The sequence below is a fragment of the Marinisporobacter balticus genome (genome assembly GCF_004345705.1).
GTDB classification, from domain to species: domain Bacteria; phylum Bacillota; class Clostridia; order Peptostreptococcales; family Thermotaleaceae; genus Marinisporobacter; species Marinisporobacter balticus.
The window spans coordinates 57,672-104,819 of sequence record NZ_SLWV01000012.1; the positions used below are offsets into that span (position 1 = coordinate 57,672).

At 30.9% G+C, this 47,148-nt stretch carries 53 protein-coding genes and 1 other annotated feature (1 of these 54 cut by a window edge); of the genes, 15 read left to right on the plus strand and 38 right to left on the minus strand.

Features of this window, described 5'->3' with window-relative positions:
• The 3 genes in view from EV214_RS10020 to EV214_RS10030 are tightly spaced (at most 13 nt apart) and all read left to right on the plus strand, a layout consistent with a single transcriptional unit that may run on beyond the window.
• Positions 1–712, plus strand: partial view of a hypothetical protein gene (locus EV214_RS10020; protein WP_132245321.1) — the 3' portion only. The gene continues 302 nt to the left of window position 1, outside the view; only the last 712 of its 1,014 coding nucleotides appear in the window; its start codon lies beyond the left edge, outside the window; it ends in the stop codon at positions 710–712.
• Positions 685–1,638: an AAA family ATPase gene (locus EV214_RS10025; RefSeq protein ID WP_207669668.1), complete on the plus strand. Its 954-nt coding sequence runs from the start codon at positions 685–687 to the stop codon at positions 1,636–1,638. The genes EV214_RS10020 and EV214_RS10025 overlap by 28 nt, the downstream gene beginning before the upstream one ends.
• A 13-nt stretch (positions 1,639–1,651) precedes the next feature.
• Positions 1,652–2,962 carry a DUF58 domain-containing protein gene (locus EV214_RS10030; protein WP_132245325.1) on the plus strand — a complete coding sequence of 437 codons (1,311 nt, stop codon included), beginning with the start codon at positions 1,652–1,654 and terminating at the stop codon, positions 2,960–2,962.
• 7 nt (positions 2,963–2,969) lie between these two features.
• Here EV214_RS10030 and EV214_RS10035 read toward each other — a convergent pair whose 3' ends face one another.
• Positions 2,970–3,884 (minus strand): stage II sporulation protein M, encoded by a 915-nt coding sequence (locus EV214_RS10035; protein WP_132245326.1) that lies wholly within the window; start codon positions 3,882–3,884, stop codon positions 2,970–2,972.
• Positions 3,885–3,961: 77 nt separating this feature from the next.
• Between EV214_RS10035 and EV214_RS10040 the strand changes: the two genes are divergently transcribed.
• Positions 3,962–4,636 (plus strand): RDD family protein, encoded by a 675-nt coding sequence (locus EV214_RS10040; RefSeq protein WP_132245328.1) that lies wholly within the window; start codon positions 3,962–3,964, stop codon positions 4,634–4,636.
• Between the two features lie 34 nt (positions 4,637–4,670).
• On the opposite strand, the gene EV214_RS10045 is transcribed toward EV214_RS10040, so the two are convergent.
• The 4 genes from EV214_RS10045 to EV214_RS10060 form a co-directional block, all read right to left on the minus strand.
• Complete coding sequence (locus EV214_RS10045) at positions 4,671–5,750, minus strand: peptidoglycan-binding domain-containing protein (RefSeq protein ID WP_132245330.1); 1,080 nt, start codon at positions 5,748–5,750, stop codon at positions 4,671–4,673.
• A 216-nt stretch (positions 5,751–5,966) separates the two neighbouring features.
• Entirely contained in the window at positions 5,967–6,722 is a 756-nt protein-coding gene (locus tag EV214_RS10050) for a tRNA threonylcarbamoyladenosine dehydratase (protein WP_132245332.1), read from the minus strand.
• 56 nt (positions 6,723–6,778) lie between these two features.
• Positions 6,779–7,705, minus strand: coding sequence for a cation diffusion facilitator family transporter (locus tag EV214_RS10055; RefSeq protein ID WP_165916326.1), 927 nt, complete (start codon positions 7,703–7,705; stop codon positions 6,779–6,781).
• 195 nt (positions 7,706–7,900) lie between these two features.
• Complete coding sequence (locus EV214_RS10060) at positions 7,901–8,107, minus strand: hypothetical protein (RefSeq protein WP_132245337.1); 207 nt, start codon at positions 8,105–8,107, stop codon at positions 7,901–7,903.
• Positions 8,108–8,276: 169 nt separating this feature from the next.
• Here EV214_RS10060 and EV214_RS10065 point away from each other — a divergent pair, with 169 nt between their 5' ends.
• Entirely contained in the window at positions 8,277–8,750 is a 474-nt protein-coding gene (locus EV214_RS10065) for a spore coat protein (RefSeq protein WP_330571292.1), read from the plus strand.
• A 31-nt stretch (positions 8,751–8,781) separates the two neighbouring features.
• On the opposite strand, the gene EV214_RS10070 is transcribed toward EV214_RS10065, so the two are convergent.
• The 5 genes from EV214_RS10070 to ltaE form a co-directional block, all read right to left on the minus strand.
• Positions 8,782–9,531 (minus strand): amino acid ABC transporter ATP-binding protein, encoded by a 750-nt coding sequence (locus EV214_RS10070; RefSeq protein ID WP_165916329.1) that lies wholly within the window; start codon positions 9,529–9,531, stop codon positions 8,782–8,784.
• A 73-nt stretch (positions 9,532–9,604) separates the two neighbouring features.
• Complete coding sequence (locus tag EV214_RS10075) at positions 9,605–10,246, minus strand: amino acid ABC transporter permease (RefSeq protein WP_132245341.1); 642 nt, start codon at positions 10,244–10,246, stop codon at positions 9,605–9,607.
• A 12-nt stretch (positions 10,247–10,258) separates the two neighbouring features.
• Positions 10,259–11,113: an amino acid ABC transporter substrate-binding protein gene (locus EV214_RS10080; RefSeq protein ID WP_132245343.1), complete on the minus strand. Its 855-nt coding sequence runs from the start codon at positions 11,111–11,113 to the stop codon at positions 10,259–10,261.
• Between the two features lie 141 nt (positions 11,114–11,254).
• A complete protein-coding gene (locus tag EV214_RS10085) occupies positions 11,255–12,547 on the minus strand; it encodes a lactate racemase domain-containing protein (protein ID WP_132245345.1) in 1,293 nt (430 codons plus the stop codon).
• A gap of 177 nt (positions 12,548–12,724) precedes the next feature.
• Positions 12,725–13,759: a low-specificity L-threonine aldolase gene (gene ltaE, locus EV214_RS10090; RefSeq protein ID WP_132245347.1), complete on the minus strand. Its 1,035-nt coding sequence runs from the start codon at positions 13,757–13,759 to the stop codon at positions 12,725–12,727.
• Between the two features lie 233 nt (positions 13,760–13,992).
• On the opposite strand from ltaE, the gene EV214_RS10095 reads away from it, so the two are divergent.
• Positions 13,993–15,603 (plus strand): putative manganese-dependent inorganic diphosphatase, encoded by a 1,611-nt coding sequence (locus EV214_RS10095; protein ID WP_132245349.1) that lies wholly within the window; start codon positions 13,993–13,995, stop codon positions 15,601–15,603.
• A gap of 113 nt (positions 15,604–15,716) precedes the next feature.
• On the opposite strand, the gene asnA is transcribed toward EV214_RS10095, so the two are convergent.
• Entirely contained in the window at positions 15,717–16,727 is a 1,011-nt protein-coding gene (asnA, locus tag EV214_RS10100; RefSeq protein WP_132245351.1) for an aspartate--ammonia ligase, read from the minus strand.
• A 118-nt stretch (positions 16,728–16,845) separates the two neighbouring features.
• Positions 16,846–17,095, minus strand: a binding site (T-box leader).
• A gap of 373 nt (positions 17,096–17,468) precedes the next feature.
• Between asnA and EV214_RS10105 the strand changes: the two genes are divergently transcribed.
• Positions 17,469–17,669, plus strand: coding sequence for a cold-shock protein (locus tag EV214_RS10105; RefSeq protein WP_132245353.1), 201 nt, complete (start codon positions 17,469–17,471; stop codon positions 17,667–17,669).
• A 158-nt stretch (positions 17,670–17,827) separates the two neighbouring features.
• On the opposite strand, the gene EV214_RS10110 is transcribed toward EV214_RS10105, so the two are convergent.
• From EV214_RS10110 to EV214_RS10120, 3 genes are all read right to left on the minus strand, one after another.
• Positions 17,828–18,757 carry an AEC family transporter gene (locus EV214_RS10110; protein ID WP_132245355.1) on the minus strand — a complete coding sequence of 310 codons (930 nt, stop codon included), beginning with the start codon at positions 18,755–18,757 and terminating at the stop codon, positions 17,828–17,830.
• A 158-nt stretch (positions 18,758–18,915) separates the two neighbouring features.
• On the minus strand, positions 18,916–19,359 hold the full coding sequence (locus EV214_RS10115; RefSeq protein ID WP_132245357.1) for a DMT family transporter: 444 nt from the start codon (positions 19,357–19,359) through the stop codon (positions 18,916–18,918).
• A 13-nt stretch (positions 19,360–19,372) separates the two neighbouring features.
• Complete coding sequence (locus EV214_RS10120) at positions 19,373–19,795, minus strand: DMT family transporter (protein ID WP_132245359.1); 423 nt, start codon at positions 19,793–19,795, stop codon at positions 19,373–19,375.
• Between the two features lie 91 nt (positions 19,796–19,886).
• On the opposite strand from EV214_RS10120, the gene EV214_RS10125 reads away from it, so the two are divergent.
• Complete coding sequence (locus EV214_RS10125) at positions 19,887–20,567, plus strand: cyclic nucleotide-binding domain-containing protein (protein ID WP_132245361.1); 681 nt, start codon at positions 19,887–19,889, stop codon at positions 20,565–20,567.
• 89 nt (positions 20,568–20,656) lie between these two features.
• Entirely contained in the window at positions 20,657–21,619 is a 963-nt protein-coding gene (gene uvsE, locus EV214_RS10130; RefSeq protein WP_132245363.1) for a UV DNA damage repair endonuclease UvsE, read from the plus strand.
• A gap of 63 nt (positions 21,620–21,682) precedes the next feature.
• Here the strand turns inward: uvsE and EV214_RS10135 are convergent, their stop codons facing one another.
• Together EV214_RS10135 and splB are read right to left on the minus strand one after the other, a co-directional pair.
• Positions 21,683–22,057, minus strand: a complete 375-nt coding sequence (locus EV214_RS10135) for an ArsR/SmtB family transcription factor (RefSeq protein WP_243116613.1) — start codon at positions 22,055–22,057, stop codon at positions 21,683–21,685.
• 202 nt (positions 22,058–22,259) lie between these two features.
• A complete protein-coding gene (splB, locus tag EV214_RS10140) occupies positions 22,260–23,270 on the minus strand; it encodes a spore photoproduct lyase (RefSeq protein ID WP_132245365.1) in 1,011 nt (336 codons plus the stop codon).
• 288 nt (positions 23,271–23,558) lie between these two features.
• Between splB and EV214_RS10145 the strand changes: the two genes are divergently transcribed.
• Positions 23,559–24,788 carry an NAD(P)/FAD-dependent oxidoreductase gene (locus tag EV214_RS10145; protein ID WP_132245367.1) on the plus strand — a complete coding sequence of 410 codons (1,230 nt, stop codon included), beginning with the start codon at positions 23,559–23,561 and terminating at the stop codon, positions 24,786–24,788.
• Positions 24,789–25,127: 339 nt separating this feature from the next.
• Here the strand turns inward: EV214_RS10145 and EV214_RS19380 are convergent, their stop codons facing one another.
• On the minus strand, positions 25,128–25,262 hold the full coding sequence (locus EV214_RS19380; RefSeq protein ID WP_279233121.1) for a hypothetical protein: 135 nt from the start codon (positions 25,260–25,262) through the stop codon (positions 25,128–25,130).
• Between the two features lie 297 nt (positions 25,263–25,559).
• Between EV214_RS19380 and EV214_RS10150 the strand changes: the two genes are divergently transcribed.
• The gene (locus EV214_RS10150; protein WP_132245369.1) at positions 25,560–26,189 is read left to right on the plus strand and encodes an HD domain-containing protein; all 630 of its coding nucleotides are present in this window, start codon (positions 25,560–25,562) and stop codon (positions 26,187–26,189) included.
• A gap of 74 nt (positions 26,190–26,263) precedes the next feature.
• Here the strand turns inward: EV214_RS10150 and EV214_RS10155 are convergent, their stop codons facing one another.
• The 16 genes from EV214_RS10155 to EV214_RS10230 all read right to left on the minus strand — a co-directional run bounded on the left by EV214_RS10155 (position 26,264) and on the right by EV214_RS10230 (position 39,826).
• Positions 26,264–26,569 (minus strand): DUF3221 domain-containing protein, encoded by a 306-nt coding sequence (locus EV214_RS10155; RefSeq protein ID WP_165916327.1) that lies wholly within the window; start codon positions 26,567–26,569, stop codon positions 26,264–26,266.
• A 284-nt stretch (positions 26,570–26,853) separates the two neighbouring features.
• Positions 26,854–27,357 carry a GNAT family N-acetyltransferase gene (locus EV214_RS10160; RefSeq protein ID WP_132245373.1) on the minus strand — a complete coding sequence of 168 codons (504 nt, stop codon included), beginning with the start codon at positions 27,355–27,357 and terminating at the stop codon, positions 26,854–26,856.
• A gap of 39 nt (positions 27,358–27,396) precedes the next feature.
• Positions 27,397–28,305: an ATP-grasp domain-containing protein gene (locus EV214_RS10165; RefSeq protein ID WP_132245375.1), complete on the minus strand. Its 909-nt coding sequence runs from the start codon at positions 28,303–28,305 to the stop codon at positions 27,397–27,399.
• A 280-nt stretch (positions 28,306–28,585) separates the two neighbouring features.
• Positions 28,586–29,467, minus strand: coding sequence for a DMT family transporter (locus EV214_RS10170; RefSeq protein WP_132245377.1), 882 nt, complete (start codon positions 29,465–29,467; stop codon positions 28,586–28,588).
• A gap of 357 nt (positions 29,468–29,824) precedes the next feature.
• On the minus strand, positions 29,825–30,400 hold the full coding sequence (locus EV214_RS10175) for a nucleotidyltransferase family protein (protein ID WP_132245379.1): 576 nt from the start codon (positions 30,398–30,400) through the stop codon (positions 29,825–29,827).
• Positions 30,397–30,765 (minus strand): FAD binding domain-containing protein, encoded by a 369-nt coding sequence (locus EV214_RS10180; protein WP_132245381.1) that lies wholly within the window; start codon positions 30,763–30,765, stop codon positions 30,397–30,399. The genes EV214_RS10175 and EV214_RS10180 overlap by 4 nt, the downstream gene beginning before the upstream one ends.
• 226 nt (positions 30,766–30,991) lie before the next feature.
• Positions 30,992–31,999, minus strand: a complete 1,008-nt coding sequence (gene hypE / locus EV214_RS10185; RefSeq protein WP_132245383.1) for a hydrogenase expression/formation protein HypE — start codon at positions 31,997–31,999, stop codon at positions 30,992–30,994.
• 34 nt (positions 32,000–32,033) lie between these two features.
• Positions 32,034–33,119, minus strand: a complete 1,086-nt coding sequence (gene hypD / locus EV214_RS10190) for a hydrogenase formation protein HypD (RefSeq protein ID WP_132245385.1) — start codon at positions 33,117–33,119, stop codon at positions 32,034–32,036.
• Between the two features lie 13 nt (positions 33,120–33,132).
• A complete protein-coding gene (locus EV214_RS10195) occupies positions 33,133–33,351 on the minus strand; it encodes a HypC/HybG/HupF family hydrogenase formation chaperone (RefSeq protein ID WP_132245387.1) in 219 nt (72 codons plus the stop codon).
• Between the two features lie 4 nt (positions 33,352–33,355).
• Positions 33,356–35,620 (minus strand): carbamoyltransferase HypF, encoded by a 2,265-nt coding sequence (gene hypF / locus EV214_RS10200; RefSeq protein WP_330571294.1) that lies wholly within the window; start codon positions 35,618–35,620, stop codon positions 33,356–33,358.
• Positions 35,617–36,285, minus strand: a complete 669-nt coding sequence (gene hypB / locus EV214_RS10205) for a hydrogenase nickel incorporation protein HypB (RefSeq protein ID WP_132245391.1) — start codon at positions 36,283–36,285, stop codon at positions 35,617–35,619. Before hypB ends, hypF begins: the two co-directional genes overlap by 4 nt.
• 1 nt (position 36,286) lies before the next feature.
• Entirely contained in the window at positions 36,287–36,628 is a 342-nt protein-coding gene (gene hypA / locus EV214_RS10210) for a hydrogenase maturation nickel metallochaperone HypA (protein WP_207669669.1), read from the minus strand.
• A complete protein-coding gene (locus tag EV214_RS10215) occupies positions 36,610–37,086 on the minus strand; it encodes a hydrogenase maturation protease (protein ID WP_132245393.1) in 477 nt (158 codons plus the stop codon). The genes hypA and EV214_RS10215 overlap by 19 nt, the downstream gene beginning before the upstream one ends.
• A gap of 2 nt (positions 37,087–37,088) precedes the next feature.
• Positions 37,089–38,498, minus strand: coding sequence for a nickel-dependent hydrogenase large subunit (locus tag EV214_RS10220; protein WP_132245395.1), 1,410 nt, complete (start codon positions 38,496–38,498; stop codon positions 37,089–37,091).
• A 14-nt stretch (positions 38,499–38,512) separates the two neighbouring features.
• Positions 38,513–39,376 (minus strand): hydrogenase small subunit, encoded by an 864-nt coding sequence (locus EV214_RS10225; protein ID WP_132245397.1) that lies wholly within the window; start codon positions 39,374–39,376, stop codon positions 38,513–38,515.
• An 18-nt stretch (positions 39,377–39,394) separates the two neighbouring features.
• A complete protein-coding gene (locus tag EV214_RS10230; protein ID WP_243116614.1) occupies positions 39,395–39,826 on the minus strand; it encodes a cytochrome b5 domain-containing protein in 432 nt (143 codons plus the stop codon).
• A 671-nt stretch (positions 39,827–40,497) separates the two neighbouring features.
• Here EV214_RS10230 and EV214_RS19385 point away from each other — a divergent pair.
• The 3 genes from EV214_RS19385 to EV214_RS10240 all read left to right on the plus strand — a co-directional run bounded on the left by EV214_RS19385 (position 40,498) and on the right by EV214_RS10240 (position 42,178).
• Positions 40,498–40,623, plus strand: a complete 126-nt coding sequence (locus tag EV214_RS19385) for a hypothetical protein (RefSeq protein ID WP_279233122.1) — start codon at positions 40,498–40,500, stop codon at positions 40,621–40,623.
• 447 nt (positions 40,624–41,070) lie between these two features.
• Complete coding sequence (locus tag EV214_RS10235) at positions 41,071–41,631, plus strand: hypothetical protein (RefSeq protein WP_165916328.1); 561 nt, start codon at positions 41,071–41,073, stop codon at positions 41,629–41,631.
• Between the two features lie 184 nt (positions 41,632–41,815).
• Positions 41,816–42,178, plus strand: coding sequence for a DUF421 domain-containing protein (locus EV214_RS10240; RefSeq protein ID WP_207669670.1), 363 nt, complete (start codon positions 41,816–41,818; stop codon positions 42,176–42,178).
• A 19-nt stretch (positions 42,179–42,197) separates the two neighbouring features.
• On the opposite strand, the gene EV214_RS10245 is transcribed toward EV214_RS10240, so the two are convergent.
• The 5 genes from EV214_RS10245 to EV214_RS10265 form a co-directional block, all read right to left on the minus strand.
• Positions 42,198–42,416 (minus strand): metallophosphoesterase family protein, encoded by a 219-nt coding sequence (locus tag EV214_RS10245; RefSeq protein ID WP_132245401.1) that lies wholly within the window; start codon positions 42,414–42,416, stop codon positions 42,198–42,200.
• A gap of 96 nt (positions 42,417–42,512) precedes the next feature.
• A complete protein-coding gene (locus EV214_RS10250) occupies positions 42,513–42,827 on the minus strand; it encodes a GIY-YIG nuclease family protein (RefSeq protein ID WP_132245403.1) in 315 nt (104 codons plus the stop codon).
• Positions 42,828–43,030: 203 nt separating this feature from the next.
• On the minus strand, positions 43,031–43,270 hold the full coding sequence (locus EV214_RS10255; protein WP_132245405.1) for a hypothetical protein: 240 nt from the start codon (positions 43,268–43,270) through the stop codon (positions 43,031–43,033).
• Positions 43,271–43,668: 398 nt separating this feature from the next.
• Entirely contained in the window at positions 43,669–44,601 is a 933-nt protein-coding gene (locus tag EV214_RS10260; RefSeq protein WP_132245407.1) for a class I SAM-dependent methyltransferase, read from the minus strand.
• A 312-nt stretch (positions 44,602–44,913) separates the two neighbouring features.
• Complete coding sequence (locus EV214_RS10265) at positions 44,914–46,239, minus strand: effector binding domain-containing protein (RefSeq protein ID WP_132245409.1); 1,326 nt, start codon at positions 46,237–46,239, stop codon at positions 44,914–44,916.
• A gap of 502 nt (positions 46,240–46,741) precedes the next feature.
• Between EV214_RS10265 and EV214_RS10270 the strand changes: the two genes are divergently transcribed.
• The gene (locus EV214_RS10270; RefSeq protein ID WP_132245411.1) at positions 46,742–47,119 is read left to right on the plus strand and encodes a NifB/NifX family molybdenum-iron cluster-binding protein; all 378 of its coding nucleotides are present in this window, start codon (positions 46,742–46,744) and stop codon (positions 47,117–47,119) included.
• Positions 47,120–47,148 lie beyond the last annotated feature (29 nt).

The window sequence follows — 47,148 nt, forward strand, 5'->3', positions numbered from 1 at the left end:
AGGTGGGAAGCTCATCTATTTAACAGACCGTTATGATCAGTATACATATCCTAATCCTTTGGATCAATATCAGAAAAAAGCCTATGTATATACTTTGGGTCAAGGAAAACTACTCATTGGAGATATTCGCTTGATCACCAATGAAACCCTATTAAAAGATACGACAGGTGCCTATTTTATTTTAAAATATATAGAAGCCTTTAAAGGAAATATAGTTTTCAATGAATACTACCGATTTGTAGAAGGGCAAACGCCTTCACTCTATCGCAATCTTCCTTTTTATGTAAAAATCCTATTCTTCCAGTTAATCTTTACACTATTCGGATGTATGTTTTATTTAGGAAAGCGATTTGGAAAAGCTAAAAGAATTATCGATGAAATAGAAAGAGATGAAAATGAATATCTGTACGCTTCCGCTAACCTTTACGAAAAGGGTAGATGTATAGATACAGTATATCATGAATTTTATACTGCTTTTCAAAGAGAACTCCATCGCACTTTTAAAAGGATCATCCATCAAAATGAAGTGCTGCATTTATGGGAAAAACATCATATACCCTATAAAGAGAAAGCCGTAAGCGTATTTAATGTGCAAAGAGAAATAAATAATCAAAATTATTTTATGAATAACATCAAAGATTTAGACGAATTGACACAAATGCTCGCAAAAAGGAGAGTGGCAGGTTGGAAGCGATTAAAACAAAGGAATTGATCTGGAATATAAAAAATGAGCTGAGCAAGGTAATTGTCGAACAAAGTGAAGTGATAGATTTGATCCTCATATCCATCTTAACAAAAGGACATATATTGTTAGAGGGTGTCCCCGGTTTAGGAAAAACCCTCCTCATTAAATCCCTTGCGAAAACAATAGGCATAAATTTTAACAGAGTACAGTTTACATCCGATTTGATGCCATCAGACATTACAGGCGCAAGAATCTATAATACAAAGGAAAGAGAATTTGAGTTCATCAAAGGACCGATCTTTACAAATCTATTATTAGGAGACGAAATCAACAGAACACCACCCAAGACCCAAGCAGGATTACTAGAAACTATGGAAGAGGGAAGCGTAACCATCGATGGCATAGAATACAGACTTGAAGAACCTTTTATAGTTTTTGCTACACAAAATCCAGTAGAATATGAAGGCACTTATCCACTGCCTGAAGCCCTATTAGACAGATTTTTAATGAAAATCTATATAGATTATCCTTCTATTGAAGGCGAAATAGCCGTGATCAAAAGATATCATGAAGGCTTTGATAAAACCCTTGAAAATGTAGAGATCAACGTAGTAGGAGATAGAGAGGATTTATTAGCTTGCCAAAGAGAAGTGAAAAACATAACCATTGACGATGCGTTGATTGCGTATATTGTACAAATCGTCAATAAAACGAGGGAACTATCCTTTGTAGAAATAGGCAGTAGCCCTAGAGGGTCTATTGCATTATTACAAGCATCGAAAGCTAATGCTGTATTGATGGAAAGAGATTTTGTCATTCCAGAAGATATCAAGAGAGTTGCTTATCCAATCCTAAGACATCGTATCATTTTAAAGCCTGAAGCTTATGTGGAAGGCATCCAAACAGATGATGTCATTAACCAAATTTTATCTGATGTAAAAGTTCCCCGTTAAGGGTGGTGAAAAAGTGACCATTACAAAAAAATTTATTCTATTTTCGTTACTAGGAATCGTCTTTATAGGTATAAGCCTCCCTTTTGGTATCTATTTTGAAAGTTTCATATTATATAATACAGTACTACTTCTTTTTACCATACTGGATTATTTCATAACGCCTATAAAAGATTCTTTTGAAGTAGAAAGAATGGGTGATCATAAATTATCCTTATTTGAAGAAGAATCTATAAGCATTCGGATATATAACAAAAGTAAATTACCCGCTGTTATAGAGGTTTTGCATGAATTTCCAGGTACCTTTATCTGCAAAAATAATTCTCAACTTGAAAGAATTAACCCTTATTCCAGTTGTCTATTTACTTTTATGATCACATCAAATAAAAGAGGTGCATTTTTATTTGATGAAATATACATCAGACGCAAAGGAAGATTGGGCCTTGTTAAGAAAGATTTGCTTATTAAAAATAGTCAAGAATACAAAGTATATCCTAGTCTTAAAAATTTAAAGAAGTATCATATTATGCTTAAAAAAGATTATTTTATACACAGTGGTAACAAGGTTATTAAAAGAAAATCTGATGGTAGAGAGTTTGAAAGCTTAAGAGAATATGTAAGGGGGGATGATATTCGGAAGATCAACTGGGTGAAAACAGCAAGAGAAAATAAACTCATGGTCAATCAGTATGAACCCGAAAACAATAAACACATATATATATTGTTAGACACAGGGAGAACGATGAGTTATCGGGTTAATGCATATAGCAAGCTAGATTTGGCCATCAATGCTTCTGTTTTTTTATCAGATGTGGTTTGTTATAATAAAGATCAATCTGGACTCATGGTGTTTAATACAAAAGTAGATGCATTTGTAAAACCTTCTAAAGGCAATCATCATCGCAATACTATACTAGAGGCCCTTTACCATGTAGAAGGAACGAGACTTACATCTAACTATGATGAAGTATTATTCTATCTTAACAGTAAAGAAAAAAGAAGAAGCTTAATCTGCATCTTTACAGATATGGATACGTTGCAGGAAGTATATTATATAGAAAAGGGACTCGAATATATCACCCAAAAGCATGAAGTAATCCTATTTTTAGTAAAGGACGAAAAACTAGATAAAGCCATACAAATTAAAATAAATAATCAAAAAGATGCCTTTGTAAAAGGCATGGGATATAAAATGAAAAATGAAAGAAAAAAAATAATAAAAACCATTCATAGAAAAGGGGTTACCTGTATTGAGTGTGACAAAGAGGATATCATCTATCAAGCTGTAAATGGGTATATGCGCATAAAAAATAAAGACGCTATATAGATAGCGATTATTTTAAAAATTTAATATATAAGATCAGTATCAATAGTGTGAAAGCCGCAAAGCCTAATTTGATAATTGGTAGTATTGCAAGAGGGGTAAAGAATCCTTCGATGAGTGCTGCAACAACAAGAAATAGCATACATCCTAATAACAATCGTGCCCCTTCTTTTCCACTTTGAATTAGATAATCGAGTCTTCTATATTTACCAGGGATAAGTAGCCCTTTGCCTAATAACAAACCTGCTCCACCTGCAATAAAAATAGCTGTTAATTCAATGATCCCATGAGGAAGAATAAGGGATGCGTATTTTAACAAATCACCATTTAAATACACCAGTGATGTTAACGCCCCTAGGATACATCCATTGACAAATAGTATGTACAAGGTACCAATGCCTAAAAATAAACCATAAACAAATGCTTTTAGACTCACAGTGATATTGTTAATCATAATTTGACTTGACATGAGCGGATAATCCCATTGTCTATCCTTGAAACTATAGTCAATGGTTTCTAGTATGGATTTAGGTAAAAAATACAAACTGTTTGTATGATCCTGAACCACCATAATAAAACTAATCATTGCCCCCAATAAGAAAACAAAAAAGCTTGCTAATATAAACAAGTGATATTGCCTTAATGCTTTTGGAAAATCTTGCAGTATATAAATTTTAAAATCATCCCAAGGATTTTTTCGAACTGTATATAAATGCTGATGTGCATTCCCTACTAAAGTGTTTAGGTATCTTTCAAGTTTTGATTTCGGGTAATGCGTTCTTGCATACGCTAGATGATGACTAGCAGATCTAAAAAGATATAAAAACCGTTCGATTTTTTCTGAAGGGATATTTGCAATTCTATTTTTACTAAATAAATGGATATGCCCCTCAAGTTCGTCCCAATACATTTTATTTTTTTCCATAAACTGATTTTCTTTCAATATAATCACCTCAATACCATTGTAACAAATTTCTATTTAAAGAAAAAGGAGGAAATATTATGCAATTTGTTTCAATCACAACCCCAGAAAATATAGAAGTGAAGTATCGCTTAGCAGGAGTCGCTAGTCGTGTTGTTGCAGCATTTATAGATTATTTGATTCAAGGGTCTGTATACTTAATGGTACTCTTTGCGCTAGCAGGAATGAATGATCCTGTTAAATACTTAGAATCAAAAAATTCCTATTTCTTAGCGATTCTTTTATTGATCATTGCATCTGTCAATTATGGCTATTTTATTGTTTCAGAAATGGTTATGAATGGCAAAACCTTTGGAAAGAAGACATTAGGCCTAAGAACAATTAGAAAGAATGGACAGCCTATGGATATAAAACATTCCTTAATCAGAAATCTATTTAGAATATTTGTAGATAACTACCTAGTGGGGATACTCATGATCTTTTTTAGAAATGATGATGCGCGATTAGGAGATGTACTCGCATCTACTATGGTCATAGAGGAAGAAAAGGAAAGCTTATATCGTTATTTCGATCATCTATCTGAAGATACAATAAACAAGTTAACAGAAGATGAAAAACAACTCCTTTTCACTTACATAAATGAAAAAGATACAGTACAAATTGATCAAGAAATACTACAACAAAAGCTAATAGATTATTTTACAAATAAATATCCTGATACGGATGAAGAAATCCTTAGAATTATAGGAAGTTAAAAAAGACTCAACCAATGAGTCTTTTCTAATTTTTCTATTTTATCCCTGCTGCTTTTTTTACTGCTTGTTGATGTTTTGGATCTTTCTTGTTATCTTTATGTCTTTTACTATTTTTAAAATGTAGATCTACATGACCATCCATCCCATTTCCTTTGATCAAATCAAAATTATATCCGCTACCAAAACCACCACTTCTATTTGATACAGTTTGTCCATTTGGTTTATTGTCTAATCCTGCATGAGGCATATTGGTCATAGATGCTGCAATGCTTCTTCCATCTTTATATACGAGTACGGGTCTTCTCTCCCAGCTAAATCCACCCCATATTTCTTTCATAATCGCTGTTTCTTGCTTATTTAATGCTTCACAATCTGCATGATTCGTGCCTACAGCCATCTTAACCTTAAAAGTTTTGCCCGTTTTTAAATCTTTTATTAATAAAATATCTCCTCTATTTATGATTTTATTCGAAACCTGTGTCGACCAATCAAGATATTCTCCTACGTTCCTTTGAGAAGTACCTCTACTTGTAGTTGATGCTTTTATACTTCCATTAATAAATCCTAAGCTTTTCATTTTATTTATTGTGCTTTTTCCAATGATGCCATCTGCCTTTAATCCATATTTATTTTGAAAAGTTTTCACTGCTTTTTCAGTAATGGGGCCAAAATATGTCGTCGTATGATTATTTTTAAATACACCATCTTTTTTTAACACATCTTGCAACACTTTCATATCGGAATGATTCATCCCTAATTTATATACATTCTTTGAAAAAGTATAGTTTGTAGGTTTGATATTTCCATCAAAAAGGTTCAATGCTGTCATCTTTTCTACTGTAGCTTTTCCTACAATACCATCAGATTTTAATTCATACTTTTTTTGAAACTTCTCTACTGCTTTTTCAGTGATTGGTCCAAAATATGTAGTCGTTTTTGAAAGGTTCAGTGATCCATCTTTTTTTAATGCCTCTTGTATTACTTGAATATCTTTATGGTTCATCTCTAGCTTGTACACATCTTTTGATAAAACATGTCCATCAGCAGCCATAGCACTATTAGTAAAACTCATAATACATCCTATTAGAAGTAATCTTTTTAAATTTTTTTTCATTTTCTCCTCCTTATTCTTCCTTCGCTATTATGGTTTTCATAATCTTGCTATGGGAAGAACCTGTTTTAAAGCAACTTATGGCTTTTACTATATCATTTATAGTTTACATAAATCAAGCATTTTAACAGAATTGGTTAAATTTACATGAAGCTTCTTATGGATTTTTCCTTCAAAAAAACCTTAATCGAAAATCGATTAAGGTTTTTAGCTTATACCTTATGATAGATCTATTAAATCTCTTACTACAACAGACGCAATAATAAGACCTGCAACAGAAGGTACAAAAGCCATACTTCCTGGAACTTGACGTCTTGTTTCACAAGTTCTATCTTTATTGCTACATATGTAATTATTCTTACAGTCTGCATCTGCTATTTTTGGCTTTACAGGTTCTTCTTTAGAATATACAACCTTTAGTTTCTTTATCCCTCTTTTTCTCAACTCTTTTCGCATAACTTTTGCTAAAGGACAAATAGAAGTTTTATATATATCCTCAACTTCAAATTGGGTAGGATCTAATTTATTTCCTGCTCCCATGCTGCTAATTATCTTAATATCTCTATGAAAACATCTCTCTACTAAGTCTAATTTTGAAGAAACCATATCGATTGCATCTACTACATAATCATAATCATCTGATAACAATTTTTCTGCTGTTTCCTTTGTATATAACATTTGGTAAGTTTTTACGATTGCATCTGGATTAATCTGAAGGATACGTTCTTTCATCGATTCAACTTTTGATTTTCCAACCGTATTTCTTAATGCATGAATTTGACGATTGATATTTGTTAAACAAATCTCATCATCATCTACAAGTATAAAACTGCCAACACCTGATCTTGCCAATCCTTCTGCTACAAAAGTACCTACACCACCAATCCCAAATATGGCAACTTTACTATTCTTTAATTTTTCCAAATTTTCTGTACCAATCACTAATTCAGTACGAGAAAATGCATGTAACTTCATGATTTTTCCTCCTCTTTAAATCTACCCTATGATTATATGTTTTCTATTACGAAAAATCACTCCCTTGTATTTTTGCAGTTTTGGTAACACTTCTCTCCTATGCATGGATCTATATGGACAATCACTTCTTTTGCATTGTCAATTTTAGATAAAATCAATTTTTCCGCTTTCTCTCCAATATTATGTCCCATGTAAACAGAAATAAGTGGATCAACACAAATTTTTATGTCAACATATGCCTTAGATCCATGCTTTCTTCCTCTAAATTCATTTACACTTTTTACCCCTTCAATTTTTTCTATTTCTTTCTTAACGGTATCCATTTTTTCTTGATCAATGGCAGCATCCATTAATTCATCTAAAGCTACAAGCAAAATCGTTATACCTATACGCACAACGATGATTGAAACAATAATCCCTGCTAATGGATCTAAAAATCCATATCCCATCATTGCCCCTACTATCCCAAATAAAACTGCGATAGATGACAGCGCATCTGATCTATGGTGCCATGCATCACTCATCAGTGCATTGCTATTTAATTTTTCAGCAGCACTTTTTGTAATACGAAACTGATACTCTTTTACAAGAATAGAGATAAATGCAATAATCGCTGTGTACATATGTGGTACTTGATAATTATGCATAAAAATCATTTTTATAGATGAAAATCCTATATTCAGTCCTGTCAAAGTTAAAATGGCTGCTAATAAAAATCCTGCTATAGATTCTGCTTTCTCATGCCCGTACTGATGTTTCTCATCTCTCGGCTTTGTTGCAAAGAACATGCCGATGATTACGCCAATAGAAGTAATCATATCCGAAGCTGAGTGAAGACCGTCTGCTATAATAGCGGTACTATTCCCTATATATCCTATTCCTAGTTTAAATATTGTAAGCAATACATTTAAAATAATTGTGATTCGGATAATTTTATTGGCTGATTTTAATCTTTCCTTATTATTGATTTCTATAGAGTGCATAATCTCTCCTCCATTTTCAGTTGACATCTTTATACTCTATTATATCCATTTGCATTTCTTTTGCAACCCTTATTTTTCAATATTTTTAAAAAATATCTTTTTATTATTCATTATCATTTGATAATGAATTCAATAATCTTTTTCATAGTAAAAAAACCTTTCTATATCATCAGATAAGAAGGTTTTTTCATCTTATTAAATATTTTTTTCTAATATATATTTTTCTGTTCTTTCATCCATTAAATATGCTGTCGCATCTATGTCATTTAAAAATTTCATCTTACTATAGGTCATTTCATCATACAATGCTTTGGTAATTACTTTTTTTTCTAGTAATTCCTCTGAAAATACCAAAAATGCCTTCACTAAATTAATCAAATCATAGTCATCCTTATTGTTCATCTTATCACCTCATAAATTTCATCTTTTATATAGTTTAGACATTTATTTTGAAATTCCTTCCTGTTTTAAAAATTTTTGTTAATTTATTAGTTTCTTTAAAATTTTTATTCCTTATTTCTGAATAGTCTATCCTATATTGTAAAAAATAGTATCAGGAGGTGGAATGACTATGAATCTATCACAAAAAGAAAAATTTCTTTTAGAAGATCAAAAAAGCCACGAAGAAGCTTGTGTACAAAAATATCAAGATTATGCAAATCAAGCACAAGACCCGCAACTAAAACAACTATTTGGTTCTTACGCCACACAAGAACAACAGCATTTAGATACGATCAATCAAATTTTAGGCGGACAAGTTCCAAGTATGAATCAACAAAGTAATCAGCAAGGACAAAATCAACCCAAATTTCAAAATATGCAAAACAATACACAAGGGACTATGTATAACCCAAACGATGCCAAACTGTGTAAAGATGTTTTAATGGCAGAAAAATATGTATCTAGTACATACAATACAGCCATTTTTGAATGTAGAGATACGAACATCAGACAAGTTCTCAATCATATCCAAAAAGAAGAGCAAGAACACGGAGAAGGTGTTTTTAACTATATGTTAAGTAAAGGAATGTATCAAATTCAATAATAAAAAGAGCCCTTCGGCTCTTTTTATCCTACTATATCATTTTTTCTAAAAAAGTTTTTATTCTAGGATGCTCTGGATTTGCAAATAATTTTTCTGGATACGCTTGTTCTATGATTTTTCCTTCATTCATAAAAATAACGCGATCAGATACTTCTTTTGCAAAAGCCATCTCATGGGTAACAACAATCATAGTCATTTCATCTTTTACAAGATCTTTCATTACTTTCAATACTTCTCCAACCAATTCTGGATCAAGGGCTGATGTAGGCTCATCGAAGAGCATAATATCTGGATTCATAGCAAGTGCTCTTGCAATAGCAACTCTTTGCTTTTGTCCCCCAGAAATTTGCGTTGGATAAACATCTCTTTTATCTGATAACCCTACTTTATCTAATAAGCTTTTTGCTATTTTTATCGCTTTTTCTTTTTCAATCTTATTAACAACCATTGGGGCTTCTATAATATTTTCAAGTACAGTTTTATGGGGAAATAAATTAAAACTTTGAAAAACCATGCCAATCTTTTTACATCTTGTTCTTATATCGCTCTCTGATATATTTATTTTTTTTCCATTTTGATAAGATACAATAGGTTTCCCTTCTATTTCTATGATCCCTTTATCAATTTTTTCTAAATGGTTTAGGCATCTAAGTAATGTGCTTTTGCCTGACCCAGAAGGACCAATAATAGAGATGACTTCCCCTTTTTTCACCTCTAATGATATATCCTTTAGCACTTTTAAATTTTCAAAGTTTTTACTTATATGCTTTACTTGAATCATATGTATATCAGCATCCGATGCTTTTTGATTTCCTTTCACACGATTTTCTTGTCTAATATCCATATCAAAACCCCTACTCATATACAGAATATTTTTTTTCTAATTTTTTAAAGAATATGACTACTACCGATGTTAACAATAGATAAATCACCCCTGCAACAACAAATGATGTAATCTTAAAATCTCTTGTTAACACTTCCTTCGCTGCACGCAGTATATCTCCCATCCCAATGGCTGCCACTAATGCTGTATCTTTAATAAGTGTAATGGCTTCATTACTCGTTGGTGGTAGTACTCTTTTTAAAGCTTGTGGCAATATGATTTTCATCATGGTTTGTCTATAGTTCAGCCCTAAAGCTTTTGCCGCTTCATATTGACCTTTGTCTATAGACTCAATTCCCCCTCTAAATATTTCTGTAAAATAAGCGCCATAATTAAAAATAAAAGTAAGTGATGCTGCTTGAAATTGGGTTAATTTAATGCCGAATATAGGTAGTCCATAATAAGTAAAAAATAGCTGTAAGAGTAAGGGGGTTCCTCTAAAGATCCATGTATATAATTCTAACAATACCTTTATTCCTTTAGACTTAGATATTTTTCCAAGTGCACATACAACTCCCAATGGAATAGAAAAAATAATTGTCACGGCGTATAGTTTCAGCGTTATAATGCTTCCCTGTAATATAAATCCTGTTATATTTGTAATGTACGACACTTAGAAACCCTCCTATTCGGCTACAATCGCCACTCCGAACCATTTCTCAGATATTTCTGTTGCTGTACCATCCTTCTTCATTTCATCTAATATTTTATCCACTTCTTCAATAAAAGCAACCTCTTCTTTTCTAACTCCAACCCCATAACCTTCCTTTCCGAAATCTTCTTTTGCAACCTTATACGCGCCAGGTTTTTTTGATATATAATATCTTCCAACTACTTCATCGATTACTACTGCATCCACACGTTCTGCTTTTAGATCTAATAATGCTTCTGTATAATTTGAAAACTTTCTAACCTCTTTTGCCCCATTTACTGTTTCTATATCTGCATTTAATGCAGCTTCTCCGCTACTTCCTAATTGAACCGCTATAATTTCCCCAGCTAAATCTTTCTTTGTTTCAAGTTCTGAATTCGCATTTACAATAATGACTTGTTTATTCTCTAGATAAACTTTAGAAAATCCGATTTCTTTTTTTCTATCTTCTGTAATAGATAGACCATTCCAAATCACATCAATATCCTTATTCTTTAAACTCAATATAACACCATCCCACTCAACTGGTTTTAATTCAAGTTCAACACCCATTCTTTTTGCAACTTCTTTTGCTAAATCAATATCAAATCCTACAATTTCTCCTTTTTCATCTCTAAATCCCATTGGTGGAAAACTATCATCTAACCCTAATACAAGTTTTCCTTTTTCTTTGATTTCTTGTAAAGACTGGTCTCCTTCTGTAGCTGTTTCTTTAATTTCCTGTAAAGATTGATCTTCTTCTATCGCTGTTTCTTTTGCCCCACATCCTGATAACAACATGGTTATCATCATCATTCCTATGAATAAAATTTTCATTTTCTTTTTCATCTGCTTCTCCCCCTCATTCGTTGTAATTTCTGTACAGATGTTATTATACTTTAACGCACTAAATTTGTAAAGTATTGAATTTGGCATGCATTTTTCTCTTTCTAAAATTCAAAAAAATAGAAAGGCCGTTTAATAGCCTTTCTATTTTAAAAATTTGGGTAATGTATTGGCACCATAAGGCATTAAATATGTTTTAAGATCTTTCCCCTTTTCTTCATAGGCAATTTCAAGGGCTTTTTCAATCGTAGATACGACTTTCATATTTGCTTTTTCAACAAGCTTTTGATCCATATCTCCTACTAAAATAAATAAGAACTCTTGTGCAACTTCACTCATAAAATACCCAATATATTTAGCAATAGAGTAATCTTCTCTGAGTGCCGTTTCTCTTTCTTCTACCGTATCATAATTTCGAATCATTTCTTGTACATGATCATTTCCAAATCCTTCTGTACACTGACTTAAAATAATCATTGTACCACCTTTTTTCACTGCTTCTTTCGCATTTATCACTGTTTTACAAGTCTGATATAGATTAATGTCTTTAGGATATCCTCCTGCTGTTGCAATCACCAAATCAGCTTTTTCTTCTATAGCTACCCCATCTATTTGATCTACTATTTTACACCCTGCTTCATGTGCTTTTATGTAATTTCCTGCTACAGCATGAGAAATTCTGCCTTCCTTATCCATAATCACATTAAACATGAATGTTGGTTTCACAAAGCTTGTAGCTTCTAACATATCTTGATGAAGCGGGTTGTTTTCAGTATATCCACTTTTCACAAGCGGATTACTGCCCTCTCCAGCATTTGGACTTAATGATAAAGCATGATTTTTCATAATGCTTTCATAAGAGCATATCCCTGGTAAAACTGATTTTTTTCCTCCACCCCATCCTGCTAGAAGATGAAATACAATAGCTCCTGTCAAAATAATATGATCGCATTCCAGCGCTTTTTTATTTACCATAACTGGTGTACCAAATCTTGTTTTTCCCAAATATGTTAAATTTTCCTCATCATGGCAGTTATGGTTTATAACTTCAAATCTTTCAGACAATTTTTCTCCTAACAATAATGTATGTTCTTCCTTTGTCTGTTCTCTATGAGAACCCGTTGCACTTATAAACAGTATATCTTCATCCTTAACTCCACCATTATTTAGTTCTTCTACAATATATGGAAGGTACATACTCATCTTTTGCCACAATCTTGTTACATCTGAAATAACTACACATACTTTCTCTCCTTGATGAACAAGCTGTTTTAATCTAGCACTTGCAATTGGATTTGCTAATGCGTCTATGATCACTTCTTCTTGGGTTTTACTTTTTTCTTTAGAACTATTACTTTCTATCACCTTTAATAAATTTTTCTTTGGTATTGATACATCTACTGTTCCTCTACCATATTTCATCTTTAGTGTATACATAAAAACGCCTCCACGATATACATTTATTTAATATTCTGTTATATAATTTGTTATACATTGTATTGCGTATTGTTTTATATGTCAACTGTATTTTATTTTTTTGTAATTATATTCCCCATGATCTAACGTATTTTTTGTAATTTGGAGAAATGTTCTGATTTGTCAACAATTTGAGAATTATTTGGATATAATCTCTTTTATAGATTCAACAACATAATGCACGTCTTCCGTACTTACCCAATAATTTGTAACAAACCGCATCAATCCATCTTCAATCGGATTAATAATAATTCCTCTTTTACCCATTTCATCGACGAATTTATCTGAATCATATCCTGTTTCATTCATTTCAAAGAAAATCATGTTAATATGTATATCATCAAGATAAACTTTTATACTAGGTATTTTTGATAACTCTTCGCCAAGTAATTTTGCATGATCATGATCTTCAATAAGTCTTTCTCTCATTTCTTTTAGTGCTACTAAACCTGCTGCTGCTAAAAATCCTGCTTGTCTTAAACCGCCACCCATTAACTTTCTTTTTTTCTTTGCCTTTTCGATAAATTTTTCACTTCCTGCAAGGATAGAACCGATGGGTGCACAAAGTCCCTTTGAAAGACAGAAATTCACTGAATCACAATATTTTGTAATTTCTTCCACATTTACATTTAAATGAATCGCTGCATTAAATATCCTTGCGCCATCTAAATGAACAGGAACTTCTTTTTCTTTCGCAATTTCATAAATTTTATTCATATTTTCGATTGAGATAACACACCCATTAGAATGCGCATTTTCAATACAAATAAGTCCTGTAGATGGATAATGTATATCTTCCGCTTCTTTTCTTATCCTGCGATTAACTTCCTCGGGATTTAATGCACCTTTATCCGTAACTAAAGTTCTTAATTGTACCCCTGCAATCACAGAAGCAGCCCCTACTTCATGTACTACAATATGACAGTCATCCCCTAAAATGACTTCATCTCCTCGTTTACAATGGGTGAAAAGCGCTAACTGATTGCCAAAGGTTCCACTCGGCACAAAAATGGCAGTTTCCTTCCCAACAAGCTTTGCTGCATATGCTTCAAGTTCTAAAACCGTTGGATCATCTCCATAAACATCATCTCCAACAACAGCTGTATACATTGCATCTCTCATTTTTTGTGTAGGCTGTGTAATCGTATCACTTCTTAAGTCTATTCTTTTCATTTAAATCCCCCTCATCTTATTATCAAATTGCATCAACTTCTTCTATTATATAGCATTCAGTAAATTTTGAAAATTAGACTTATGTATTTCTAATCCATAAATATTCATTTTTTTTAGATTTTCTAAATACATATGCCCATTCCTTTGATATAATATATAAAATACTTTTATATTTCATTTTAAAGTTGAAATCTATAAAAAAATAAATTTTTACCTTGTAAAGGAGTATAACTATGTGTACTTTCATATTTGGTCATAAAAATCCAGATACAGATTCAGTCGTTTCAGCGATTGCATTTTCCTATTTAAAAAATCAATTAGGTGCTTCTACCACCCCTTGTGTGTTAGGTAATATCAATAAAGAATCAGAATATATACTAAATTACTTTAAATTGCCTACACCAAGTCTTATACAAAATGTAAAAACCCAAGTGAAAGATTTAAACTTTGATACAGCGCACGGGGTTACACCAGACTCTTCCATATTAAATGCCTACAAGTTAATGTCTAATAGCAGTCAAAGAACCCTTCCTGTTATGGATACAGATCATAAATTATTAGGCATCCTCACCATGAGAGATATTGCCATGGGTTTAATTACAGGAGATTTTTATCATCTTCATACATCCCTTTCAAATATTGTTGAAGCGTTAAATGGGAAAATATTAGTAGGAGAGAACTTCATGGTAGAGGGAAAAATTTCAGTAATTGCTTTCTTTTATAAGACCATTGAAGGATCTTTAGACCAAAACAAAATTATCATTGTAGGAGATCGTTATGATGTGATTGAACATGCCATTCATTCAAAAGTAAAATTAATTATTGTAACAGGAGGAAAAGAAATTCCTGCCAATTGTTTAAGTCTTGCAAAAGAAAAAGGTATTCCTATCATCTCTGTCCCAACGGATACATACACTACATCAAAACTCATCCATCAATGTAATGATGTATCCTCTATTATGAAAGGGAGAGATATTATAAAATTTAATCAAAATGAATATTTAGAAGATATAAAGGAAGAAATTATTAATACCAACCATATAAATTATCCTATTGTAGATGATAAAAACACATTTTTAGGATTTATAAACCGCAAACACATCTTAAAACCTAGTAAAAAGAAAGTCATTCTTGTAGACCATAATGAATATAGTCAAAGCGCAGAGGGTTTACATGAAGCCGAAATCCTAGAAATTATTGATCATCACAAATTAGGAGATATTTGTACAACACGGCCTATAAATTTTAGGAATATGCCTGTAGGAAGTACTTGTACCATTGTGTATCAAATATTTAAAGAACAAAACATGCCTATTGATTATGAAATTGCAGGTTTGCTTCTATCTGGTATTTTATCTGATACTTTATTTTTTAAATCTCCTACAACTACAAACTTAGATCAAGAATGTGTAGAAGCATTAAATGCTATTTTGAACCTAGATTTAGATACTTTCGCAATAGAAATGTTTAAAGCAGGAACCTCTCTTGACGGTCAAAGCATAGAGGAAATTTTTTACAAAGATTTTAAAGAATTTGTTTTAGAGGGTTATAAAATTGGAATCGGCCAAGTATTTACTTTAAATATTGATGATGTATTAAACAGAAAAGATGCATTTATTGATTATATGGATACATTGCATCATAACAAAGACTATTTCTTAACATTGCTACTTATTACGGATTTATTAAAAGAAGGTTCTTATTTATTATTTAGATGTAATAGTAACCACTTTATTTCTACAGCATTTCAGGTAGAATCCAAGCAAGGTGTATTCGCTCAAAATATTCTTTCTAGAAAGAAACAGGTTCTTCCAAAACTCTCCGAAGTCTTAAATACCTTATAAAAATCGGCATGCTGCTATCGCAGCTGCTCATTTCGCCAACAAAATTTCAAAAAGAACTTTAAAATTTTTGTTGTTCAAAAAAGCTACGAATCATTCGCAGCTTTTTTTATGCCTTATAATAAGTGAATATTTGCTTTTTCACATGCATCCATCATATCTTGCGTCCATATTGCTGCTTGTACCTCACCAATATGTGCCTTTTGTAAGAAGAACATACAAATTCTAGATTGTCCAATTCCTCCACCAATTGTAAGGGGTAATGTTTGATCTAATAATAATTTGTGATACGGCAATTCTTTACGATCTTCACATTCTGCAATCTTTAACTGTCTCTCTAAAGATTCTTTATCTACACGAATTCCCATTGAAGACAATTCAAAAGCAATTTCTAGTACTGGGTTCCAAAAAATGATATCTCCATTTAATTCCCAGTCATCATAGTCTGGGGCTCTACCATCATGTTTTTCTCCTGATTTTAAAGCGCCACCAATTTTCATAATAAATACAGCACCTTTTTCTTTGGCAATTGCATTTTCTCTTTCTTTTGGAGAAAATCCTGGGTACATATCTTCTAATTCTTGTGTAGTAATAAAACTAATCTCCTCTGGTAAAAAAGCTTCATAAACTTTATATAAGCTACTAACATAGCTTTCTGTACTCTTAAATACGCTATATAGTTCTTTTACAATACTTTTTAGATTTTCTATATTTCTATCTTCTTTTGCAATTACTTTTTCCCAATCCCATTGATCTACATAAATAGAATGTAAGTTGTCTAAATCTTCATCACGACGAATCGCATTCATATCTGTATATAAACCTTCTCCGTATTTAAACCCATATCTATAAAGGGCCATACGCTTCCATTTTGCGAGCGAATGTACAACTTCAACTACTTTTCCACCTATTCCTTTTACATCAAAAGCTACAGGTCTTTCTACCCCATTTAAGTTATCATTCATACCCGTCTCAGGTATTACAAATAATGGTGCAGATACTCTTGACAAATTAAGTGCTTCCGCCAATGTTGTTTCAAAATAATCCTTTACCTCTTTAATCGCTACTTCCGTTTCTCTTATATCCAATTTGGGATCATATCCTCTCGGGATCATTAATTTTTCCATATCTATTCCTCCTAATTTTTAATTTAAAAATAGCATATTTCTTTGTTTGGTTTACTTATTATAAAAATTCGCATGGCCATGCTACATTTTTAAAAATAAAAAAACCCTTCATTCCCTGTGAAGGGACGAAAGGTTATATTTCCGCGTTACCACCCTGATTAGCTTAAGTGCTCACTCATATCAGTACAGAATAAATATTCGATACTGTCCAACAAATAACGGTTTGGCTCCGTCTAAGTCTACTCTCCTTACGGATTTTGGTTAGAAACTCCAAGATGTTCTTCAAAATAGGCTTCGTATTGGTCTCTCACCTTCACCAATTCGCTGAAACTACTTCCTAAATTTACTCTTCTCATCACAGTTTTTGTTTTGCTTTTGAATTATTATAATTGATTATACGCAACAAATTACAAAATGTCAACAATTTTTTGAATGAATTAAATTTGAATATAATTCCATATTCTTTTGCATCATGAATATCCTCGCAATAGAAGCCCTTTGTTTTTGTATTATCAAATATTCTCTTACGTCTTCCATACCTTGTAATATATTATAACACACCTAATGGATTTAAAAATTATTATCGTCTGATTTACCTTTTTCAAAGGGATTCTTATTTTAAAAATACGCTTAAATTTAAGCCTTTCACCCCCCAATTTTTTTGCTGAATTATTGATATTTTTAACATTATATGCTATAATCATTATCGAAAATAAAATTTAATTTTTGGAGGGTTTTTAAATGAAAACAGGTACAGTTAAATGGTTTAATGCAGAAAAAGGTTTTGGATTTATCTCTGTAGAAGGTGAAGATGATGTATTCGTACATTTCTCAGCAATCCAAAGCGAAGGTTTCAAATCTTTAGAAGAAGGTCAACAAGTTGAATTCGAAATCACTGAAGGAAACAGAGGTCCTCAAGCAAGCAACGTAGTTAAGCTTTAATTTTGAAATTTTATTTTAATATATAGTAAATACGATAACTATTTCTGAAAGATAATAGCTTTCTATTTGAATATATCATTAAGATAAAAAAGAAAAAAGGTTATTGAAGTGGTCAATAACCCTTTTTCTTTTTTTTTATCAAACTCTCTTCGCCTAATTTATAGTAGAAATGAATAGATAGGAATAATCAGTATACTTAAAACAGTTGAAAACCCTACCATAATGGCAGCATATTCTGCATTTACTTCATAGAATTCAGAAACCAATGCAGCTTGCGTTATGATTGGCATTATAGCTTCTATAATGAAAACATTTTTTAATAAATTTGGGAATTCAAACAATTTCAAGCACATAAACATAATCAACGGGGCGATTACAAATCTTCCAATTAATACGAAGTAGCTACAACGATCTAGTTTAATTTGCTTAAAATCAATTGAATAGATTACAGTTCCTATAAAAAACATAGATAAAGGCGTCGTTAAATTTCCAATATATTGAAATGGATTTATAATAAAAGCAGGCAAATTGATTTCCAGTAATACGAGCATAATCCCTACAATAAATCCCATAAATGGCGGTGAAAAAATTTTTTTAAGCGATTCAATCCCTGAAATTTTTTTACGGTTTTTTCCGTTACTATTTCTGATACTATTTACCCCTAAAGTCCAAAACAAACTTGTATTGGCAATATAATAAAGAAATACATAGGTCGCACTTTCCTCACCAAATAATGAAATATTTACAGGTAACCCAATAAATATGGCATTAGCGAAAGTAATCATTGTACAAAATATTCCTCTTTTATCTTCGTCGATTTTTAAGATTTTTGAAATGCAAATAGCCATCAAATAGGTAGCTATAATACTTGCAAAAGCTATGATTATTCCGTTCAAGGAATGAAATAGCTTTTCTTTACTGAACCGCATAGGAATATTTACAACCATCATGAGTGGCAATGAAACATTTATAACAAGTTTAGAAAAAAGCTTACTGGTTTCTTTATTTAAAAAACCTTTTTTTGTTAGAATAAAACCTGTGCCGATCATAATAAAAATTGTTAAAACACTATTAAAACTATTTAACATGGGATATCCTGCCTTTCTAGATTATAAAATTTATGTCTCTTTATCCAAAACATTCCAAAGCTTATCGTATCATAGATTTAGCGTATAGTAAAACAAAAAAACTACTCCTTTTTATTTTCCTTTCGGAGTAGCTTTTTATTTACAAAATGAATCTTTTCTTATGCCATGTCTTCTTTATATTTCTTATCCACCCTAGCATTATATAATAATCCTACAAGGAACAAGCAGCCCCCTATTATTTTCCCTTTTGAAAAAATATCTAAATAAAAATAATCAATCACAGCACTTGTTAAAATTTGACCAATAAAAGGCACTATGACAATATATACAGCTGGAATTTTTGGGACTGTAATATTCAATAGAAAAATGGTTCCTAGACCAATAAAACCCCCTAAAAAATAATACACTGGCGTTGCAATCAATATTTCAATGGAAAGCATATGCTCTCTCGTGATAAAGCAAAGTAAAATAGAAACGATAGATGCCATAAAATAGTTTATCATCACATCATTGACAACCCCAATTTTTTGACTAAGTTTCCCATTTAATATAGTCGCTACCACAATTGCAACCCCTATTAAAACTGCTAATATGATATACATAGGATTCCCCTTTCTATAAAAACAGCATGGCAAACATGCCTACTAAAATAATTGAAAACCCAACCAATTTTTCTTTTTTAAACCTTTTCACTTCCATCTCAAACAATCCATAATGATCAATCAAATTTGAAACGATTAATTGCCCAAACAAACTAATCCCAACGACTAAGGTAATACCTAATTTAGGAATACAAATATTATTGAGTAATACAATCAAAGCACTCAATATTCCTGGTAGAAAAAACATCTTTGGGATTTCATTTAACTTCACCCATTGATTCTTTCTAATTACAGCTATCATGCATATCAATAAAAGTCCAATCAAATGAAAAATCAAATTACTATAATAAGGGCCTATTACCCCCCCAAGCATACCATTTAAAAAAAGCATCATAGCAAGTAATACTCCTGATTTTAACGCTAACCCTTTATACATATAATCCCCTCCACACTTTACAATTTTCTATAAATAGAATATCATTTCTTTAGCGTTTACAATATGACATATGTCATACATGGGAGGATTTATGAAAAAAATTGCCGATAAAAAACTTCTCTATCACTACATATCAAAATATAATATTGATCATATTTTAAATGATGCAACCCTTTCTTATACACAGCTGCATTACTACGAAAAAGGTGAACAGATTTTACATGCTGAAAATCAATTAATTTACTATTACTTTTTTGTTTCAGGAAAAATAAAAATATTTTCTCAGTTAGAAAATGGTAAGTCTATGCTCTTACGGTTTTACACAGAATTTGATACATTAGGAGATGTTGAATTATTTAAAAACACTTCTATTCGTTGCAATGTAGAAGCCGTTGAAAACACCTATTTAGTAGGCATTCCAGCCAAGATATTGAGAGAAAAATGTTATGATAATCCAAAATTTTTAAGGTTTGTGATTCATTCTTTAAGTACCAAACTTGAATCAACTTCTATCAATAGTTCTTATAATCTTCTATATCCCTTAATCAATCGTCTATCTAGTTACTTAATTGAACATATTACAGATAAGGACTATATCATTTTGACCTCATCCTATAATGATATTTCTGAATTCTTAGGTACTACTTACCGTCATCTCCATAGAACGTTTAATGATCTTACCTCAAAGAGGATTATACGATGTGATGGAAAAAAAATTTATATTTTAAATAAAAACGCATTGATAGAACTATCCAAGAATTTGTATCGGTAGGATATATTTTAAAGATAAAAAAAGGATATTTTTATTATTTGAGTGAACTTCTGTATTTTCGTAAATACTAACTTAAAGGAGGAATCTGTATGCGTGTTCGATTAGGCTATGTAGCCATTGCACTAAAACTTCCAAAAGTAACATCTTCCAGCCATTTGACTTATACACGATATAAAAAAATGTTTTCAGAAGAAGAAAAAATCAATGCATTAAAAAAAGTTACCAGATCCAATATGGAGGATTTATATAAAATTCTTTTATATAATGCAGAGAATAATATTCATTTTTACCGCATTACATCTAAACTCATCCCGCTCGCAACCCATCCAGAAGTTACCAATTGGAAATATAAAACCTATTTTAAAGAAGATTTTAAAAGGCTTGGTGAATTGATAAAGAAAAATAATATGCGCGTAGATACGCATCCAGATCATTTCAATGTATTAAATAGTCTCAGAAATGATGTTGTAGAGAAAACAAAAAAAGAATTAGTCCTTCATGATTACTTGTTTGATGCTATGGATTATCCTGAGGGAAAGATGGTGCTACATATTGGAAGTGGTCAATGCGGAAAAGAAAAATCAATTAACCGTTTTATAGAAAATTTTCATACACTCCCTTCTAAGATCAGGAGTCGATTGATCCTTGAAAACGATGATAAGTTATTTACTGCAAAGGAAGTTTTATCTGTCTGCAAAAATATTAAAATACCTATGGTATTAGATATACATCACCATCTTTGTAATAATGAAAATACTTTAATTGAATCAATTTTACCTAAATTCTTTCAGACATGGAAAGGAGAATTTTTTCCTCCAAAAGTTCATATTTCAAGCCCAAAAGAAGGAGAAAAAGATAGAAAACATGCTGACTATATTCTCCCTAATACCTTCATTCGCTTTTTAGAAAAATGTAATGGTTATCATCAAGATTTAGATGTAATGATTGAAGCAAAGCAAAAAGATCTCGCATTATATCAACTCGCAAAGGATATACAAACCCTTAGACCCGATTGGAAATGGATAGACACTACAACGATAGAAATAAAGTAGCCTGCTCTATTATCCATTTCCACTACTATAAAATTTTGCTATCTTTTCATCTTAAAAAAATACTTACCCTTGTTTGTGAATGATATGGTTCAATCCTTGATCAAAAATATTTTTAACATGATCATCATCTAATGAATAATACACTGATTTTCCTTCTTTTCGATACTTTACAAGGCGTGCTTGTTTTAATACTCTCAGTTGATGAGATATCGCAGATTGATTCATACCTAATACTGCGGCGATATCACATACACACATTTCTTCCTCAAAGAGTACACAGAGTATTTTTATTCTCGTTGTATCCCCAAATACTTTGAAAAATTCTGCTAATTCATAAAGATTTTCTTGTTGTGGCATTCTTTTCTTTATTTTGTTTACAATATCTTCATGAATTACAGTACAACTACAAACATCTATATTTATATTGTTTTTAGTCAAAATACCACCCTTTCATCATTATATGAAGATGATTCATGTGTATTATAACTCTTTTTCCTATTTCTATCAACTCTATTTTGAAACACCACAAAACTATAAAATCTCTTTTCCCTTTCATATATTTTAAAATATCCGCATTGACCTATATAAAAAAGCAAGGACATATCAGCCCTATGTTATCCTTGCTTTTTTCAATAGATTTTTATGTAAAATATTCAATTGTAGCGTTTTTAAAGTTGTCATTGATAAGTAATGAAATATAATCTTTGATTTCATTACTTTTTTCTTTCGGATAAACATGCTTAAATTTACCATAAGGCCCCCATTTTAATCGTCTCGTTTGTTCATTCATATCTAACTCTGTTTTAGGAAATCTCTTCAGTATTAATTCTTTGGCAGTCGCTGTAAATCTATGCTGTATGAGTTCAAAAGTAATGGTGTCATCATAATCTCCTAATTGACATTTTAATCGATTGAGTAATTCCTTATATTCTTTTTCCCAACCGTCATACATCATAATCGGTGCAATAATAAATCCTATAGGATATCCACTACCTGCAATTTTTCTTGCAGCTTCTATTCTTTCTTCAAACCTCGCTGTATTATGCTCAAATTTATCAATTACAGTTCTTGTGTTTATGCTAAATCTGAATTTTGTATGCTTATTATGATTTATATTTAAAAAAGAATCTACATGATCATATTTTGTAATGACTCTAAGTCTACCCTTTTCACTTTTTCCAAAAAATTCTATACACCTTTTTAGGTTTCCTGTTAAGTGTTCTAATCCAACCGGATCTGTAATACTTCCACTTTCAAAAGTAGTAATATCTGGTAAATGCTTGTCAATATGCTCTTGAATCACATGCAGAATTTCTTCAATATTTACAAATACCTTCATAAAAGGTTTTTCTCCTTGTGTGGTTTGCAAGTAACAATATTCACAGTGACCTGGACATGAACTAGATAAAGCAAATTGATAATCAGCAGATGGTTTACAACTTCTTAATTTTTTTTGACCATTTACAGTAATATATACTGTTTTCTTTGCTTTGGCATAATTTTCAGAAGGCGTTTTTCCTTCTATTTTAACGGTTCTGGAGTCAATAATAGTAATATTTTGATTTTCTAAATATGCTTTTACAATCTTTCCTACATCATATTTCAAACTTTTCGGATCCATATAAACAACATCTGGCATAAATAGTTTCATTTTCTCACCTCTATAAAATATTATGTACACTTTTCTGTAGTTTAAATATCATTAGACATAAAAAATATATTACTTGATTTTACAAAAATATTTAAATCTTTTTTAAAATGTCTAGTAATGCACATACTATCTGTATACGAAAATTGTAAAGTTACCCACAAACTCAAGTAATTTATAATTTCCTATAGATTATAAAAAATCCATATGTTGCTATAGTAACTGTTCATTTCGCCAACAAAATTTCAAAGCAAACATTTCTTTAAAATGGATAAACAGGAGGAAAATAGATTGAAATTATTAACAGGCAATATGCTTTGGACAAATATGCATAAAATTCCTAATCAATATACTTACTTAAGTGAGAATCTAACTTGTGATGTTTTAGTAGTAGGCGCGGGAATAAGTGGTGCACTCGCAGCTTTCTACCTTGCTGAGGCTGGAGTAAATACAGTAATTATAGATAAAAATATCATCGGCTATGGCAGTACACGCGCATCTACCTCCATATTGCAGTATGAAATTGATACAGATTTATTCGAACTTATCAGCATGATTGGAGAAAAAAGTGCCGTAAACTGCTTTAAACTTTGTGAAAAAGCCGTTTATGATATAGAAAAAATCGTAAATACCTTAGACGATGATTGTGATTTCTCTTTGAAAGAATGTTTTTATTATGCCACAAAAACTTCACAGGTTTCTCCTTTACAAAAAGAATGCCATTTAAGACAAAAATATGGGTTTGATGTAGCATTTTTAGATAAAGAAAGTGCAAAGGAAAAATTTTCTTTTCCTGTAGCAGGTGGTATTTATTCAAAATCTGGCGCAGCACAAATCAATCCCTATCGTTTTACCCATGCTCTTATTTCTAAATCCATAAAAAATGGTCTTAAGGTATTTGAAAATACAGAAATAATAGATATACTGCCTAAAGAAAATCATGTGCTTTTAAAAACAAACAATCATTTTAATATTCAAGCAAAAAAAGTTATCATTGCTACAGGCTACGAAGGAAGAAATTATATCAAAGAAAAAATAGTACACTTCTTAAGAACCTTTACCATTGTTACGAAACCCGTTAAAAATTTTGATGGATGGCATAACCAATGTATTATAAGAGACAATAATGATCCCTATACGTATATAAGAAATACGGGTGAAAATAGAATTATTATAGGTGGTGAAGATGAAAAAATAGGAGGAATCAATAGTACCATGTCTAATTTATCCGACCATGATTTGGTATCTACTCAAAAATATACCGTGTTATTAGATAAGCTAAAATCCTATTTTCCCAAAATAAATGATATAGAAGCAGAATACAAATTTAGTGGTTTATTTGGCATAACAAAAGATGGCCTCCCCTATATCGGTGAATATAAAAGTATGCCCAATTGTTATTTCTCTTTAGGATATGGCGCAAATGGCATTTTATATTCTGTTTTAGGAGGCCAATTATTAAAAGATTTATTTCTTGGAAATGATAGACCTGAATTAGAATTATTCAGATTTAATAGATAGTTGTAAAATAATATGACATACATATCCCTATTTCAATAACTATTTACAATTTATATAATAAAAAAGATTCATCAAAACCCGATGAATCTTTTTATTATAATTTTTCACAACTTTTTAATTCTTCAAAATCATAAAATGGAGCACATAATGATCTAACTTGCACCACTATAGATAACTTATTACCTAAGCCTAATCTTTCGACTAAACCCAAGCAGGTCATTACCCATAATGATGGTTTGTTCGATCATGCAAAATACCTTAACAGCTATATATAACCTTTCGGCTACATACAACCATTAGCCAAAAGCCTGCGGCACCCTGCATCATCTTCGCTCGACCCTATATGATCAGTTGGAACCCTATTACAATCAAAGAAGCTTCGACTGCAATAAAGCTTTTCCCAACCATATAAAATCTTCCCTCCGACTGCATACGAACCTGCCAAAATCCGCATACACTCTTTGGCCGACCCATATATACCCCTGATAGGAGCACATATAAGTCTTGGCTCAACCATTATATACCCCACACTATTATAGTGTCCCTTTCTAAACTAAAACATTCGTATTATTCCCTTTGGCGCTTATATTACATAAATTGCCCAATACCCATTCTAAGCATCCAGTATCTAAATACATGTTATAATCAATATCATAAAGTATTTTGTTTTTTTAGAATAAAATCATCCCATATGCACAAAAATAAAACTATTGTCCTTACATTTTTATAAAATAAAAAACGATTACCGATGGTCGTATAGAAAGGATTGCTATGGATACCTTACAAAATATATTTAAGGATTTTGAAAACCATCTAATGTCCGATGAAAAGCCTTCACATTATTTTAATAAAATATTTAAAGAAAAAAACATATCTCATCAATATCCATTCACCATGCTAAATAATTTGAAAAAGGTAGATCAATCTCCAAAACATCACCCAGAAGGAAATGTTTGGAATCATACAATGCTTGTGGTAGATCGTGCAGCTATGAAAAAAGAAAAAAGCAGTAATCCAAAGGTTTTTATGTGGTCAGCACTCCTACATGATCTTGGAAAAGTTCCAGCCACAAAGGTTAGAAAAGGTAGAATCACAGCCTATGATCATGATAAATTCGGTGAAAAACTATCTAGAGATTTTTTAACAGTATTTGATGTTGAAGAAGATTTTATTCATCGTGTATCTAAAATGGTTCGATGGCACATGCAGATTTTATTTGTAGTAAAAGATCTGCCTTATGCTGACATTGAAAAAATGTTAAATGATATTCACCTAGAGGATATGGCACTGCTTTCTCTATGTGATAGGCTTGGAAGAGGCCCTGCCACCGAAGAAAAAGTAACTTTAGAAGAGAAAAATGTAGAGATGTTCCTCCAGAAATGTCGTGCATTCAAAGGTTAAAATTTTCCAATTAGAATCCTAGTCATGTTTTCACGCGACTAGGATTCTATATTTATTCTCTTAGTCATATTTCATTATACCTTTAGTCCATTCACAATCAAAGCTGTTCCTTGAGGTGGTATGCTTCTTGTTAATATCCCATTGAAAATAATATCCACATTTTGTCCTATTTTCAGCTTCTCAAAAGTCATTATAATCGTATTTTTATTAATATTAAAAAGATAGGTCTTCCCTTTTTCATCTTCGATTAATAATGATCTTTTGCCTCCTCTTACATTTATTTTCTTTATTTGTCCTATAACCATTTCATACGTATCTTTTTTTACTTTATTTGGATCATTTTCCTCTAATTTTTGTAATGAACTATAAATATTATTCAAAACTCCTGGTTTCTCCACATTTGATTTTGAAGAACATGCGGTTATACAAAGCATAACAATCAAAAAATACAGTCAGTATTCTATATTTCATATCCTTCATTCCTCTATAATATATTTTTTGATTTTTATTTTTGTTCTGTACTTAGTGTATGCTTTTTTCAAAATTTTATTTTATAATTTGTATTTTTTTCATTCTTTTAAGGGAATATTGACTAAATTTCACATAAAGCAGATCTAATAAAAGACACGCAAATATACCTCCTTTGCGTGCCTTTTCATCTTAACTATATCTCTTTTTTCATGAATACAGTGTATTTTAATTCTCTATAGGGTGGCATTTCAACAAAACCTCTTTTTTTATGAAATGCAATGGTCTTTGGATACTTTAAAGATTCTATATAAATTTCTATTTCTCCTATGCTTCTAAGATATGCCTCACGAAGATCACATATTTTTTGTGCATAACCTAAGCCTCTATAATCGGGTCTAATATGTAGTGTTTTTGCAAAATATCGATCATGCTGTTTAACCACCATACCACATCCGATTAATTCGTCTGTTTCATTTGTTAAATAAATTACATAGGCGCTATTGATTAAATTTAGCATTGATTTAGCTGTTTTATTATGGCTTAACCCTTCCATTTCATCTTTTGAGTATGTATTGCTATTTGAGTATGCCATACTCTTACTCACTAATATGGCTATCTGTGAGGCAATCTCTTCATGTTCTTTGGATCCAGGATTTTTACTATCTCCTAAATTGTTTATTGTATGAATTTTAATCACGATACTCCCCTTCTCTTTTTAGGACTACTGTCTTCATATTTATTCAAAAATACCAAATCTTACCTTTATGTAGCTAAAAACTTCTTTGGGTACATTTATATTACAACACGATTCAAGTCCTCTAAATCCTGGCGATGAATTGATTTCACATATTTTATAATGATCTCCTTCAAACAACAAATCTACACCACCTATTTCTAACCCTGTTACTTTACACGCCTCCGTTGCTAGCCATTCGATTTCAGGTGTTAATTGATATTCTTTTACAGATCCCCCACCAGAAAAGTTCGATCTAAATTCATCGCCCTGAGCTACTCGTTCCATACAAGCAACAGCACGCCCTCCAATGATTAATACTCTTAGATCTCTACCATAACTATCTTTTATAAACTCTTGAATGATAATATTTACCTTCGCATTGGTTATTTCTACTAACTGCATCAAATGTTCAAAAGATTTTTTATTATTTGCTAAAAATACACCTTTTCCTTGTGTTCCTGATAAGGTCTTTACGACTGCTGGAAATCCAATATTTTTTTCTATTAGATCAATATTTACTGGAAATTTAACCAACATCGTTTTCGGTATAGGAAAATTATTCTGCGCTAATATTTGTTGTGTATACAATTTATCTTTTACGTTCTCTATAGGCTGTGATGAATTAATACATGGCACGCCGCGACGCTCTAACTGTCTAATAACAGCCAGCGCAAAATAGGTTGTTCCAGCGCCCATTCGTGGGAGTACAAAATCTGGCAATTGGGTTATTTCCCCGTCAACTAATATACTTTTCCTATTTTCACTTGTAACGAACAAATCTATTTGTTCCGGTTTCAACACTCTTAATTCTATCCCTTCATGTTTCGCTTCTTCAACAAATCTATTGACTTCATTTCTTTCAGATACAATTTCTGTTTCATTTTCGTTATAAATAATCCAACCTATCATTTATTACCCTCCCCATATCATCTTATTTTATGTTTGTTTCAGATCCTCATCCATGATTAAAACATTCTGCTAAAATCATTGATATAGCTATTATATACAATAAATTGAAAATAATCTATATAATAGGATACTTATCATGCAATTAAATTACAACTCCTCTTGAACTAAAAATTCATTGATATTTTATAGATGATATAAGTTTTTTTAAAAAAACAGCGCCCAGTTCAATGATATCTATTAGACTAGGCGCTGATCTATAGTATATTACTCCATTTTTAGTTTATCTTGATTGCTCCATAACCATTTTTCTATTGGTTCTACTTTCTAATATTGATCTAAATATAATCGATAAAACTACAATGATTCCTCCCATTAAAGCAAGTTGACCTGGTCTTTCTCCAGCACATATGAAAACCCACACTGGATTAAGCAAAGGTTCTATAACTGGAATAATGATTGCTTCAATAGCTGATACTTTAGGTACTGCTTCAGCAAATAATATGTATGAAATGCCAAGCTGAAACACCCCTAGCAAAACAAGCCCCACTATACTTTGCATACTCGGAACAGATTTTAAAACAAAAGGAATACTAACGATTAAGGTTATACAATTGCCTAAAAAAATCATTTCCACTGCTGTTCCTTCTTTTTGTAATTTAAGCATGATCACTACTCCTGCAAGTGCCACACCACTGAGTACGGATATAAAATTTCCAAGCATTTTTCCCGTTCCTAAGTCTCCAATAAAAAACATGATCATACCCATCATTACAAAAAATATACATGCCCCATCAACTAATTTTACCTTTTCCTTTAATATCCAGCCCGATAGAATTACCACCCATATAGGTGCAGTGTATTGAAGTAATATGACATTTGCTGCAGTAGTTAATTTATTTCCTATTACAAAAAGAATCACTGTAGTAGCATAGATACATGCCCCTATTAGTTTTAATTTATTCAATTTAAAAAGCTTTTTTGAATTTCCATTCTTCTTATTGTAGCGAATATAAAAATACATTACTACAGCAGAAATCCCACTTCTTGTCCCTGCAATAGCTATCGGATTCCACTCAACCAATTTTATCAATATCCCCCCTACGCTCCAAAGTACAGCAGCTATTACTAAAAATGATAATGCTTTTAATCTTTCTCTTTTCATAATATACCTTCTTCTTCATTTCGTCTTCTAACTCATATTAACAGAGGTTATGCACAAAATCTATAGTTATTTTGTGCATTTTAAAAATGCATATTAGTTCAATATCAAGTTTTGTGATAACATCATAAAATAGGTTTGATCAATATATTTTTTAATAGTAATTTATAGAACCTGTTTGATAAAAACATTGGTTTTAAGCCATTAATCAAAATGTATTTGGAAATAATTATATTGTTATTTTTTGTTGACTAACTTTTGTTTTTCTAAAATCACAAAATTCGACGTTGAACCCCTTTTTGTTTTAAAAAATATTTTTCAAGTACGATATTTATTTTCAATTCTTATAATTCACCTTATTCATTCTATTCTTGCTAATTTTTTATAATCTTTCATCGTATCTACATCTAAATGTTCTAGCTTATTTTTTATCATCACATTGATTTTATCTTGTATGTTTTCTTCTATTACTTTTCTTCCACCCATATCTCCTTTTAATTTCATGAGTTTATCAAAATATTTATTTGGGAATATTACAGGGCTTCCCTCCACATCCTCATAGCAAGGAACGATTATTTTATCTTTAAATCCATAAAAAGCATCTATCAATTTATTTATTGTATCTACTGTCAATAAAGGTTGATCGCCAGGTACAAATAGGATTCCATCTGCAAACTTTCCATAATCACATCCTATTTTAATGGATGCACTAATCCCTTCTTTTGCATCATGATTATGTAGAACGATACAGAAGTTATCTTTGCCTATTTTTTTTACCCCTTCGTCTCTTGCAACAACGATTACTTCATCTACCTTTGACATCTTTAGCATATGCATCACATGCTCTATTATGGATTTTTCCTTATATTTCAACAGTAATTTATTATTCCCCATTCTTTTAGAATAACCAGAAGCCATTAGAACTGCATAAATCATTTTTTCATCAATCCCATCAAAACCTTTTCAGGTGTAATATGTAAATCAGTAATTCTTACACCTACAGCAATTTTAAATGCACCATTCAAGTTTGGCACAGCACGCCTATCGTCCTTATAAAGGATAATCTTTACCAATATGTCATTTTGCACACTCTTTTGAAGAAATTCCTCTAAAGACATTCTGCCTTCTTTATATAATTCAACAGAAACATTTAGCGCTAATAGTGCTGTTATAAAATCTAAAAAACCATATCTAGCATAAACGGTCCCTCCTACAGTAACCAAGTTTCTGAGCTGAACCCCTATAATAAGTTCATAAGCCATATCTAAAGTTTCTGGCATTATGAATTCTTTTATATTCATATGCTACTCCCCTTTTATCATTTTTCATCTGTTTTATTTTATCATATTTTTTCTTTCTCTTCTAATTCACACTTTATAACATACGCATCATTTTTCTCTCTATTTTATCCGTTCAATATCAATCATACTTATTTTATTCCATAAAAAAATCCAAGGACATATACTTATATGTTATCCTCGGATTTTTATTTATAATATATTGTAACTTGTTAAATACTATTCGTTATTAGCATATCCTTGGTAGTAATTCTCCATCATGCATATTTAATATACGCGTTCCTCCTATGTCTGTTTTCAAATATACCCTGTTTTTATTATCATCTATAATTTCACCTATTATTGTAGCATTTTTCCCTAAAGGATCTCCTCGCATCGTATCAAGCACTTTGTTGGCATCATCTTTTGATACGATTACGACCACTTTTCCTTCATTTGCTACATACAAAGGATCAAATCCTAACATTTGGCACATACTCATTACTTCCTCTTTAATGAATATATCTTTTTCATTTAAAACTATACTCCTATTACTATGCGCTATTATTTCATTTAATGTTGTAGCTAATCCTCCTCTTGTTGGGTCTCTCATTATTCTTATGTTCTTACTTGTATTTAGTATATCTTTGATCAATGTGTTGAGTAAATTACAATCACTTTTTATATTTGCATCCAAACCTAATTCTTCTCTTTGACTCATTATACACATGCCATGATCGCCCAATGATCCACTTATTATTACTTTATCTCCTTCTTGTATATTATTTGCACATAAATATAATTGTCTATCTTCTATTAAGCCTATCCCCGTTGTATTTATAAAGATTTTATCTACACTTCCTTTTTCGACAACTTTTGTATCTCCCGCAATAACTTTTACATTCGCTTGCTTTGCCATTTTCGCCATAGACATCACAATTTTTTCTAAAATGCCTATTTCTAATCCTTCTTCTATAATAAAACCAACGGTAATATACATTGGTTTTGCTCCACTAACTGCTAAATCATTTATCGTCCCACATATAGATAATTTTCCTATATCTCCTCCTAGAAAAAATATTGGCTTTATAACAAATGAATCTGTCGTTACAGCTACTTTTCCATTCATTTTTTGCAAAATACTAGAATCATTTTTTTGTAATAATATATCATTTTTGAAATTTTTATAAAACAAATTTTCAATCAGTTTGTGTGTTGTCTTTCCTCCACTCCCATGCGATAAGGTGATAATCTCCATATATAACACTCCCTAATTATCTATACTATATTTCTCATCTTATTTTGTATTTGTAATATGCCCCACAAGTCCCTTCCTGTGATATCATACAAGCGCCTATTGGATTTGAAGGATTGCAAACTTTAGAAAATAACTTGCATTGTGTAGGTTTTTTTATGCCTTTTAATATTTCTCCACATAAACAATCTTTAGGAATAGGAGATGGTATTATTTTTATATCTATTTTAGATTTTACATCATAATTTTTATAGGCTTCTTTCATTTTAAAACCTGTATCTTTTATATTTCCAAGACCTCTCCACTCACTATTAGAAAGAACAAATACTTTATTCATCATTGCTGTAGCCTTTTCATTTCCTTCATATTTTACAATTCTATTGTATATATTTTTCACTTCATATTTCTCTTTATTGGCCATATCTACTAGATAATATATAGCAGCTATGATATCACAATATTCAAATCCTGCTATAACAGCAGGCGTATTCAACTCTTCAGACAAAAACTCAAAAGGTTTAACACCGATAATCGCACTTACATGCCCTGGACATAAAAAGCCATCAATATTCACTTGAGGATCCTTTACGACCTCCTTCATAACATTCGGCATAGTTTTTATCGATTGTAATATACTAAAGTTCTTTATATTTTCATTTTTAGCTTTATAAATGCTAAGTGCTATAATTGGGGCTGTTGTTTCAAAACCAATTCCTAAAAACACTACTTCTTTTTTAGGATTTTGTTTTGCCATTTCAAGCGCATCAAGAGGAGAAATAACGATACGAATATCCCTTCCCAAAGCCATCTCCAATTTAAGCGAACTCGATTTTCCTGGAACCTTTATCATATCCCCAAATGTAGTGATAATCACATTATCTCTTTCAGAAAGTGCTATTGCTGTATCTATATACCACTGTGGCGTTACACATACCGGACAACCTGGACCCGATATTAAGTTTATATTTGGAGGTAATAAATCTCTTATTCCATTTTTGAGTATAGACATTGTGTGCGTTCCACACACTTCCATGATCGTAATATCTTTTTTCGTGTTATGCCAAATATCGTTTAACATCTTTTGTGCTAACTTAGGATCTCTAAATTCTTTTATATATTTCATTGATATTTCCTCGTTATTCATCCTTCAAAATATGCTCAAATAATTCTAAAGTTTTTTGCGCTTCTTTTTTATTTAGCTTTTCTATAGCACATCCTGCATGTAATAAAATATAGTCTCCTATATTTAAAACATCTACTAAACTTGTATCTACTTTTATGTTGACTCCTCCAAAGTTTACCAAAGCTTTATTTTCAGTAACTTTTATAACCTGAGCTGGAACTGCTATACACATAAGTTCACCCCTTAGCCTTTGAAGATGCTACCACCAATTGTCCCAGACTTATGCCACTATCATTACAAGGTATGTATTTATGGATATAAACCTCAAAACCTTTTGATACTAATTTTTCATAGATGCCTTTTAATAATATTTCATTTTGGAATACACCCCCACTTAATGCAACTTTATTTATATGATGCTTTTGTCCTATAATCCCACAAATTTTTACCGAGAAATCGATTACTGTATTATGGAATTTTTTAGCTATTCTAGCATCACTTATATGTTGGTTTATATCCTCTATGATTCCTTTTATGATTTTATCTGTATTGACCCGATGTGTTCGGTTGATATATTCTATATCATAATCATATGTACCAGCTTCATTCTGATCTGCTTTATTTTCTAATAAAATAGCGGCTTCTCCTTCAAATGTTACTTTCCCCTTAAATCCTATTAAAGCAGATACAGCATCAAAAAATCTTCCCATACTCGAACACTTTGGAGAATTTATATTGTTTTTTATTATGGCTACAATCACTTTTATATTTTTATCTTTCAATCCTAGAGGTATATTTTCATATATATTATTTTTATATGTTTTATAGATATAGCTTATAGCCATCTTCCATGGCTCTTTGGTTGCTGCATCTCCTCCAGGCATATCGACCTCATTTATATGCGCTACTCTTTCAAACTCCTTATAATCACATATCAAAAATTCTCCTCCCCATACATTTCCATCTGTTCCATATCCAGTGCCATCATAAGCAATTCCAATGATTTTATCTTCTATTTTATTTTCAACCATACAGCTTACGATATGGGCATGATGATGTTGTACAGGAATCTTTTCTATATTTTGTTTATTTACATAGGAAGAAGACCAATCATTCGGATGCATATCATAAGCGATTATTTTAGGATTTATACTGTATATATTTTTTATATGATATACATTCTTTTCAAAGTGATTATATGTTTCTACATTTTCAATATCTCCTATATACGGACTTATAAATACATTTTCATTTTTAGATAACGCAAATGTGTTATTAAAATGTGATCCACAAGCAAATATGTCTTTTATATTTTTAAACCTCATAAAGATAGGTGAATAACCTCTCGCACTTCTTATAACCCTTTGTTCACTTAATATAACCCGACTTACAGAATCATCCATTGGCATATAAATTTCTCTATCATGCAGCATTAGATAATCTACAATACCCTTTAATTTTTCTAAAGCCTCTTCGTTTTTATAAACCATTGGCAACTTACTTACATTGGCACTGGTCATCACTAAAACTTCTATCTTTTCTTCAAATAATAGATAATGTAGCGGTGTATACGGAAGCATAACACCTAATTTATTACCGCTAGGTGCTATATTATCTGGTAATTTCTCTTTTCTTTTATTCAAGAGCAATATAGGTCTTTTATTACTTAAAATCACTTTTTCTTCTTCTTCACTTAAATAACAATATTTTTTCACTGTATTTATATCTTTCATCATCAATGCAAAAGGTTTGTTCGGTCTATGCTTTCTATTTCGAAGTATTTGTATCACTTCTTTGTTTTTTGCATCACAAGCTAAATGAAATCCACCTAACCCTTTTATGCCAAGAATCATCCCTTGTTTCATAAATTGAATCGTTTGTTTAATTGGATCATTGCATATTATTTTATTTCCAAAAGTATCAATAAGCACTATCTTTGGACCACAGTTCGGACAAGCATTGGGTTGTGCATGAAGTCTTCTATCCAGCGGATTTTTATATTCATCCTTACACAGATCACACATTTCAAACCTTTCCATAGTGGTTAAAATTCTATCATAAGGTAGCTTTTTTACGATTGAAAATCTAGGTCCACAATTTGTACAATTTGTGAAAGGATATCTGTACCTTCTGTCTTTATTATTTTTTATATCTCTTAGACAATCCTCACATGTCCCTATATCAGGGGATATAAAAGTAAACCCATTCGCTTCTTCATCACTATGTTTAATTTCAAAGCTTTTATAATTTAGTATCTTTTTATCTTCTATATTCATTTTATCTATGTTTGCTAATTTAGGGGGATTTTGTTTTAAGTGATCTATAAAATGATAGATATCTCTAATTTTACCTTCAATATCTATACATACACCTTTTGAAGTATTTTTTACATATCCATTCAAATGATTCTCTAGCGCCATTTTATATATAAAAGGTCTAAACCCAACGCCTTGTACGATTCCTTTTACAATTATATATTTTCTAATATATTCTTCTGCTATAGCAGCTTCCCCCCCTTATGATTGATTTGACATTTTAGATATTTACACAATTCCTCAATTCCTTCTTCTTCTCTGCAAGAAACTTCAAAAATTTTTATATCATCATTTAATGATGCAATATCTTTATAAAACATTTCCATATCAAAATCTGTCAATCCAATCATGTCTATCTTATTAAGTATTATAGCTTTTGATCGTTGAAACATAGATGGATACTTAAGAGGTTTATCATTTCCCTCCGTTACACTCATAACAGTGATTTTTATATCTTCACTCAAGTCATATGCTGCAGGACAAACTAAATTCCCAACATTTTCTATTACTAAAAAATCTAAATCACTCATATCTATATGTTCAAGTGCTTGTTCTACCATGGATGCATCTAAATGACAAGCCCCTCCTGTATTAACTTGAACCACATCTACAAGATGTTTTTGTATTCTTTGTGCATCTTTTGTAGTATATAAATCTCCTTCTATCACAGCCATATTCACTTTTTCTTTTGTATGCTTTATGATTTGCTCTAGAATAGAAGTTTTCCCAGAACCTGGAGAACCCAACAAGTTAATCGTAAATACTCCTTGCTCATTTAATATTTTTCGATTTTTTATTGCGATCGCATCATTATTTTTCAGTATATTTTTTTGTATCAATATCTGTTTCATACTACTCCCCCTCTATTTTTTCTAACAATAGTTCATATCCTGTCATTATATTTGAACTAAATTGGTTACATTTCGGACAAATTTTATTTGTATAATTAATGTAAAAACTTTCTTTACAAGCATCACAATACGCACGCGCTTTTATTCTTTGAATGATGAGTGCTGCATTTTCACATATGGTTTCTTTCGACATCCCTTCAAACGCAAATCTAAGGCCATTTTCTTCTATGCACGTGAATTCTCCTATTCTCAAAATGATTTTGTCTACTCTTTTTAAGTTGTACCTATTTACATTTTCATAGATGATTTCAAACAATTCTGCTACTACAGACACTTCATGCATTTTATTCTCCTATTTAAAGCAATTTTTATTTTATTAAAAACTGCACTACAAATATCTTCAAATTGAAGCTTTAAACAATCTGAAATGTACAAGCTAAAATCTACATTAAAAACTTCGATTCCAATAATATAGCCGCTAACTCCATATTTATCATTTTCAATCATATCTATAAAACTGCTCTCATGTTGTGTAGCTGGAGATTTTGAGTATTTTTTCGAATCTTTCAATGAAAACAATGTAACTTTTCCACTTTCTAAATCTAAATAGGTGCTGTCTACTATAATAATAAAATCATTGTCATTTATCTTATTTAAGCAATATAAAAAATCAATTTCTCCAATAATTACCTCTATTTCTGGATCAATCATCTTTATTTTATTTTCTATAGTTTTTAAAACATATAAAGCAATCCCATCATCACCCATAACCCTATTTCCTATACCAATAACTTTTATCATACTTAAACAATCCTTATGGTCATGCTATTATATTTATTGCTCATAATATGGGTGGCACAAGAAACACAAGGATCAAAAGACCGAACAATTCGTCCAACCTCTACAGGGTTTTTTACATCTTTAACATAAGTTCCTATTAATGCTTTTTCTATAACACCCTTTACACCATTTGAATCCATTGGCGATGTATTCCACGAGGTTGGCGTTATAATCGTATACTTTTTGATTTTTTGGTTTTCTATAAATAGCCAATGTCCCAAAGCCCCTCTTGTTGTTCCCTTCAGTCCAATACCATATGCCCTATTAGGTATTTCATATCGCTGTTGATTTGAAGGTCCTAGTCTTATTTTTGTTAAAAGATTCTCAATAATATTGCATATTTTTTTAGCCTCTAATACCCTTGCAATGGTTCGATCCATAGTAGAAACACCTCTGGTATATTCTCCACTTAGCCATAATCTTGCTAAAGGACCTACTTCCATTGGACTTTCATCATATCTAGGTGCCTTAATAAAGCTGTATGCATTTTCTTTGTACCTGTCTGTTTCAACATATCCTTCTTTCGGTGAGATATTTACTTGATCTGCTTTATACCAAGCATAATATATATTTTCGGTAATTTTCTTATCATCAAAAGGATATCTTTTATCATTGCGTAATACTGCTGGTTTCACATATATAAACGGTGCATTATAATCATCATCAAATACACCATAGCTTATAAAATTACCATATCCCTTCCCATTATGAAAGTAATCACTATAATATTTAGCGATAATGCCAACATCTTCTATCATTATATTTTCTATAAACCCTTTTATAGATGCGATGATTGATTTTAATTCTATAAATATGGATGCATTCATATTTACTGTAACACCACCAACAAATACCCCATGGTTATGGGGCGCCTTTCCTCCAAGAATCGCTAACATTTTATGCGCCTGTCTACTATACTCTATTGACGCTATATAATGTTTGCTTAACTTTTCATCTACTATTTTGGGTAACCTATAATCTCCATGAGATTCCTTATATAATGGATTAATCTGTGGCCCCTTTACATAATCTGGAAAAGTATATTGATAAAAATGTCTTAAATGATTTTGTAAAAACTCACACCCATGAATCATATCTCTAATCATGCGATCATTTTCATTAGGTACTACTTTTAAAGCATCTTCAAGTGCTAAGGCTGATGCGATAGAATGCGCTGTTGAGCAAATACCACATATTCTTTGTGTAAAATATATGGCATCTAAAGGGGGTCTTCCTTCTAGCATTTTTTCAAATCCTCTAAAGAGCATCCCGCTGCTTTTTGCATTTTTTATGATATGATTCTCTATATAAACTTCTATTTCTAAAAACCCACTTATTCGGGTAAGTGGGTTAATGACAATCTTTTCGCCCATAAATTTCACCTCCCTTAATACCTTACAAACGGTTCCATTAAGTCAGGGAACCCGTTTCTTGCACAACCTATACAAGGCGTATTATCTCCTATTGGCCAATTGATGCTATTATTCCATCGTCTTATTGGGCAATCTGTTTTTGTAATAGGTCCTCTACATCCTAACTTAAACATACATTCCTTATCCCCCAGTTTTTGTGCAAATATTCCTTTGTCAAAATATGCTCTTCTTGGACATCGGTCATGAATGGTGATCCCATAAAAAACAACCGGCCTATTTTCTTCATCAAGTATAGGTTTCCCAAACGATATAATATCTGCTAATGTCCCCATTACCCACCGAGGATGTGCTGGACATCCTGGAACTCTTATTACTTCTCTATCTAAAAAATCATATACACTCTTACTAAGTGATGGATTGGGCCTTGCTGCTGAAGGACCTCCATATGCTGCACATGAGCCTACCGCAAGAACATATTTCGCTTTTTTTCCTGCCATGGCTACTGCTTCCATTCCCGTTATCAATTTTTCTTTATATCTAGCAATTACATTATAAAGTCCATTGTCTTTCGTAGAAACTGCACCTTCTACTACAAGAATAAATTCTGTATCTAATGTTTCTAAAAATTTTTCAAATGCTGCTTCTCCCTCTTGTGCCATAAGACTATTGTTGTATGTCATATTTACCATTTGTTTAAGTAAAAATATCACATCTGGATTTTCTCCATTTAATAAAGATATAATATTTCCAGAACACCCACATGCCTCAAGCCAAATAAGATTGATTTTATGATTTGGATTTATATTCGCTATCGTAAAATCTATTATTTGTCTAGGAATTCTTCTTTTATTTTCGAATATGGGACACTTTCTATTCATCAAATAAAGCCCCCTCATTTATTTCTTCAAAACCCCTACTTTAGGCAAATTCTTTAAAATTTCTTCATTGTTATGACATCTATTAAACGCATCTGTTAAATCTTTTCCAGCATATAAGCCAAAATGCGTACCTCCACCCCACGTACTTTCTGTGCTTACATCATAAACAATACCATTGACTGCTATATAGGCTGGTTTACCATTTGATCCATCATATTTTGCTAACTCCTCAATTGTAAATTGTTTTGGATTACCATGTTTTAGCTGTGTTCTATGATTGTTATTGAAAGCACTTGTTAGGTTCCTTAATTTGCTCTCCTCATATTTTAAAAGCTCACCATAATAAAACTTTTGATAGGAATATAAAGCAAATAGCTTTATTCTTTTTAAATAATTTATTTTCCTAATACTTTCTTGAATTGCGAATGCTATATCTTCATTTTTATTCACATTATTCACCTCATATTTTTCGATAAAATATATGATTTCATAAAATTAATTCCTTTTAATAACTATTTGACGATCCTCTGTTTTATTACAATAAAAGTTCTAATTATTTCCAAACCCCTTTTTAGTACTTAACTAGCTTATTCTTTATCTTAAGTATATTCCACCACTTTATAAGTAATCGATTATTAATTTCCCAAAATAACAACATCAGATAAAGGGTGATCAACTAAATATTAAAGAATTCACATTTACAGATGCTGGTGAATATCGTATTGCTACAACAAAAGATAAAGAATACGTTTTTCAAAATATCAATTTGAAAATTCTCAGAAAATAAAATGTACTATTTCTAATGCATTGACGCAGGAATTAATTTTCGAGGGTTTCGCAAATTCACTCAAAAGCACTAAAATTTATTCTGGTGTTGCTAAAGCTATTGAATCTTTTCTTTATGGAAAAGATGTAGCTTAATTTACTTGTAAACTAGTGTATCCCTATTTAAACGAGAAAATATTTACTTGCTATATTCTAAAAAAAATAAAAACTATTTTTGCATCTCAATATAAATAGTAATCATGTTTGTAACATCTTTAGGACCTTATTCATACATTGTATTAGGACAAGAACAGTAAAAGTCCTAGTATTTTGAGTAAGTAAAGGAGGTGTAACATATGGCTGATGGCGCATACGGAGGATTATTTAACAGTGGTAGCGAATTATTATTCTTCTTTCTATTACTAGTTGTCCTCTTCTGTAATTGTTATGGAGGATTTGGTGGATTTTTCGGTGGATACTAGAATTTAATATACTAAGTAGCTAAATATTATTTGGCATTTCCTCACTATGATCAGGGTTCATCCTGATCATAGTTTTTTTAAAAGAATCTAGCAATCATCTCACTTATACCCTTTTATAAAATGAGATAAGATAAGTTTTATTATTGAAATTGGTGTATGAAAAATGGGGATAACGCTATATCTGTATGATTTATCTCCGTCAAGACAAATTTTTTTTATTGTAAATTATTTATTTTTTCTATATTTCCAAATTTATTTAGCCCCTGTATAAAAAAAATAAATAATCACACTATATATATAGTATATTATTTCTAAAAAAAGATTTTAAAATGGATATTATAACGAATACCACTGATAAATAGAAAAAATATAGGGATTCTTGTAATCAGCATAGACAAGTCTGTTATGCATACACCTAATATAGGCGTAAGAGAGGAATTTAAATTTATGATAAAGGAAGATTTTAACTCAAGACTGATAACATCTATTTTTACAATTTTTATTTTTATTATTTCTGTTACGTTTTTTATGAAAAAACAAATTTATCTTGTTCTTTACGCGATTTTTATATATGTTATTTATATTATTTTTCTTTATTTTGAGAGTAGAAAAATCTATAAAGTAAAAAACTATATAAAGGCATTGGTCGTTATCACAATTATGATAGATATTGTAGCAGGATTTTATTTTAACTTCTATCATACTACAAATTGGTTCGATAAAGCTATGCATATGTTTGGATGTTTTTCATTTACACTTCTTTTTCATTCTATGATTCATCTATACATAAAAAATTTTTCGGATTTTAAAATAGTTATTTTTATTTTTATAACATCATTAGGTGTTACATCCGGTGTTTTTTATGAATTTATTGAATTTGGATTAGATGTGATTTTAAAAAGCAAAAATCAGAATGGATTAATAGATACAAACTTAGATTTACTATTTGATACACTTGGTTCTATGTTAGCTACTATTTTTATCATATACAGAAAATCTTCCTATTAATAGATTTATAAAATATATTGGCACAAAAGTATTAAGAAAACTTTCATTTCCATAAAAAAGCTTCATTCGTTCTTTAGCAAACTTCTTTAATTTTTATACTTGAACATAAAGAATATATGTTTTTAAAAGAGTAAAAGTAACCAATGGTAAACATAAAATTTGAATATCCTAGGAGGAAAATTGAATGTATGAACAAATACTAATGACAATCATTCGGGGAATTTTTACATATATTTTAGCATTACTACTTACTAGATTTATGGGAAGAAAGCTTATTTCTCAGATGACATTCTTCGACTTTGTCATTGGTGTTTCAATGGGTTCAATGGCTGCTAATCTAGCGATAGGATCGAAAAGTACACCAACCACTGCATCAACTGCCCTAATTACCTTATCCATATTAGCCATACTAACAGGGTTCGCTCATATTAAAAGTTTCAAAATAAGAAAGATAGTTGACTCAGAGCCCGTCATCCTAATTGATAACGGGAATATTGTTGAAGATAATATGAAACGTGTTCGTCTTATTCATGTAATGATAGCATGACTCTAACTCATTTCATCTATTATTTTTTAAATTGAATAAATAATTCTACAATTTCACCTTTATTCATTACTCTTATTGAAGGGCCCCATATTCCATATCCTGAAGAGACAACTACATGAAATTTTTCCTTTTTAAGCATTCCATAGCCTATTTCAAAAATTCTTTTTGTAATTAAGTGATTAGGAAAAAACTGTCCTCTATGGGTTGTCCTTGTATTTTTATTAATTTTGTAATACAATTTTTTTAATCCTCTATTTCTTCGAGTATGTCACTTAAAAGCTTTGGAAAATGCTGACTCATATCTGTCCCTGCTAAATATACTTCAAGAACATCACTATCCAAATTTTTTATATAACTGTAATGTGCCATTTTCATTCAATTTTTCGAGCCATATCATCTTCATGATCTCTAGCTCTTCACTATAATCTGTTTTTTCTTCTTTTTCACCATATTCCTTCCAATCATTCTGCGTATCTTTTACTCTATGGCTACCCTTTTTGAGCTCAAACCTAAATCTATTTAAAGTACTCTTCACATCTGTGCTTACATTTATAAAAGCTTTTCCATTCATATTATTTCGAATTATAAATACGCCCATTGGCATCTCTATTTCCTTATACCTTCGCTTCATTTCATTATTCTTTTTCATTCATTTCACTCCTCTGATCGTTCGTATTCCTATTTCTGCTTTTTTAACATTTGCACAATTTCTGCATGAAGCTTATCTGCCATAATCATAACATTTTCAGGTAAATACATAGACGAATTTTTATACATCAAAAGTTGGTTAAAATGTGACAATATCATCTTCGCAAAATCTATAATCCAGTTGATTCGTTCAGAATAAAACCGTCAAAATACAAGATCTAGCACAACTGGACGTTTTCCATAAAATTTAGGTAAATCTTCTCTTTTTACTAAATCTACACAGTTTTTATATTTATTAATTACAATGTCGCCCACTTCTGCAAAAGGTGTTTGTTCAGTTGGTGTTATATAAACCTCACCCATTGAACTTTCTCTATACTCATAGTTACTATATCTAATCCAATCTGTAGAAAAACTCCCTATTAAGGTTATTTTCCCTTCCATTAGAAACCCTCCTATAATTTTATAGATTTTTTATTCTTGTACTATATGTTATGTTTTTACATAAAAAGAATCCGAGAATAATACATTAATATGTTATTCTCGGATTTACATTTCGTATTTATTCACTAATATACCGTTTTAATACTTAAATTACTTTAATATAAATTGCATTGTAGCTAATATCCATAAGTACAATGTATAAAAAGATCTAGAGAATTGACTCTCCTGCGATTAAATCTTTTTCACAGGAAAATAAATTTCTGTTATATAGTCCTTTGGATTACCTCTAGCATCTAATCTTTTTATATACCTGTCAAAAGAAGCACCTATCAATACAGCATATCCTTGACCGATCTCACTATACTATTTCTTTCGGAATTTTTATTAAACTATTTCTGCTAAAAATCAAGTTCTTTATTTCCAACAACTGCTAAAGTGTAATTTATGTTTTCAAAAGCATGATAATAATCAGCTCTCCCTTTAAAATATCTTTCTTCAATATCCACGGGAGAGAGATGTTCATAAATTAGTAAACCAGCTTTTTCAAGATTAGATTCGAGCTCAAAATACGCATATCCTGTTTTCATAGGTTCCCCAGCCATTGTAGCCATACCAACCATAGCACTTACACGAGCTGATGTTTTTTCAGGATAAAAAATATCCCCATCTGCATAATCAAATACTAATGCGCTTCCCTGTGGTGAAATACTAGCAATATCTTTAAACATATTATAGATTTCTTCTCTCCTTAAGTAATAAGTTACGCCTAACCAACTAAAAAAAGTAAGTTCATTAGGATTATATTCAGAATCGAGTAGCGAATTTTTAAAATAATCTTTAGAAAAATCAACTGGTACATATTTAATATTCGCATCTATTTCCCAGCCTAACGCCTTAATTCTTTTTAGTTTCAATTCTTGAGTATCTGGATGATCCACTTCAAAAACTTTTATTTTATTTAACACTTTAGGTTTTCTAAATGCAAATGTATCAAACCCTGCGCCAAGAATAACATATTGCTTTACGCCTAATTTAATCGCATTCTCAAGCATATCCTCAGCATACCTATTTCTTCCCAAAGGTGTTGGTGCTATTTGATTCTGTACAACCCACTTTAATGCTGATTCTTTATCTGGATATAAATATGCTTCTTTAGAATTAAAAAATTTAATTCCTTCAGCCATGTTTTTAGAAATATTACAAAACTCCTCATCCTTAATAAGTTTTCGTGCTAAATAATCATTGAAAATCTTTGGTTCCTCATATAATGCATGGTACGCACGACCAAATGCTGATACAAGGGCTGTCATACTCCCTTTCCTGTTTTCCATAAAAACACTCCTTTTAATTTAAAATTCATCATTGACATTTCGTTTTATTTGTGGTATAATTAATTTTAACAGATTTCGTTTATATATTTTACCATTTTATCAGTTCAATATCAATACTACTTATTTTATTATTTAATAAATTATCTTACTTATGGTATGTTATAAATATAGGAAAAAATACAGACAAATTTATTACATAAAAATAATCCAAGGACATATAATTATATGTTACCCTTGGATTTTTATTTGCTTATGTAATAATAGTTATTTTATGGTACGGTTCACCGTACTGTATGCAACAGCGGTTTTTAATCAGTCTTTTATTGGCACATAAATCTTTATGTTAGGATAATCTTCAGGAAATAACTTTCCATTTTTAACTTGCCATTCTTCACGCCATTTTATCTTTGGATTTATACGCTCTCCTTTAAAATTAATCCAATTAACAGCTTCATTCCACATATGGGGGAGGTTCTTAAAGTCCGTGTTGCATGTTACAAACTTGCCTCCTACCAAAACTTCCTTTTTTATGGTTCTATCATTAATAATCATGCTATCATCAATGGTTACCATAGCTATATACCATCTTTTTATACCTTTTCGTTTTATATTGTAATTATGATGAGCAAAAAATTTATGCTCATCTGATGTATTACTTATACCGTTAGCATTACTCCACTTTAGTAGTATTTCCCAGGCTTCAAAGGGTGCTGTATCCTCTTCATCAAACACTTTACACATTGCAACATTAGTATCGTTAACGAGATTTATTGAATATTCACTTTTCTCACATATTGGCATAAATAATTCTACATCATAATTAAAATCTTCATTAAAACCCTCCACGTGTTCTTCTAACCACTGATGTGTTCCAAATTCATATTTACTTAACTTTACCCAACTTTTAAATCTTGCCCATGCTTTGGAAATATCTTTTACACCTATAGTCGTAACTGCATACATTCCTCCGCTTAATTCCTTCATCTTCACACGCTCATCATTAGTATTAAAATTCTCATCAATGGTAATACATGCTTCATACCCATATTGACCCTTTCCTGGCTTACACTCTGTCGTATCATATCCAAAAAGTCTATATTTATTATTATCTAAAATTATACTATTATTTTTTGCCCAATCTAATAGAGCTTTAAAAGCATTAATTTCAGGATTATTGCCGTAGTATTCAAAACAAGCTACTTTAATAGGATCCATTTTCTTCAGAACCTTTATATCAGGATATTTATCAAGAAGGTTTTTATCTTGAATTTCATAATACTTATCCAAAACATCAATTTTATCAAATCTATATTCTAAATTTTCCTTCATAAATGTAGTTGGATTACACCCAACAATATGCTTAAATGCCTTTGAAAAAGTATCACTACTCGAAAATCCATATTTAACTGCTATGTTCATTATATTATCTTTGTTTAACATAATATCTTCACTAGCTAGACTTATTCGTCTTTTTCTAATATACTCTTTAACCCCATGACCTGTCAGTGCAAAGAATATCCTATAAAAATTTGAAAATGACATAAAGGCTTCTTTTGCTACCTCTTTTAGATTAATTTTATTTTCTAGATTTCTTTCAATATAATCAACAGAATTTTGTATACGCTCATAGTAATTCATAAAATAATCCCCCTAAAATTCATTATGATATTATTATAATGAATTTTATCATACATATCCCGACTTTTTTTCTAAAAATTATCTAATTCTAAATATCTTATGATTAGTTCGAAATCGCACTTATTTATGGTACGGTTCACCTCTATTAATCCTAAATCTCACCTAATCATAAATTCCTTAAATACATTTAGGAGATATCTTCTTAATACGATTTACTAACTTCCCAAAATACCCAACACCTGATACCATTCTTTTATAAACAAGAGTCATAAGAATCAAACCGCCTGTTTTTTCTGATTTGTATACAATGTTAGACAAATCATCACTTACTGCGTATTAAAATATTTAAAATCAATAAAAATGCTTCTATTCCCGAAGCATTTTCTGAGGATATGCGATGACCAAAATTGCTTGTTTAACTCTTGACATATATCTTATACTTCTATATTATTTTATAAAATAGCATATGCTAATTCAACTATTTTATAGGAGGAATAATTATATGAAAATTGCATTACCATCTCGACAGAATCTTATAGACGATCATTTTGGTCACTGTGAATACTTTACTGTTTTTACAGTGGACAACAATAACAAGGCGATTATTTCTCAAGAAATTATTCCATCACCAGCAGGCTGTGGTTGTAAATCAAATATCGCACAAACTTTATCAGATATAGGTGTATCTATTATACTTGCAGGTAATATGGGTAATGGTGCCGTACGTGTGTTAAACAACTCTGGCATTGAAGTAATACGCGGATGTTCAGGCGATCTTAAGACTGTTGCTCTCAAATGGCTTGAAGGTAATATTTGGATTGTCAACAGTAAATCAAACAACTTTTTTAAGGTTAGTAATCCTATATTGATACGGTGTTAAATATCCTAGTGATGAATGAATCCTATAAT

What these genes read in the sequence shown, in the direction of transcription:
- EV214_RS10035 (WP_132245326.1), bottom strand. Translation starts at nt 3,884, where the DNA reads ATGGAAAAAAATAAAATGTATTGGGACGAACTTGAGGGGCATATCCAT.
- EV214_RS10040 (WP_132245328.1), top strand. Translation starts at nt 3,962, where the DNA reads ATGCAATTTGTTTCAATCACAACCCCAGAAAATATAGAAGTGAAGTAT.
- EV214_RS10045 (WP_132245330.1), bottom strand. Translation starts at nt 5,750, where the DNA reads ATGAAAAAAAATTTAAAAAGATTACTTCTAATAGGATGTATTATGAGT.
- EV214_RS10050 (WP_132245332.1), bottom strand. Translation starts at nt 6,722, where the DNA reads ATGAAGTTACATGCATTTTCTCGTACTGAATTAGTGATTGGTACAGAA.
- EV214_RS10055 (WP_165916326.1), bottom strand. Translation starts at nt 7,705, where the DNA reads ATGCACTCTATAGAAATCAATAATAAGGAAAGATTAAAATCAGCCAAT.
- EV214_RS10060 (WP_132245337.1), bottom strand. Translation starts at nt 8,107, where the DNA reads ATGAACAATAAGGATGACTATGATTTGATTAATTTAGTGAAGGCATTT.
- EV214_RS10065 (WP_330571292.1), top strand. Translation starts at nt 8,277, where the DNA reads ATGAATCTATCACAAAAAGAAAAATTTCTTTTAGAAGATCAAAAAAGC.
- EV214_RS10070 (WP_165916329.1), bottom strand. Translation starts at nt 9,531, where the DNA reads ATGATTCAAGTAAAGCATATAAGTAAAAACTTTGAAAATTTAAAAGTG.
- EV214_RS10080 (WP_132245343.1), bottom strand. Translation starts at nt 11,113, where the DNA reads ATGAAAAAGAAAATGAAAATTTTATTCATAGGAATGATGATGATAACC.
- EV214_RS10085 (WP_132245345.1), bottom strand. Translation starts at nt 12,547, where the DNA reads ATGTATACACTAAAGATGAAATATGGTAGAGGAACAGTAGATGTATCA.
- ltaE (WP_132245347.1), bottom strand. Translation starts at nt 13,759, where the DNA reads ATGAAAAGAATAGACTTAAGAAGTGATACGATTACACAGCCTACACAA.
- EV214_RS10095 (WP_132245349.1), top strand. Translation starts at nt 13,993, where the DNA reads ATGTGTACTTTCATATTTGGTCATAAAAATCCAGATACAGATTCAGTC.
- asnA (WP_132245351.1), bottom strand. Translation starts at nt 16,727, where the DNA reads ATGGAAAAATTAATGATCCCGAGAGGATATGATCCCAAATTGGATATA.
- EV214_RS10105 (WP_132245353.1), top strand. Translation starts at nt 17,469, where the DNA reads ATGAAAACAGGTACAGTTAAATGGTTTAATGCAGAAAAAGGTTTTGGA.
- EV214_RS10110 (WP_132245355.1), bottom strand. Translation starts at nt 18,757, where the DNA reads ATGTTAAATAGTTTTAATAGTGTTTTAACAATTTTTATTATGATCGGC.
- EV214_RS10115 (WP_132245357.1), bottom strand. Translation starts at nt 19,359, where the DNA reads ATGTATATCATATTAGCAGTTTTAATAGGGGTTGCAATTGTGGTAGCG.
- EV214_RS10120 (WP_132245359.1), bottom strand. Translation starts at nt 19,795, where the DNA reads ATGTATAAAGGGTTAGCGTTAAAATCAGGAGTATTACTTGCTATGATG.
- EV214_RS10125 (WP_132245361.1), top strand. Translation starts at nt 19,887, where the DNA reads ATGAAAAAAATTGCCGATAAAAAACTTCTCTATCACTACATATCAAAA.
- uvsE (WP_132245363.1), top strand. Translation starts at nt 20,657, where the DNA reads ATGCGTGTTCGATTAGGCTATGTAGCCATTGCACTAAAACTTCCAAAA.
- splB (WP_132245365.1), bottom strand. Translation starts at nt 23,270, where the DNA reads ATGAAACTATTTATGCCAGATGTTGTTTATATGGATCCGAAAAGTTTG.
- EV214_RS19380 (WP_279233121.1), bottom strand. Translation starts at nt 25,262, where the DNA reads ATGGGTCGGCCAAAGAGTGTATGCGGATTTTGGCAGGTTCGTATGCAG.
- EV214_RS10150 (WP_132245369.1), top strand. Translation starts at nt 25,560, where the DNA reads ATGGATACCTTACAAAATATATTTAAGGATTTTGAAAACCATCTAATG.
- EV214_RS10165 (WP_132245375.1), bottom strand. Translation starts at nt 28,305, where the DNA reads ATGATAGGTTGGATTATTTATAACGAAAATGAAACAGAAATTGTATCT.
- EV214_RS10170 (WP_132245377.1), bottom strand. Translation starts at nt 29,467, where the DNA reads ATGAAAAGAGAAAGATTAAAAGCATTATCATTTTTAGTAATAGCTGCT.
- EV214_RS10175 (WP_132245379.1), bottom strand. Translation starts at nt 30,400, where the DNA reads ATGATTTATGCAGTTCTAATGGCTTCTGGTTATTCTAAAAGAATGGGG.
- EV214_RS10180 (WP_132245381.1), bottom strand. Translation starts at nt 30,765, where the DNA reads ATGAATATAAAAGAATTCATAATGCCAGAAACTTTAGATATGGCTTAT.
- hypE (WP_132245383.1), bottom strand. Translation starts at nt 31,999, where the DNA reads ATGGAGATTATCACCTTATCGCATGGGAGTGGAGGAAAGACAACACAC.
- hypD (WP_132245385.1), bottom strand. Translation starts at nt 33,119, where the DNA reads ATGAAATATATAAAAGAATTTAGAGATCCTAAGTTAGCACAAAAGATG.
- EV214_RS10195 (WP_132245387.1), bottom strand. Translation starts at nt 33,351, where the DNA reads ATGTGTATAGCAGTTCCAGCTCAGGTTATAAAAGTTACTGAAAATAAA.
- hypB (WP_132245391.1), bottom strand. Translation starts at nt 36,285, where the DNA reads ATGAAACAGATATTGATACAAAAAAATATACTGAAAAATAATGATGCG.
- hypA (WP_207669669.1), bottom strand. Translation starts at nt 36,628, where the DNA reads ATGCATGAAGTGTCTGTAGTAGCAGAATTGTTTGAAATCATCTATGAA.
- EV214_RS10215 (WP_132245393.1), bottom strand. Translation starts at nt 37,086, where the DNA reads ATGATAAAAGTTATTGGTATAGGAAATAGGGTTATGGGTGATGATGGG.
- EV214_RS10220 (WP_132245395.1), bottom strand. Translation starts at nt 38,498, where the DNA reads ATGGGCGAAAAGATTGTCATTAACCCACTTACCCGAATAAGTGGGTTT.
- EV214_RS10225 (WP_132245397.1), bottom strand. Translation starts at nt 39,376, where the DNA reads ATGAATAGAAAGTGTCCCATATTCGAAAATAAAAGAAGAATTCCTAGA.
- EV214_RS19385 (WP_279233122.1), top strand. Translation starts at nt 40,498, where the DNA reads ATGGCTGATGGCGCATACGGAGGATTATTTAACAGTGGTAGCGAATTA.
- EV214_RS10235 (WP_165916328.1), top strand. Translation starts at nt 41,071, where the DNA reads ATGATAAAGGAAGATTTTAACTCAAGACTGATAACATCTATTTTTACA.
- EV214_RS10240 (WP_207669670.1), top strand. Translation starts at nt 41,816, where the DNA reads ATGTATGAACAAATACTAATGACAATCATTCGGGGAATTTTTACATAT.
- EV214_RS10250 (WP_132245403.1), bottom strand. Translation starts at nt 42,827, where the DNA reads ATGAAAAAGAATAATGAAATGAAGCGAAGGTATAAGGAAATAGAGATG.
- EV214_RS10255 (WP_132245405.1), bottom strand. Translation starts at nt 43,270, where the DNA reads ATGGAAGGGAAAATAACCTTAATAGGGAGTTTTTCTACAGATTGGATT.
- EV214_RS10260 (WP_132245407.1), bottom strand. Translation starts at nt 44,601, where the DNA reads ATGGAAAACAGGAAAGGGAGTATGACAGCCCTTGTATCAGCATTTGGT.
- EV214_RS10265 (WP_132245409.1), bottom strand. Translation starts at nt 46,239, where the DNA reads ATGAATTACTATGAGCGTATACAAAATTCTGTTGATTATATTGAAAGA.
- EV214_RS10270 (WP_132245411.1), top strand. Translation starts at nt 46,742, where the DNA reads ATGAAAATTGCATTACCATCTCGACAGAATCTTATAGACGATCATTTT.